The sequence below is a fragment of the Blautia sp. RTP21359st1_E11_RTP21359_211015 genome (assembly GCF_040910705.1).
In the GTDB taxonomy this organism is placed as follows: Bacteria; Bacillota; Clostridia; order Lachnospirales; family Lachnospiraceae; genus Blautia_A; species Blautia_A fusiformis.
Genome location: NZ_JBDGAB010000028.1, coordinates 1 through 48,956, shown reverse-complemented (window position 1 = coordinate 48,956; position 48,956 = coordinate 1). Strand labels below are relative to the sequence as shown.

Sequence of the window (48,956 nt, the reverse complement as noted above, 5' to 3'; positions counted from 1 at the left end):
TCTCTACACTTTTGTGTAGAGAATTAAAAGGTTGCAGGCAATATTTTTATTTATTAAAGAAGCCGCTTAACTCACGATTGAAGTCACAAGTGTGCAGCGGCTATATCATCAAAAAAAACACCAGCAGATTACTCTGCTGATGCTTATTTGAATTATTTGAATTTAGAGCTGGTATGATTCCATTGCCAACAGGTTATGCTCCCTATCATAGAGATATACATTGTTAGATAATACCTCATCAGGAGCCAGATTCTTTAATGCTTTAATGACATTTTTTAAAACTGTCCCGTTAATTGACGTTGTATCTGATGCCGGGAAAACAGCTACAAATTCCTCGGAAACTGGCATTACCATAAGAGCAGACTCACCCATTTTATCTGCTACATTCTTGAGCACGTCAGCGCCAAGAAAATTTTCCCTAGCACACGGACACCATCATTCATAACGCTATTATTGTTATCATAAAAACAATACACGATATTCATATCCAGAACTTTTCTAGATAAAGCCTCCGGGTGTGCTGCAATGGTTTCATCGTCCGCCAGCATTGGGTATGCTGTCTGCAACACAAAGTCTCTATCGGTCAAATCAAAACGCTTGCTCTGCGTGTTCTGCGGCTGCAGACCGATTCTCTTCAGAATCTCTCCAAGCTGTGAGCGCAGGTTTTCCGGAAGGTCATCTGTCGGGTCATAGTCATCATTGCCCTGTTTTGCAGGCTCTGGGCGATATGTCCGATTTGGTTTACATCCGTTTCCGCAAGAGCAATCACTACTGCATGGGCTATTACTGTCGGAGACAAATCTTTTGTCTGAACATCCACTTGGTGCAGCCATAGTGTCTGGCAAAGTCCCCATAATATCCTGCAGCATTTTCATTGCCTTCTGTCTTCCTTCTTCAGTATTCGGGAAGAATTCTTTCCTTGCTGCCTTTGACTGTCCCTGGCTTGGTTCTGCTGAATACTCCGCATGGCTTCTACCCATATTTGCAAAACGGTCAGAAGTCTCTTTTACTTCATGCTTCTTAAATGATGGGGCTGGCTGCTGTGCACATCTGTCCGCGTTCATCTTAACCATTTCAGAGCCTTTATCCAAGCCCTCTTTCATAGCCATAGATACTGCTGCTGCCATCTGATTAAGGTCAGCCCCCTTTTCGTAAGAGTCCCAAAGAGGAGCAACCGGAGCGTAAGCACATGCGTCACCTTTTGACATTGCAACAGCCAGCTGCTTTGCCGGATTGTCGTTATTCAGAAAGCACACTGTGCCCTGCTGATTCATCATTGCCACCAGTACCTCTGCAAATTCTCTTAAATTCATTTTATTCATGTTTTTCTCCTTTTCTTTGTTGGTCAGGAGTATTTGCCTCCTGCCTTATTTTTTGATACAAAATCAATATGCAGAATTTTTGCATGAACAAAAAAACAGCCGAAAAAAAATTCAGCTGTTTTTTTAATCTTTTCTTCCTTACTTTTTGTCAGAGAAATAACGTTTTGCAATGAAGATTCCAATTGGAATAGCTGCGCATACCAGGGCCGCTTTCATAATGCATTTGCACACAAACGCTGTTTCTTCGGCGTCAGTCTCAGCATCATCTTCAGAGTAGGAATCTGAATCCATATCATCCGAACAGATGCTTTCCTCTCGCTCGTTATTCTCCTCTTTAGCTGGTTCTGGATTTTCCTCCATCTCTTTTGAAATACTTTTTAGCATTTTATCCGTAATATCTCTTAGGATATCAGATTCAGGTTCTTCCCCTTTGTCCATGCGCTCTTCGTAATCGTGATAGTTCTCATCCATATCGAAAAAATACGCATTACTGTTACAGTCACAAGAATATGTTTCACACATTTTCCTACTCTTTGTACATTCTTTTATGCTTTCTTTTTCTACCTTGAGAGTCACCTTGACTCCATCATCAGATATTTCGTCAGGCTCTTCCATGATTTCCAGCCTGATTCCATACTCTTTCGTTAAACTCGCCTCCATCAGGGCTTTAACAACATCTATAAACTGTCTTAATGTTAATTTGTTCATACTTTTTCCTCCATTTTTTAAGGCTGACAAAAACTCAGCCGTTCTTTTTACTTCTTACTTCATGTACAGTATGCTGAATTTTTATTTCTTTTTGTGTTTTTTCTTTTTTTTCTTAATCCTGCATATTTAATCTGAAACGACATAATAGACAAAGAAAGGAAGAGATATTATGAGTATTATGGATAACTTAAAAGAACTTATGGACATGTCAGCTGTCCAGGAAGAAGACAACCCTGTATTTATTTCAAGAACAGGTGAATTCAATCTTTTTTCACCAAAACATAAAATTCGTAAAAATAGGAAATATGGAGACACCGGTGTTGCTTATTCCGAGGATGGAAAGACTCTTGAGGAATGTCCAGCTATCAGGCCCGGGCGTATTCGGATTCATGAGGGCGTTGAGCGCATTGGTGTCAATGCTTTCCGAAACGGAAGATTAAGTGCCATTATAATGCCTGATAGTATAATTGAGCTTGAATATGGCGCATTTATGTGTAGTGATGTTCACGATGTTAAATTCGGAAAAAATATACGAAAAATCGGAGATGAATGTTTTAGTTCGTGTAATAATATTTCCGAAATCACTTTTCCGGATTCCCTGGAAGAAATTGGGGAGCTTGCATTTTCACCATGCATGAATCTCCGCAATATTACGTTCTCTAAAAACTTAAAAGTCATCGGCGCAGGAGCATTCGGCAGCACTTCGCTGAAAGAAGTTACAATTCCATCTGGTTCAATTTCTATAGGGAATCAGGCTTTTTGCTCTGCTGAGCATGTTATTATCAGCGATAGCATCCCAAAGAACTTCATTTTTTCAATTGTTTTGGAAGATGATGGGTATTACAATGAAGAACGTGTGCTTTCTGATGACTATGTAAAAGTTACATATAAAGGGAATACAGCGGTGCTTCCACGTGTGATAAAACGGGGAGAATTAAAAAAGTTAAATCGTGATTTTGAAAGCATAATTATGGGTCCCAATCGCAAAAGACTATTCTTAAAAGCTGCACATGCCTGCGAGAAACAGGCTGCTGCACTTGCGGAATATCGACTTTCCAGAAACCCTGATGCTTTTTCTTACATGAAAAAGAAATGCAGGGATATGGCAATTCGATATATCGAAGAAAAAACGCAGGAGGAATTCGTAGAATTCCTTAAACTTGGAACAGTATCAAACAAAATCATTCCTGAACTGCTTTCCATCGCCAGCAAAAAAGAAAAGACTATTGTTGTAGCATACCTTATGGAACGTCTTGGTAAATCCAATAATACGCAGGAAGTATTTGACAAAGCAATCGATGATACTTTTGACCTATGACAAAAAAGCCGCTGATTTCTCAGCGGCTTTTTCCGTTTTACGCATTCAACGCTTCTTTTATCTTCCCTTTTGCTTCTTCTTCATTTTCAAACCAATCGACATATATATCCTTCGTTTTTGTCTCTAGGAAACTATCTTCTGGCTTTCTGACCGTTTCTACAACATCTGTAATATCTGAAACGACATGACCGTCATCACAAAACGTCGTCGTTACGGCCCAGAATTTCTTAATTCCTGCCGGAAGAAGTTCGTAATCTTCCACTTCCTCATTTGTCAGTTCTCTGTTATAATCGACATATCCCCAAGCCTCACGGCCGATTTCCTCGCAAAACTTTTTCTCGTCATAGTTGTGGACCTTTTGGACTCCCGCTCTAGGGCAGCCACCAGGAACTAGTGGCCTTTGTGTACTGTAATATCGCATACCTATACCTCCTTTGGTTGTATTTTACCATACTTTGAATCAGCCTCCAAATTTTTGCGCCAAAAAAAACGAGGCCGCACTGTGCGACCTCAACCGAAGTGTTATTTTTTGGCTACTCCAAAAATCAACTTAAATTTTTCATAGTTTTCACTTTTTCCTCTGTTCAATACGGAGAAGTATACATTTTTAAAATGATAATCATATGTACTAAGACATTTTTTGAAATATTTTGCGACCACTGCTGCATCCTGACCAAAAACTCCACAGCCAAAGGCTCCGAGAATCAATGTATCTACATGGTTCTCTTCCGCGATGTCAAGTACAAACTTAATTCTCCGGAATAACTCCGCATTGTTTTTATCCAGTTCAACTCCTGCGTACCTTCCTGCGGCAGAATAATTCGGGGCAGCACACGTAATGACATCAGCCTTCACATGGATTGGGTCCGCTCCATAAACACAGACGCTTTCATCCAGGAAGGTTACGTCTTCAGAATACATGGCGCGGTTTGTATACAAAGCCTTATTATTATGTTTTTTATTCCACTCGTAGTATTTTGGGAATCTTTTTAAAACATTATACAGGTTAGAGGTATGGCATAAACATTCTTCCTGTGCGGAGGAACCTTCCATAAACTTACCGCCTGGGTTTTTATAACTTGCAAAGTTAAGGACAGCAGTCTTTCCATCTCGATGAGCAAGCATAGACCTGACAGTATCAAGGTTGTCCACGACAACGTTCATTTGCATATCATACTTGTCAAATGCAACAACGTCATCTGTCTCTTTTTTTGCAGTAGACGTTACCGCAATCCCATCACCGCCATAAACCCTTGTGTTTTTTACACACTTGGCAATCTCTTCACCCATACTTGCCTCCATCATTTTATAATGACTTACAGCCTTTTCTTTTAACTCATCTTTTTTATTGAAATAAACACTCATCTTTTTTCTCCTTAGGTTTTAATTTAACTTTTTGTAGTGTTTTCGTCTCTTCACTTACAAATTTAATATGCTTAAAAAAATAATGAGTGGAAAAATTTTGAGGATTTTTTTATGGAAATTTTGTGTTTTTTTGATAACTCAGGCTTACACCTTTGTTACCAAGCCTCACAGAGGCTGACAAGCGAAGCCGTGATACCGCGAGCTATGCTCGCGTGTACCAGACGAGGGCGGGTTTCCCGCCCGTCGATAAGGCTGAGTGCAGTGCTTCGTGTGGGGATTCGAACCCTCGCACGAAGTTAAAAAATAAAGTTATCTTACCAAAAAAGGACAGTAATAGCTACTGTCCTTTTAATATGTATATCATTTTGTGTTAACGACTGAAAGCTTGCCAGAATCATACAAATATGCTGAATCTGTCAGGTAATCTTCGTGCGACTTTGGCATACGATACACTGCTGTATCCTGGCAAAAACTTGTAATGTCTAAGCAGCCATCAAAACTAAGATATCCTGCATCATTGACAAGTTTTTCTGGAAGGATTAATACTCCTCGTGATGACATTGGTAGTATATAAAACTTCTCTCTTATTACATTTTCTATGCCCGCCAACACTCCATCATAGAAACAAGCAGCTGCACCAAATGAACCAAAACCAGAAGAAATACTGATAATTGAATTAGTTACGTCTATTTCGTTTGTCTGTTCATGTCTTGCTGCTGCGATATCGATTTTTGCAGGCTGAAGTTTTACCGTTGATGCTGCAATATGCTTCCACAGTTCCTCTTCAGAAACTCCATAAGATTTCAGGTTCTTGTGACTTAATGGTAACGTTGCAAATGATTCTCCATCATTAAAAGCAAATATCCTCGGTACTAACGCGAGGTCTGTTCCGGGAATATCTTTGTGAATTACAGAGTTTAGGTATTCTACTGCATTTTTATTGCACAATGATAAAAACAGCCGGTTTTTAACAACACTCCAATCCGATAACCATTTTAAAGAATCAGGCGACGACTGAGATGGATACATAGACAATATATCCATAGCTTCCATTGCGATATCCACCATTTCTGGCACACCTGCTTTTCCATGAATGAATTTATCATATAAATCATCGACATTTACAATTGCTGCGATAGTTTCGCCATCATTATCGGAGACCCTATGGATACCGGTATAACTTCCATGCTCTTTCTTCATTATGAATACGCTTGTCTTAATCCCCTGATTTTCCAACAAACCCATCAGCACTTTCAGAAAATCCTCTTTGCTCATCATCTTCATATTAGTCATATCTTTCATTCCTTTCTTTAAGTGAAATTTTTATTTTTCACATTTAATATGCTGAATATGCTAAAGTACAGAATATGATACCGCGAGCTGCGCTCGCGTGTACCCAAGCCTCGTAGAGGCTGATAAGTGAAGTCGTTAGTCTGAGCTAAGCGTGTTTCTGGCGGAGATTTCTGCCCTTCGTTAACCCAACTTTTCTTCTTTTTCCCGTTCAGACCTCTTCTTCATCTTTTTTACCACCCATTTCGCAACTTTCTCTGGCTCATCAAACCCATGCTCATCTCTGCACATCCAGGTTCTATCAATGACCGGATACTTCCACTTCTTGACCAATTTTTTTAAAGGTGTTTTTACAAATTCTTTTTTCTCTTCTGGTGTTAATAGCTGCCAGAAGTCTTCAAGGCACTGCTCTTTTGTATATTTTAATTTTTCTGAATCACACATGTCGTTAAAAACATGAGTGATGATTTCAAGCGGAATTTTGATTGACTTATCTTCAAGATGCCGGATTTTTAATCCATTCTCTCCATTTTTGTAACCTCCTGTCACTGTAATATATCCCGCCGAACCGGCGTTACTCTTTTCAACTGACTTGATGATACAGTTATGATAATCAATGTAAATATCTTTATCGTCGTACTTTTCAATCGTTGTGAAGTCAATGACATCCCCGGGGATATATACTGAATCAAGATTGTCAGGGTCATCGAAATATACGGTTCTGTATTCATACACCTTGCCGTTTTCAATCTTTAAGGATTTTCTTTCCAATTCAATTCTTTTACGCTCTTTTTTGTTAAAGTCATCAATCGTTTTCTGAATAAAATCATTCATCACATCACGCAGAGCTTCAATCTCAGCACGGTTAAGATATGTAGCAGTTATACACTTCAGTACTTTCGTAAAATTGCAATTATCAAGGCCACTTCCGACTGAGAAAACGAAATGTTCTGACGTATCCTCGCCTTCAATTACCCGTACGACACGTTCAAATTTATAATAATCCTCGTTAGCAAAACTCGACGTATCGTAAGTCTTTGTATACCAGGTGATATTCATATTTCCATTCACGCCTTCCCGCATATCGACCTGCCAGCTCTCGTCAGTAAAATCATCCTCCAAAATGCATTCAATAATCTTTACTGCTGCCAGAAGTGCCGGAAAGTCATATGTGCTTACATCAAACTCCTTTTTCCAGTTACTTTTCACCTTTTTGAATACCTCAACAGTATAATAATAATATAAAATATCTCTTGCACTTTCAGCAAAAACAACGCCTCCGTGTGCCTGTATAGACGGCTCTGCGAATACAATTTTCAACTCGCCATTCTTCCAAACTGATTTAACCTTATTTTTTTTCTTTTCTTTTAGCATTAAATAATCTCTCCTTTTTTCTATGTTCTTATTAGCTCAGAGTATTTTTTCTGCTCTGATTTAATATGCTGAAAAAGTTTTTCTTGGCGTCTGTATCGTATATCTTTTAAACAGGTGGCTCCGATAATGAGCGCTTATCTTGACCAAATTAAAGAAGAACTTCCGGGCTAAAAAAGAATATAGCACCAAAAAAAACAAGACCTGCGAAAAGTTCGCAGGTCTTTGTGTATTCTAGAACATAATACTATCCAAAACTTCGTCAGCAAATCTTTCTGACAACTCCGGCGGCATCGCAAAGCCGTAATACAAAACCCTCGGTCTTGTCGTCTCTACGATTCTATTTGACCTTGGCTTGCGGTGTATCAACCAGCTATGCTGTCTCCACATGCCATCAGCAGATAATGCATATCCGGTGCAGATTACTGTTTTATCCTTATTCTTCTGCCATACTCTTGCCGAATTTTTGTGGCATTGGCATGCCTCACCTTTCACCATCTCAGCATTATATCCAAGCCAGAACTGGCCATATTCCAAAATATTTTCCAGGTCTTCTTCATACGGAGGCAGGCAGACTGCCTCACCGGCAAAATCAAGAAGTCGAGCTTTTAACTCAAACAGACGTTCATCCATTCCTGGGAACATTTTTTTCGCCTCAGCGACAGTATCCTGAAACCAGAACGAATTGCTTCGGCATTGTTCTTTCCAATCGTCAGACATCGGCCGCCAGGCAACAGTATTTTTTGCATGCAGATTCTTGCTATCGCTGTACATCAGGCATTTATCGAAAAATGCTTTATCGTCTATCGGAGCGATACATGATTTTCCGTCCAATACAATCCTGCTGCCGCAGGCATTGCGGGTTACGATAAGGTCTTGGATTGTTTTTTCTGTTGTGTTCATATGTATAGATTCCTTTCTTTTTTTATATATTTTATATACTTTTAAGATTCATTTTTAATATGATTGAAAAGTAAAAAAATAAGATTATATGTACAAGTGGTAATATTGAATGATTTTTCACTGCTATTTTTGTATAATTCGCCGAATCTTACAACTTTTGTAAGAACATTGACTTTCGATGCTGAATCATATATACTCCAAACATACAAAAAACAAATGGCAAAAGAACTAAATTAAGGAGGATATATATGGAATTAAGAGCGACAATTTTACGAAATGGAAATGGCAAAAATATCAGATATTTTGACAAAAATGGAGAAGAACTTTTTGAAGGCGACTATATTTTAGATGGCAGCAGGAATGTTAAAAAACTATACAGAACAGAAAACCGAGAACTTGGAACTGATGCAACAAATCCAATTCGTATTGAACGCGGATTATCCGTACCATGCGAAGCTGGAATCTACCCATTGGAATTCGAAGAAATGTCTGTTATCGAAAAATTCAAAGGAAACAAATAGTCGTATGCAAAACCGGCCCTGCAGAAATTCTGCAGGGCTTAAGTTGTCGAGTTAATTTTTACCCTTTTTTCTTCCCCATCCTTTCCTGCATATTATTTTTGAAATAAAAAATTTTGCAACAAAGAAAGGAAAAAGAAAAATGAAAAATAATCAAAACTTAGTTTCGTTTTCTCCTGAGAAAGGCGTATATTTATACTTTGCAGACAGTAAGATGACTGATATTATTGATATCGATGTTGAGCCTGGAATTCGAAGTATCGTTTTGTCCGGACCTAACGCAAATAGAAATAGATTAAGCCGCAACGTCAAATTAAGAAACATCTTTAAGCAGTTTCCTGATGTAGAAGAATTGGTTATTCAGGAAGATATCATGGATATTGATATTTCCAACTTCATGTTTCCGAATGTAAGAAACGTGGACTCCAATAATCCATATTTCCTTAGCTGTCAATATCTCGTTCGGTTGATAGTCGTGAATAAGATATTGAAGAATGTCTTTTGCATTAAGCCGGATGAACAAATTCAGCCATTGTATGACATTAATATAATTGATGATTATGCGCTTGAAGGATGTCAGCTAGTCTCCTTCTTCAATAACGATACTTCTTTTAATACTATTCATACCATCAACCATCATGCTTTTGATGGTTCATCATTTTTTGATATTCCGTCAAAAAATGGTCTCAAAAGGGTCGGAAATATTGTCTTTGGTGTAGATGATGATGCTGAAGAAATTGAATTTCCGGAAGACACCAAATGTGTTCTGCCGACAGATATAGATTACAAAAATGTCAAACGGGCAGTCATCAGGAATATCAAAAATGTTAATGGAATCAATAAATTGCCAGAAACAATTGTGGTTGCAGACACTGAATTCTCAAAAAATAATATGTTTGGAATATACAGATATCTTAACACAACAAATGTATCATGTATTGAAGCATCCCCAAGCAGCGGGTTTGTATCAAAAGATGGGATTCTGTACTCCGGAGATATGAGTTGCCTGATTCTATGCCCAATCAAGAAAACCGGAGATATTATCGTTCCTGAAGGTGTAACTTGTATTAATGATTTTGCATTTTATGGAACAAGAATAGATTCAGTCACATTTCCATCTTCATTGAGAAATATTAGAAAGGAAGCATTTCGGCAGTCTAAAATCCGCAAAATAGATTTCGGGCCCGGAATTAAAAAAATCGGAGGCTATGCGAGCAATATTTTTGCCGATTGTCATAATTTAACTCATGTTGAGTTTCCTCCTCGGGTTACAGACATCGGACATAGTGCATTTTTAAACTGCCGTAGCCTTAAATCTGTTATAATGCACGAAGGGATTTCAACCATTGGACGGCGTGCATTTGACTGGTGTGAAAAACTGAAAAACGTAACTCTTCCAAAAAGTATCAAATACGCCGGAGAATTAAGTTTTAGTTGCGTACAAGAACTACGTACTCCGCATCTTTTTTCAGGTCTGCCGTATGCATTTCTGTCGGATATAAGCGTATCCCCCGTAAAAAAACTTATTGTTGGAGATAATGAGTTTATTGTACCGGCATCTTTAAGTTACAAGACTTTGTATAGGTTAAATCAGCAATGCAGTAGTGGCTATTTTTGCAAATCCGATTTGCATGATTTGTATTACGGTGCGATAAGCACCGAATTAAAACAGGACACTGCATATTATATTTACAAACAGAGTCCGGGAGCAGATGCTAAACTTGAAAAGTACTTAAGACGCTGTGCAAAACAGATTGCGCTGCGATATATTAAAGAAAACAAGGATGATGAGTTCGCCGAATTTATCGGCTTTAAGTTGTTGTCAAAAGCAGCAATCAAACAGCTTTTGCAGGTCGCAAATGAGGCAGATAAACCCTCAATTGTAGCATATTTGCTGACACAGACGCAGGACAAACCGAGTTCCAAATTCACGCTTTAACGAAACACTTTTTCAACATTAAACCAGCTGTCGCATAGACAGCTGGTTCTTTTTTTCTCTTTTTTTGTTCTTTTTTAAGATTTTTTTGAGTATTCGTTTTCTCTTTTTTTTGCATGCTTTTTTTCTTTCTCTGATTTTTCTGCCGCAAAAAAAACAGCCCTGCCCAAAGCAGGGCTGCCAATTAAGCAGCAGGATTATTCTTCTTTTGCAGATTCAAGCCATGAGTAATAAGCCCAGTCGATACACTCTCCTTCTGTCTCGCCGTTTCCTTCGCAATATCTATCATATGCTTTTTCAGCAAGCTCTTCGGCAAGTTCTTCATCAGAAATTTCGCAACGCCCCATCATCTCACTTTTCATGAAATTTGTCACAAACTCTGCACTTGCTGCAGCCAGCTCTTCAGATGTTAACTCATATTCTTTTCCGTCTCGAACAATTTTCATATTATTTTTCCTTTCTGATTTTGTGATTTTTGCGGCAGCCTATGGTTTTCACTGCCGCATTATGCAAAGCACGTGTTAAATTGCCACCGGGATATTTTTAATCTGTGGATGCGCCTGGTAGTCTTCAACAATCAAATCATCAACCGTGAAGTCATAGAAATTCTTCACATCCGGATTCAGTTTCACTACCGGAGCCGGCAGTGGTTCTCGCGTCAGCAACTCCTTAATAATATCAACATGCCTGTCATAGATATGTGCATCAGCAATCATATGTACCAGCTCGCCTGGAATCATGTCACACACCTGGGCAATCATCATTACCAGCAATGCATACTGGCATACATTCCAATTGCCGGCAGCCAGGATATCGTTAGAACGTTGATTCAGAATAGCATTTAAAACCAATCGGTCAGAGTCCTTATCCTGAGTGACATTAAACGTCATACTGTAGGCACATGGATACAAGTTCATTGCGTGAAGGTCTGCAAAATTATAAATATTCGTCATAATTCTGCGACTGAACGGTGTATTTTTCAGGTCGTAGATGGCCTTATCCACCTGGTCCATGCTCCACGGCTCGCCTGGTGTTTTAACTGCATACCATCTGGCAGCATTGCCGTCATCATCAAGCGCAGCAAACATTTCAGTACCAAAACCAACCAGCTCGTATTCGCCATCCGGAAATGCGGTCCGCAGTCCTTCAAGTGTTACATCTTTACATTGGAATTTCCTCTCAAGCTGATAGCCATATGCCTCACCAATGCTGCCATCCTCATCAGCCCAGCTGTCCCAAATGTGGCTGTTTAAATCGGCAATGTTATTTGACTTTTTCTGCCAAATCCACAAAATCTCATCCATCGCGCTTTTTAATGCCGTCTTTCTCAGCGTTAGCGCCGGAAATTCCTTTCGCAGGTCATACCGGTTACATACTCCAAATTTTTTGATTGTGTATGCCGATGCGCCATCCGGCCAATGCGGTCTAACCTTTTCTCCGCGAGTATCGGTTCCATTCTCCAGAATATCCTGACACATATTTTTGAATACTAAATCTGCATAACTCATTTTTACCTCTCCTTTTCTTTGTTATTTTTTTTAGTTTTGCAAGAATAATATGATGAATTTGCAAGCAAAAAAAAATGTGCATGCAAGTTGACGATATTATTAGATTTTGTTATCATTATTCATATAGAAAGAGAACAAAGTTTTTATATATTTCCTTGGAAAGGAGAAATATTTTATGACTATAATCTCGAAAAACTGGACTTACACCATTGAAGGACATGATTTTACTTTACTAATGGCTCCATCTGAAGATATGTTAACCGTAAAGACCACAATTTCAATGGATGGGCATGGACCTATGCTCGTTTTAGGATTTACCGATGATTGTATTATTACTGAGCAACAAATTCGCATAACAGTTCACGGTAAAGATGTCGTAGAAGATGGGTTATCCTTACACAATATTGCGGTTGTAAAAAAAGCATACACAGATATGTTATTCCATCTAAAATACGACAACAAACAAGAATACAAAAAAAGATACAAAGAAGAATATGATGCTATTTTTTCTGGCAGAAAGCCGATGCAGATAATCAAAAGAGCCGTAGGACATTCATCCCAAAAATGTGCTATTGCCATTGGTATTAGTGGCGATGTTATTCTTGATTTAATGGCCGAGTCTATTAATTCACCAATAGAATACGGCGGAGTGCTATTAGCCCCAGCCTTTACAAATTACAGCCTTGAAGAAATGAAGGCCTCATTTCAGAGAAAACAAGAATATTGGCAGAGAATCCAGGAACAAATTTCTGAATATCAGAAACAAAAAGACATTGATTCACAAGATGTAACAAGCTGGGATACATCTGAACGTTATGAGCAAGGCGAAAAAGGAAATTCCAAGTATTTCAAGCATACCATGGAAATTCACGGAAGAACCTATACCTTTAACGAACGAAATGTTTTCGACGTTGGAAAAGTCATTAATCCAGACTACCCTATTAAAGAAGGCATGAAAAATGGTGGCATTCTATTAGCCAAAGATGGCACTGACTACTGGCTCTTCTTCAATGAAAAAACTGGCGAGTGGTTCACTGTACGCGAAGCCACTTCCGAAGAATCACTTGCATACAAGCTAATTGTCAAATATGGAGGCTTTGCAAAAAAACCGAATTTTTCGCATGAAATGGACGAAATAAACAAATGGAAATCCAGAATGGACCGATTTGACTAATATATATACAAAAGACAGGACGAACTTATTTTCGTCCTGTCTTTTGTATATGCGAGAGTTTTTCTGTATTATCATTTTTACATGGCTCTAATAGCCACATACCATCCATCATCCAATTTTGAATATTCTTCACCATTTTTTGTCCATTTCTTAATACTTAGCGCATCTAACGCGGCAAACAACTCATCACCTTCTAATGATTGCAAATGTTCATACTGCGATTTGAAATTTTCGAAATTTGTTAGTCCCAGCAAATAATCAATCTGACGCTATACAGCTTTGCAAATTTCATCAACGTATCTACGGCTGGATTACTCTTGCCAGCTTCCATATTGTAAACAGCCTGCTTAGTCACGCCAATTTTTTCGCTTACTTCTTTAGCTGTCATATTCTTATTTTCTCTGCCAATTTTAAGATTATTTTTCATATTTTCATATTTACTCCAATCACATCACGTTTTCATATCTTTTTTATCTACTGATTATCAGAAATTCACCACTTGGACGATTCTGAATATCAGTTACAAGAAAGCGTTGTGCTTCGGCATACCGGAACGCCTGTCCTGTCATATACGGAGAATATCTGTCTTCCAGACAGAATCCGAATATTTGTTTTCCTTTTTCTGCTTCTTCCAGCAGCCATATAACCGTTGAACCAGTAGTTCCAACTTTTGCCGGATATTCGTACAAAGTTGTCATTTTAATTTTTTTTGTATATGGATTTGTTATTAATCTTCTTATTTTTTTCATTTTTTTCTTAACAGAATCTCCTGCCCTCTTGTTATACCATTCTTCACATCCTGAAAACATGGATGCTGTGGATATATTTTTCTTAATTCTTTATTTCTTTTTATTCCATCTTCTCTTGTACCTGGTGCTCCGATGTAATGATACATTTTGTCAACTATGCCAAAAATACAGCGCTGATGATTCGGCAACTGCTCTTTTTGCAGTATATATTCTGCAATATACTCTCTTGCTTCATCTTTTGTTTTATATATCTTCGTCATAGAATCCAGTTTTGCAAAATCCTCAGATTTCAGAGAAATTGACAAATCTAGTATATGGTCATTAAGTACAACAAAACTGTGATGAATCGGTAACTCATCTTCCATGAATAGCCATCCGACATATTGCTCTGCCGGGTATCCTGCTTTATTTAAAGCTACGCAAAGGGTTTCAGCATTTGTAAAGCATCTTCCGGTTTCCGATTTGATTGAATCAAAGATATCCTTAATTTTTTCATCCACAATTTCGCTTGTGTTATCGGCATTAAAACACTGAAACGAATCAGACTCAAGTGGATACATTCTGGAAGGAATACTGATTGCTTCTCCGCTTACCTTATATATTACTCTATTTGCTCTCTTGATGATTTCCATATATTTTTCCTCTTATTTCGTATATATTTTTATTATATCTTAAGATATATCTGAAATCAATATTGCTTCATATGTAATATCACCATTTAACAATCCATTGTATGCATACAGGCTGCTTAGAACACATGATTTGCCATTCCATTTAACTCCTTCGCGAACGTCTGACCTGTCATATGGAAGAAACCAAGAACCTTCAGTCCCATATTTGTCACAATCTTCTTCAGCAAGTTTTAATAGAAAGTCTTTTGTCTCATCAACAGTTCCATTATACCGAAAACACCTTTTATCTCCAGTCCATTCGTTGACAATGTTGATTTTCCAATTGTGTTTTTGCATATTTTTTTCTCCTTGTGTTTTATCCCCTCTAACGAGGGGCAGACTTTTTAATATTCTTATCTGTCAGCTCATTCTGCGATTCATCCCCTCCTGCGAGGGGCAGACGCTTAATGACTGCTGCATACGCATTCACGCATCGATTCATCCCCTCCTACGAGGGGCAGACGGATGCAATCTTGGCGGAGGTTGTACCCTCTGTTGATTCATCCCCTCCTGCGAGAGGCAGACTTTATCTCAATCACCATCGGTTTTGTCTCTCTCGATTCATCCCCTCCTGCGAGGGGCAGACACATGTCCATCTATCATGGATGTCGCATAAGTCGATTCATCCCCTCTTGCGAGGGGCAGACTATGACACGCAGCCTAGTTCCCTTGTCTTCTTCTGATTCATCCCCTCCTGCGAGGGGCAGACTTAATGAAATTCAGCGAAAATACGGTGATAAACGATTCATCCCCTCCTGCGAGGGGCAGACACTCAGTGTTTATGCGGCTTTCAGCCGCCTTAAACACCTCATTGTGCAATTTGCACAAATGCCATTTTCAACTCGTTACACATCATTTCCTCTACTTATAATATGCCTAAAAAATATTTTATTTGTTTTTTTACAAATATTTTTTAAACTTTCTTAATCCTCATTCCGTATTCATCATCTACGACGATTTCTTTGCCTTCACTCACACAGTTATCTTTTGTGTATATTTGTACATCTTTAAAGATTCCTGTTTCAGGCTTGCAGAAATTCTTAAAATTTTTAATTTTTGACTCCCTGACAGCTACCACAAGACATTTAAACAACTCTATGTCTGCCTCACTGTTCTGTCCTAACTTTTCAATCTCTGCGTCATCCAATATCGCAATTTGAACCATCGTTTCATCGGTATTTGATAGACGGACATTCAGGTTTTTATCTGTCAGGTCGTTTTTCCTTGTGTATATTTCAAACCCGTTTTTAATTTTAATATTTCCGGCATCTGAATTTGCCTCGTCTATAATTTGACGAACACGCACGTCAATTGAAGTATGGCTGTATACATAATTAATCATGTCAGGCATACCTGACGGTATCAACAGATGACCATTATGTTCATTAATTGCGTCAATTGTCGCATCAAGATAACATTTTTCATAAACATACTCAGTCCCGCCATAGCTGGATAAAGTTGCCGGAATCAACACCTGGACAGTATTCGCAATAACTACACGCTCCCTGATAGTCCCAGCATCGCCATGCCTGTGATATCGGCCTATCCTCTGGAATAACAAATCAATCGGGCAGATTGCAGTCATCATATAATCAACATCAATATCAAGAGATTGCTCTAAAACCTGCGTTCCAACAATAATGACACGTTCAGGCCTTTTGGTTCTATCTTTACCGCACATTTCCAAAATTTCCCGACTCTTCTCATCTCGTGCATTTATAGTCATTCTGGAATGATATAGAATTATTTTACAGTCATTTTTTTTGCTTTTTTTGATTTTGTCATATACGCAGATTGCATCTGTGACTGTATTCATAATCACGCATTCACATCCTCCGTCTTTAACTGCATCAACTGCATATCGTGCAATTTTGTCATTGTCATTTAATATTGGCAACACCTCGCACGAGATTTTTTTATCAGGCATATATTGGTGTGATACGTGTTCATGCACCCTTCCATCTTTTGTAACATACGATATCACCGGGTATCCGTTATGCAATTCTATATCTCCATCGTCAAGCACACCCAGCAAATCTTTTTTCGTAGATATCGGTAATGTAGCCGACAACATAATGACTGGAACGCCGAGTCCTTCACATATCTTCAGCAAATCCTTTATCACGGCAAGCATATATGCGTCATACGCGTGAATTTCGTCAATAATCAGCACCTTTGACGCCAAACCATCCATCCGGACACTCTCAAACCTCACCAGCCTGGCAGCAGTCATTACCTGGTCAACCGTACCAACAGCAGATGACGCCAATAATCTCTGACGAGACATATCCGTCCATACAGGCTTTTTATCTGGCTCCCTTAATAGCATTGATTTTGACGTATACAGCTTCGTGTTTCGCATACCGTGTGAAGTTAAAAATTCATCCACACGGTCTTGAATCGCTTCTGCAGAAACGCCGGTCGGTAGCCCCATATATATTCCAGACAATCCAGAACGATTACCCAGAACGGAGGCTGCATACAACGCCGCTTCGGTTTTTCCAGAACCGCAATCAGATTCAATCAACATGCATTTGATGTTATTTTTATGTACAATTTTTTCAACATCATTTTGCACCGGTCTTCCATTGAATCCAAACGCGCTCTTGAAATCCTGCATCACTGGAATTTGTTGCCGTATCATCCCCTCATTGTTCAGGAATTTCAGCGCCTGAATCTTTCTTGATTTCAAAAATTCGTCTATATTTTCATACGATTGATTGTCGAACACGTAGTTGTTTGATGCTATCCAATCCGAGGTAATCATTATACCTAAGATTGCATTTTGTACTACAAACAGCTCTGACTTGCTGATATTTTTGTTTATCAAATTTAGATTGTCAAATTGAAAAACATTCTTTATATAATCATAAATCTCATTCTGGATATGCATCCATTTTTTTGCCTTTTCTTTATCATCAATTTTTATAATATCAATATCAGAATTTTTTTTCTGTTCTTTTTGGTGATGCATCCTGATAATTTGAGATATAATATCTGAATTTTTTATATCAACATCTTCAGCGCTCAATTTGTCAAAGATATTCGCACCATACTGCTCATGTCTAAACCGTGTGTCAAATGACACCTGATTTAAGCCCTCTTGTTTTAACATCTCTAACGTTTCCTCATCACGGCCTTGAAATGTCGGATGTATTTTTCCTATGTCGTGAATAGCGCAAATAAACACGATTTTTGCTAACAACGTATCACTATCACAACTAGTTATTTCAGACAGCCTGTTCAGCACCGGATAGTAAATACCATTCGTATCAGTCAGGCACTCTGCGACTATTCCGGTCTCCAGCATGTGATTGATTAAAGATTTTTTTGGGACTGTTTTTGCCCATATTTTTGTTATGTCCATTATACTCCTCCGAAAAAAAGATATTATATCCCCTCTTGCGAGGGGCAGACTTCTCCCGGTATGAGATGCTGACGCTGCGGTTCGATTCATCCCCTCTTGCGAGGGGCAGACCTGCTCCAGGTTATGTCCTGCCGCCGGGTTGCCGATTCATCCCCTCATACGAGGGGCAGACGCTACTTGCCTCCGTTTTTTATTTTTAATTTTATGATTCATTCCCTCCTACGAGGGGCAAACGGCTTGTGGTATAATTGTTTTAGATGACCGGGCGATTCATCCCCTCATACGAGGGGCAGGCACTTTCTTTTCTAGTTCATCCTCACCAAATCCCGATTCATCCCCTCCTACGAGGGACAGACGTCAGAAAAAGACATCTGCCCGGAAAAGAGTTCGATTCATCCCCTCCTGCGAGGGGCAGATTTCTTCTTTTTGGGCCTTTACCTTTGCTGTTGCGATTCATCCCCTCCTGCGAGGGGTAGACGCGATTTACCACCAGGCAAAACCGTTGTCCGCCGATTCATCCCCTCATGAGAGGGGCAGACATCAATTTGATGACTCGCTCATTTCGTCCAGTCGATTCATCCCCTCCTGCGAGGGGCAGACACTCAGTGTTTATGCGGCTTTCAGCCGTCTCAAACACTTCGTTGTGCAATTTGCACAAATGTTGTTCTTGCCTCATCCACATCTTCAATATGCCGAGAAATCCGCCGCATTTTCATTTTTTTAAATGATTTTTTTGCTTTTCAACTCCCATCACAAGAGACATTCCGGCTCCGTATGATTTAGACCGGCCCACTCCATTTTTAATCAGGTTCCGTAATGCGTTCGCATCGCTGACACGCAGCAGGAATTCGTATCCGAATACGCTTACCGGATGAGAATCACCGCAACTTTTGGTGACCTGGCGTTTATTTTTTGACAATTCATTAATAGCAATCACATTGCCGGCATTTATAAATTTTCTTTTTACCCATTCTTTTCTGTCGTTTTCATCTGCAATCAGGATATTTGATGACCGCTTTCCAATTCTGGCCTGTTTTTTTGTTGGTTCATACATAGCGAAAATTTTAACAACGTCACCGGCATTAATGTTAGCGGCCATACCATCACAGTTCCTTGAATTCATTAATCGTAATGAGTCTGGGATTTCATACGGTTCAATGTCAGACTGTATTATCAGATTTTTTCCAATTACCATATACAGGACATTATGGTATGCACGGTTACAGTGAAACATTGATTGAATAATTTTATGTGTGATATCTGAATTCTGTACAAAGCTTTTACACTCGAATGTGCTGATAATCACTAATTTCGCCCTCCTTAATCTCTGAAATTCCCTGACTGACAGGTTCTGCCGGAATGCAGCATTTGCTTCCGAGATAATACTGCCATACAGGAGCCTTTAATGCCGCCTGGATTTTATTTAGTGTTTCCTCATCGGAAATCAGATATAGAACAAACCTGCGGCAGACAAGATATTCTTTATCAATCAGCGTTGCTGAATATAAACGACCGCCATTTGCAGTTGGCATTCCCTTTTCTTTATCCATTACTGTCTGGTAATCAATCAGCGTATCAATTGAATTAATGGTTGCCGATTCCAGCATTGACCCGGAATTTTTAACATCAAGATACAGCTCTGTGGAATTCGCCAAAACCTCAATCCTTTTATCGTCCCTCTCATACCCTAATGCACAGGCAATCATTCCTATGATACCGCTTTTCGTGGGGGCCAGCTCAGTATATCTCTGAGATGGCCCAATGCTTCTGATTCGCCATGACTGGAGCATGGCGGAACAGACTAGCTTTAATTTTTTAGAATTTTTCATCAATAATATCCCCTACTTTTTTAACAGCTTCTTTCCATGACATATGCTCAGCACCATCTAACATTTCCGGAGATTCTCCGGTATAAATTCTTGCCAGGTAATCTGAGTCACCTGCAAAATCTCCGCTTGTAAATTCGTTCATAGCATTCAGGAACTTATCAGCTTCAGTCTTAGCGGCTGCACTTCCATTTTTAACCATTTCTTTAATACAGTATGTATCAGCCGTACGTCCTTCTCCGTCTTCCTTGATTGTAATATATACACCAACCGGGTCAGGACGTGACGCAAACGAATTTTGGCCGCCGCTCGGAGCAGATGTAGCAATATCATTAACCACACACTTGACAGCCTCAATAATCACAGTCTTAATACGCTGTACATTCTTTTCATCTGACATGTCTACCCCTTTAGTCAGGTTGTCATAAAACTTCCCCACATCAATACTTGCATATTCATAGTACACATGACTGGAAAATTCTTTTTCATCCAAGTATCCGGCACCGCTCTGTCCACTTTCAGTTTCGCTTGCCATTGCTGACAGATAGTTATCAACAACGATATAATAATCGCTGTCCAGTGTGGCTTTCCCTAATGAATAACTATGATTAACACACATAGCACTTTCAACAGTTTCCATTACACCAGACGTCGCCATTCTGCCAAACAATGAACACTCAACACCATATTTTCTTAATGGCAGTTTTGCTTTCAATGCTGAAATGATTCTCTGGGAGGCCGAATTCTTCGCACTGTTTTTTGCCTTACTGCCTTTTTTCTTATCATTTTCTTTTTCCTTTTCTGCTGCCTCTTTCTTGGCTTGTTCCCAGTCATCGGGTGTCTTGATGACATCACAGAACACTTCGACGATATCTTCAACGTCATACTTTGTGACAATCAAAACCTGATTTGTAACATCAAATCCATTTTTTTCCTCCAGAGAGCAGGACAAAATACTTTTGACAATATATTCAGCCATAGCGTCAGCATTTTCAGCATACAAGCCTGCTTCTTTTTTTAAGAATTCTTTTTTAAAGATATCTTTCATTGCTCTGGTTCTGTATACATGTTCCATGCTGTCACCGTTTAATCGCTCCAGGCGTCTCTCTAAATTTTCACGCCATACTTTTTTCTTTGACTGTGACGAAATTCTGTTGTATCTTTCATTATCAATAATTACATCTTTCACCTGTCCTGCTCCATCACAGTTTAAACGTGAAATGCCATATCTTTTTCCTACGTGTACTTCAACCAACATCCTTTTGCTCATTATTTTTTCTCCTTTTTCTTATCAATTTTTTTAACGCCGGCAATTACATCAATCCACTCATTTCTTGTGTTGTAATATGGCCAGCACAGAATATCCGTTATCAGTTTTGCTGTGTCAATTTTAGTGCCCTTTTTACACATTTTTATATATCTTTTTATGTATCTTATTAAGATTGCTTTCTCATCCTCATCAACGAGATAACCGATTTTTTGCTGTACTGCCGCAGAACCCTCATCATATATTTCATGTAGGCAATATTCAAACAGGTCCCCTTCTTTGCATTCCTGCTGCACATATATGCCGCACATATCAACGATAAAATCCCTCATATATCCGGCATAACACCATGGGGTATCTTTCAGGATATTTTTAATCGTTATCTGCTGGAATCCTCGCAATTCGTCAAAACTGATATTATATGCTCGGCGCAGCTGTATCTTTTTTGCATTATCCAATGACTTTACACGTTCCAGAATCATATCAACCTGTTCGCGGGTTTCTTCATAATTCATTTTTTTCCTCCGTTCTTTGCTAATGCTTTTCTCACAGCAATGCTCTTGCCTTTCGGAATCGGAATGCTGTATATTAACCTGTTTGCATATCCTGATGCATTATCAACATACTTACCTACTATGATTCTTAATGCTTCCATGTATTCCTCTTGGCTACAGTATGCTGACTTTTTTATACCATCGATATCCGGAATGAAGAAATTTTTAAATAGATTTTCGCAATATCTCCAATACCTGTTCATCGTAGTATTCCGGACGGTCACCAGGTCAAATTTATTCTTCGTAAAGAGCTGTTCTCCAATTGAAGACAAAGCAGTTTCAATATCACCAATTCTCTGCTGCATGCGTTTTGCAATACCTGCTTTATTCTTATTACTTCCATATGGTACATACTCCATACCTATCATATCTATAAACATATCCGTAGCCTGTTTTTTTAACTGGTCATCCAAAATACACTCCGGAAGCATGCACGGATATTTCCCCTGTGATAGAAACGAGCCCCTGTCCTTAGAAACATAGTATGCCGTCATTTCAGTCTTTACAGTCTCATCTCCATCGGCTTCTCCCCCTCTGACTTTCAGCCTTAAGTCTGCTGCAAATAATGCATCATACAATGAACTCCTTAGCACTCGCGGAGCAGAATGGTTACCAAAGATATTTGCATATGCCTTAATCCCCATCCATACTTCATTTGAATTTGTAAACTCCATACCGGTCATCACGTCTTTGTTTTTTGACTTAGGAATAACCGTAACCGATGGCTCTTTATTTATCAGCCATGACTGTCTTGCTGTTTTCATCATATCGGAACCATCTGGTGCTTTGAACAGCATTATTGATTTGTAAATTCTCTTGATAGTTTTCTTTTCCATATCAATAGAGCTGTAATCAGGACGCAGATAAGTTACCGGGAAAAACATACCTTCAAGCAGGGGAACCTGATACTTCTTTTGCAGCATTGAATTTACCGCATAGTTGTATGAATCCCACTTCCAAACTGGCATACCGTCATCACATCCTGAATCATCGTCAGCGATGTTTAACAAAATACTTGAAAATAAGCTTTTGTCTTCCGCCGCATCAAAATGGTACATGGCAGGAGGACTTGGCATACAGATAAGGCCTGGAGCATATGACTGACTTCTCATGCCAGCAATGCAGCTCTCCATTAAAATTAAATTCATGTATTCGTCAAATTTTACACTATTTGCAAATTCAATATGTCGCCCGTCAATTTGCGCTTCATCATAATATGAATCCCTGTTATCTACTCCTCCAAAATTTTCGATGTAATCATTAACATCCACATGCTGAAAAAATACTTTATTATTTCCCCCACATTGCTTTGCATTAATTGAAGAAACTGATGCAATACTATTCTCCTTAAATACACTTTCTGCAGTTTTTGCATCAACTTGCATGAATGGTTTTTCTTCATCAAACAGGTCAAATGACGTTCCATTTTTTATACACTCATCAAAATATGCGTCAATTTTGTCAGCATCAAACCGTCCATTATCAAAGACAGACATTAGCTCATCGTTTACGGCTCTTCCATAAATATCAATAACAACTGCTTCAGCTAATCTCTGTTGTAATCTTCTGATAATAGCAAAGCCTTTGTTTTCAGCACTGCATTTATACATATGAGCGTTGACGATATAATCTCTCAATCCAACTTTAAGCACTTCTCCTGTTTCTTTATCAACCACTCCCATCCATGGTTCTGTTAGTACATCAAATATCATCGTTTTTTCTCCTTCCTGATGTTTTGTACTTAATATGCTGGAATTTTTGATAAGTAGAGATTTTTTGCGATTTTTTTACAAGTTTCTATAGATGTGGATAATCACGCATAATATACTATATATGTTATATGAGGTCGGAAATGGTTCCCGACACACTCCATTTGGAGTACCTGAGATGCTGGATACACCGCCCAGCCATATAACTTCACAAAAAACAGCCTCCCTTCCGAGAGACTGCAATTTTTAAATCCCAAATTTTTTTCTCAGATACTTCCGCTTTTTAGCATACACGCCATTGTAATCCACCTCAAATACGATATATGACTTTAAATATTTTTGTGCCTCTTCTTTCGTCTTTATCTTTGTTACATTCCCTCCGAATTCTTCTGATTTAATGTCATGCTATTCCGAAATCATCTGCTCAATTTGCCATTTTGGTGTGTCATATTCTCTTCCGCTAATATGTTTGAAATCATTGATTGTGTTGCCCATCATATATTCCGGAATGTAATCATCTGTTTCGGATTCATTAACACCTGAAATATCGTATGGAATACCGTTCTCGTCCACCCAAACGATATGACCGAACGGAGCCGCCCAGCATATCTCTCCACGGTTGAATGCCGCTTTCAGCATGCATGCGAAATAATAGCAATATCCGCTGGCGAACTGCTGATACAATACTTCTTCTGCTTCACCGTATCCCTGTTTTACTGAAAAATCATAAATAAATCGCAACACCTCTTCATTTGCTTTTGGATGTACTTTTTGAATTTTCTTTAGCCATTCTGAAAATTTGTCTTTCATTTTTTCTCCTTTCTGATGTTCTACAGTGTATTACTGCATTTATTAATCAGAAAATTTAACCACCATCAGCAACCTTACAAAAACTTACCAACATACATAGCTGTAATATCATTTAGATATTTAGCAGGATTTGCTGCAATTAGCTGTACCGCTTCATATGGCAGGTAGTTCTTGGAATTCAGAAAATACAGACTACCATTGCTCTTACATTCACAGACAGCGCCTTTTCCAACCTGCACTCTTCCAACTCCGCACAGGTAAGCATCAAAATCACGCTTAAATTCATATGCATTTACTTGCTTCTGTATTGATTTAATATGCCGAAATTTTTTAAGTGCAAATATTTTTTGCAGTTTTTTGACCCATAATAATTCGACAAGAAGACTTGTTTTGGGTTTTACATATTTTTTCCCTGCCTTTCTGATTGTTATATGTTTAATATGCCGAAGAACAGAAAAACAAAAAAAATCACAAAAAAAATAAGTTCCAAAACTATATTTTTCCAACATCTTATATGTAATGTAATTAACAAACATTACATATACGAAAGGAGACGTTCTTATGGAAAAACTTGTTGAAGGACTTTGGGACTGCCCATTCTGCGACAACAAACGAATCAGAGCAGGGCAAAAAGCATGCCCGAATTGTGGACATCCACAGGACGAAAGCACAAAATTTTATATGCCCGATGCTGTAGAATATGTACCTAAAGAAAAAGCAGAAAAAATCAGCCGTAATCCTGACTGGCAGTGTTCTTTCTGTGGCAGCTTTAACAGCGATAACTTGGATTCATGCGCAAATTGCGGCGCTACAAAAGAGGAATCTGAACGAAACTACTTTGAAATGCGGCAGCAGGAAGAGAAAAAGAAACACAAAAAAGAAGAACAAAAAGCATTTTCTCAGAGAAGCGAGTCAGAAGAACCAAGAAAATCTTTTTTGAAAAACATGCTGCTTCTTATCGGAACCTTTGTAACAATCGTATTTATTATTTTTGGATTATTGGCATCCTGTTTTTCGCCAAAGGTCAGAAACGTTACGATTGATGATTTTGAATGGCAAAGCGCGATTGACGTTGAAGAAGTCGCCACCTATGATGAAAACGGATGGACGCTTCCAGATGACGCACGGCTGCAGTATACAAAAAGGGAAATCAGGTCACACAAAGACGTTGTCGACCACTATAAGACAGTCTCGGAAACAAGGACAAGAATGGTGATGGTAGACCATTATGAAGGCGAACTCTCGGATGACCCCTATTGGAGTAAAATCCTCGAAATCATCATCAAAATCTTTCCTATATGCAAGGATGAGACTTATACAGAAACCTTTCACGAGCCGGTTTACCGGCAGGTGGAAAAAACTGAAAAAGGGTGAAGAAATTGAACTGAAAATTGACTTTAATGGTTTCGCCGAAATCAATAGCAAAGATTAACGGAGAGCGGGAAATCACCGGCCGACAAGAAGTCGTCCGCGGGCCAAATGTTCCGGTCTTAACTTCGCATGTGGGTCTGAATCCCCGTTCGTGCACTACACTCAGCCTTATCGACGGGCGGGAAACCCGCCCTCGTCTGGTACACGCGAGCATAGCTCGCGGTATCACGGCTTCGTTTGTCAGCCTCTGCGAGGCTTGGTAGCGAATGCGTAAGCCTGAGCTATCAAAAACCCTAAGAAATAAGCACACCCGGAAGGTCTAACCTTCCGGGTAATTTTTTGTCGGCAGCCTGTTGTCTGCTTCACTCCCGTTTCTTGTTTTCGCAGCCTGCGCCAGCAGTTCTGTCTGTTCGGTTGTAAGCACTAGCACGCAGTGTCTTATATCCTCGCGGGTTAAGACAATATTTGTTTTATCGTCAGCCGTATACCTGAGAACAATATCTTCTTCTTTTTCTGTCTTCTTTCTGCTTGCACCCTGTAGGTTTATCAGCGCCACACCTCTCTTGCCCAGAAAATGCACTACCTTATACATCCCAAAACATGGTGCTCCAGTAATTACGCATATATTTTTCATTATTTTTCTCTTCATTTTTGAGTTTTTGCATTTTTCTTATCCGCAATATGCCAAATTTTTCAGCAGCCGATGTATTTTTGCGGATTTTTGTATGACGGTTTGCAGGCAGCAGCCGGCAAAAACGGCATCCGGTTTATTTTGCAGCTATATTTTTTCAGCATTCTATATATATACAACCAACACGAAAGGAGATATTTCTATATGGGAAAACTTGTTGAAGGACTTTGGGATTGCCCATTCTGTAACAACAAACGAATCAGGGCGGGGCAAAAGACATGCCCGAGCTGTGGACACCCGCAGGACGAAAACACAAAATTCTACATGCCGGATGAAATCAAATATGTTTCAGATGAAGAAGCGGCAAAAATCAGCCGCAACCCCGATTGGCAGTGTTCTTTCTGCGGCAGCCTTAACAGCGATAACTTAGATTCATGCAAAAACTGCGGCGCTACAAAAGAGGAATCTGAACGAAACTATTTTGAAATGCGACAGCAGGAAGAGGAAAAGAAGCGTAAAAAAGAAGAGCAAAAAGCATCTTCTCAAAGAAGCGATTCAGAAGAACCAAGAAAATCTTTTCTGAAAAGCATATTGCTTCTTATCGGAACCTTTGCAGCAATCGCATTTGTTATTTTTGGATTGGTATCCTGTTTTTCGCCAAAGGTCAGGAACGTTACGATTGATGATTTTGAATGGCAAAGAACGATTGATGTTGAAGAAATCGTCACTTATGACGAAAGCGGATGGACGCTTCCAGATGGTGCGCGGCTGCAATATACCCGAAATGAAGTCAAAACATACAAAGACGTTTTGGACCATTACAAAACCGTAACAGAGACCCGAACTAGAAGAGTAATAGACCACTACGAAAAACGCAGCTCTTACAAAAACCTCGGCAACGGATATTTTGAAGAGCATACCAAAAATGTTCCTGTATACACGACGGAAACGTACACCGAGAATGTACAAAAACCCGTCTACCGACAGGAACCCGTGTATGCTACGAAATACTATTACGAGATTGACCGGTGGACTGTCACAGACACCGCAAAAAGTTCCGGACATGGTCAGAATCCATCCTGGCCGAAGCCAAAGCTTAAAGACGGCCAGCGGACCGGTGATAAAAACGAGCATTATTTTGTAACAGCCACATATCAGAAAAAGAAAGACGAAACAGAAACGGAAAAATACGAGATGGCTTTTTCTGAATGGAATGAATTGAAAAAAGGCGAAGAAATAAAGCTTAAGATTGATGTGGGCGGATTTGCGGAGATAAACAAGGATTAAAGAACACGATACATAAGTACACCCGGAAGATTAATTCTTCCGGGTGGTTTTTTTATGTTTTTTTTGCATATGCTAACTGCCTGCTTTTTAGAATTTTTCCAAAACCTGCATATTATAGCCGACAAAACAAAAAGGACGGTGAAAAAATTGATTAAAGAAAAATTCTTAAATCTCGTTAATGCATGCAAAAATGACCGCGATATGCTGGATATCATAGAAAGCGACATGAGAGCTCTTGGCGAATATGTGTATGCAGTGCACATGATGGAAACAGCTCTCCCAATCATTCGCATTAACTACGAAGGTCAGGAACTGCGTGACCGAATTGAAAAGCTTGACCACAACCGCAGGGCGCACCACGAACGCGCAATAATTGGCGTTAAGCGCCTGAACCGTTTTGCAGAAATGGAAGGCGTTGAAAAAATCTTTGCTGGTGATGTTGAAGACAGATATGCAATTGCTGATTTTTGTAGAGATGTTACTGTTGAAATGTTTGATGACCGTACAGGCCGCAACCTTTCGATGGTACATCACAAGCAAACTGTTGATGATGAACCGGAAATAGATTAAAATGCAGACAGAAAGAGAGGACAAAAACATGTCAAACAACATCAAATTTGTTACAGAAAAGAAAAACAAGTTTCTGACGACAAAAGAATATTACGGATATGGCCAACTCCTTAAAATTTCAGACGATGGAATTGAAAAACACATCGTAGTGAAACCAAAAGACCCTGTCTTTGGAATTACCATTAAATTTTTGGAAACCGGCAATCCGCAGTTTTTAATTCCTGCCGTTTCTATTGAGGATATAGCAATCATGCTGAAGAATCTTGAAGAGACTAAAGCGTTTTATAAAGAATTCTATAAACGACGAGATGAATTTATTTAGGATACCAAGTTTGGGTATCCTTTTTTATTTTTTCAGCATATTAAAAACAGAAAGTCAAAACACTTTCCGGAAAAGCGACCTGAGCGTTTTTTCAATCTACATACTGTCTTGGTCAGACAAACGTATGTTAGTATCCGGGGTTCTGCATTCGTCCACACTTTGACAAACAAAATGCAAAAATTTAGAGCCTGCGTAAGCGGACCCTATGTTTCTTGCTTTATTTTTCTTTTTAGTATTGTCAGCGTTATCACTAACGCAGACGCAATTATGGCCGGGATAATTAGCGTCATGAAGCAAACTTTTTTCTCTTGCTTTGTAAAGTTAATAATCACATCTGGATTATCAGCATCAATTACAATATCTATTATGTCGCCCTTTTTGCAACCACCATCTATTGATGCTTCTTTTTTATACTCTTTCCCTTCGTATAAATACTGACACAACACTACAGCATTTGTTGTCCTCGTAGTCTTAATTTGCGTAAAATCTGTCTCCAAAATTTCAATGATTTCAGCCGTAGTCGTTACCTCATTTGTATCCCAACTTTGTTTTAATGAATACCCAATAAGAGCAGTAAGTATTAAATACGACAAAGCAACCATAAATATTGCAAAAAACGAAACAAATCTTTTCATCGCTCAACATCTCCTTTCACTTTAGAACCACTCATCCCCCCAATATCCATACCCACGATTTCTCATAGAATAGCAACTCTCACAAATGCCATACTGATAGTTATACTGCAACGCTCTTCCACAGTCAGGGCACTGTCTTCTCTTCAGCTGCTTTGTTTTCAGCATCTTTGTCAGCGCATCTGAAACTTCTTTTTTCTTGTCAATTCTTTTTGTTCTTCTCTTGTATTTGGCATACCAAAAAATCTTATAAAGTTGTGGATGAGGTCGTACTTCTGATACAGTCCTTCCAATCCCTGGATTCTTTTGTTGACATCTGAAATACTTATCGCTCGGCGTTTTTCTATGTCAAGAATCTCAATTTCACCTGTCAGGTCAACCGTGCGCTCTTCCGCCACTCGTTTAGCAAGAGCCTGCCATAAGAACACCATATCATCGTTCTTTTCGTTGAATGGTATATTAATATCCTCTCATGTACAAATTATTTTTGGTTTCTTTTTGTTATTTCTATATCTAATATGCCGGAATTTCTATATAAGAGAGAATTTTTGCGAGTATTCTTCAGATATTTTTGCAAGAAAAAGCAGCCAGCTTTTGCTGGCTGCTTTGTAAAATATAATTTATATATTTTCCCATTCTTCGTCTGAAATTCTCTTAATTTCACTTACTTTATACGGCAAGCCATACACTTTGCACCACTTTCTTACAGCATTGTCTGTAACACCGTATTGTTTCCCAATGCTTAAAAAACTATCATTTCTGATAAGATTTTTTAATATTTCCCGGTTCGGACGATTCGGTCGTTTCTGAAATGCTTTATATATTTGAGCACATCGTTTACATCTTGCTGCATCTTGAGATATTGGCTTACCACAGTCTATACAATGATTTTTCATTTTAGTGCTTGCTTCCTTTTTATCATTATTAATTACATTGAAGTTTATATTAGTACTTGACTTTGTGTGAATATCAACACCTTCGTTCGTGTAATATTTATGCAACATTTCATTTGCATATTTTAACTTTCTATTTAAATGAATGCCTGAACTGTACGTATATTGTAATAATATTTCTTTGACAATTTCCTTTTTGCTATAAGAAAGTTCATATGTATATTTTCCAGTCTGTCTTATAATTCTATCATTTGTACCTATTTTTCTGGTAATAAATAAATCTATGTCTTTTATAGTATTTAAATTACCGACTATTACTATTCTGTAATATTGAGTAGCTATGCTTCCATCTCCGTCGATATATCCTGCAATCCATGCCCACTTATATTTATCTGGAATATTACTTATTAGACTTTCTTTTTTATGTGATTTATTTGAAACGATATTATATTTTGATAAATCTTGTTTCATTTTTTTTTGAAAACAGTGAAATTCTAACAGATGGAAATATTTTCTTTACTCTGTTTTCATCATAGTAAAAGGCATTATACTCTATAATATGTGATTTATTATATGACAGTGCATCACATAATTTTTCAATTACATCTACATCCCTTTTTGCTAAGCAAATTGTCAAACGGTTGGCCTTATTGTGAACAGACCCATCGGCTGCCAAAAAACCTAAAAAATATGCCTTTTCTTGTGAGTCTAAACATTCAAAGTAATCTTCCGTAAATTCATATCCCTCTTTATGCTTATAAACTCTACTGTTTTTACTATATCCGGGATTAGTATTAAAGCATCCGAGTCTTTTTGCGTGCATTCTGTACGTTTTATAATCAATTCCCAACATTTTTGCTGCAGCTTTAGCTGTCTTATTATTTTTTGATGCTTTAATGATTTCCTCATCTGTACATTTTATTCTTTTTCTTGCCAATATTTTTCTCCATATTACAATAAAATTTTTGTTTAAAGTAGTATGCTGGATTTTGCAAGAAAAAGTCTTTCTAAAACAAAAAAAACAGCCAGATTTTACTAGCTGTTTAACATAGTGTCCATAGAGAGACTTGAACTCTCACGCCTTTCAACACATGAGCCTAAATCATGCGCGTCTGCCAATTCCGCCATATGGACATAAATCGCAGTGACAAGATTTGAACTTGCACGCTTTTCAGCAATTGATTTTGAGTCAACCTCGTCTTCCGAATTCCGACACACTGCGAAAATGCACCAGGAGAGACTTGAACTCTCACGAAGATAATTAAACTTCTTTGGATTTTAAGTCCAATGCGTCTGCCTGTTCCGCCACTGGTGCAAACTTAACTTTTTCCCCTATCCCATGCTCCTAGCAGGCTATCTAATCACTTCATTATTTTTACCTCCTTTTTTTTATACTTTTAACAGCCAATACAGGAATCGGACCTATATCTCCAGAGTCAGAGTCTGGCGTGCTACCACTACACCAATCGGCTAGAAGCTAAAAGCCGACAGCTGGACTTGAACCTGCGACCTACTGATTACGAATCAGTTGCGCTACCAACTGCGCCATGCCGGCATTAAGATGACGGTGAGATTCGGACTCACGGTGGCAGAGTTGCAGTCTGCTGCCTTAAACCACTTGGCGACGTCATCATCGGGCGGGAGATTCCCGCACGTGTCTGGCGAAGGTGAACGTAAATTCACCGAGTCATCAATATTGCGAAACGGAGTGTAAAGGATTTGAACCTTTGTGCCGCGATACGCGACGCTGGATTAGCAATCCAGTGCAATTAACCTGCTCTGCCAACACTCCAAAGAGCAGATGCAAAAATTTTCGCAGGAGCTACCCGCTGACGGAATTGAACCGACTGCCAAAGCTATACTGACTAGAACACTGTTTTACATCTGCAACACCGCATCCAGGACTTGAACCCGGGACCTAAAGATTAGAAATCTCTTGTTCTATCCAACTGAACTAATGCGGTAAAAACATTCGCAGAGAGATTCGAACTCCCATAAACCACGGTCCGTAGCCGTGTGCTCTATCCCTTGATAACTCGCTTACGCTCGTTACCAGACTACGGGCGAAAACTTCGCCCTTCGATAAGCTATGCGAATTTAAACGCCGTCTGAGGGATTCGAACCCCCATGCCCTTTCGGACGCCAGTATTCAAAGCTGGTGCATTCCCATTTCTGCGACAAGACGGCAAAAATAAAATTTATCAAAAAAACATTAAAGAAACTGGGCTGGTCAGATTCGAACTGACGTGATACAGCAGTCAAAGTGCTGTGCCTTACCGCTTGGCGACAGCCCAATGTTTTTCTCGGCAATGCCCTTTTTCGCCCTGTGAAATCACAGATTTGCAGGTTTAAACGCTATCCCATGCTCTCGCGTACATTGCCAAACAGACACGGAGTGAGTTGAACACCCATCTTCGGTTTTGGAGACCGACATGCTACCATTAACACCACGCGCCTACATATTTTTAACTATTTTTTTCAGTTCTTTAATCAGCTCACTTATCTGTGATTTAGTATATACCACAGGGCTACCTTCTTCTGACGATAGAATCTCAATGTTGTCTGAATCTTTATGCTGGCTGACCATGAGCCAGGCTTCTCTGCCATATTCGTCGCTGCCAATCACTTTTTTGCATTCTGCTTTTGCCATTTTCTTTTTTCCTTTCATTTTTTTTGTTAAGCACCATGCCGGAATTGAACCGGCATCACAAGTTTGGAAGACTTATGTCATAGCCATTAGACCAATGGTGCATTACTCCATCCGCGACGATTACGCGTCTGGTACATTTATTGGAGTCAGGAGGATTCGAACCTCCGACCTTCTGTTCTTGCGAAACAGATACTCTCCCAACTGAGCTACAACCCCTGTTGCAGGTGACCTTCGCAGAAACCTGCTGCCTCGCCGGTAACTATACTGGTCTCGTATATCCTTACGCTGAACCAATTTCTCCCCGCTCGGACTACCGTAGAATCCCACAGGATTCATAGTGGATATTTTTAACGAAGGTTTTGTGTATTTTTTTTTGCTTTTCAGCAAGAGCTGACAATCGGAGTCGAACCGATAACCTCATCATTACAAGTGATGCGCACTGCCAATTGTGCTATGCCAGCGAAGTGACGGCTGCGGGACTTGAACCCTGATGCATTACTGCCGTGAAAGGGCAGTGTCATAACCTTTAGACCAAGCCGCCAAAATGTCAGATGCAGGACTTGAACCTGCGACTTCCGATTTGTAAGAACGGCACTCTCCCAGCTGAGTTAATCTGACAAAGAATTGCGGGAGACGGACTTGAACCGACGACACCGGGGGTATGAACCCCGTGAGCTATCCAACTGCTCTATCCCGCAGTACCGGATGCGAGAATCGAACTCACGGCCTCCTGGTCCCAAACCAGGCGCTCTACCAAACTGAGCCAATCCGGTATATGCAGCAGACACGCTGCCGCAATATTGCAGGTGACGAACCTGCAAGAAAAGCGAATGTTGTCATCATACGCTGTGACCTTATCGGTCAAGCGACCCCACCGGGGCTTGAACCCGGAATCTCAGCCGTGACAGGGCTGCGGAATAACCAGTTATCCCATGAGGCCATTATATATGCCAGCTTGCGCTTTAAGTATATATCCTCAAATATATACCCGCATTCTTTTTGCAATAAAGCGTAAGCCAAATGGGCAGGGTGAGATTCGAACTCACAATGTTTCTAGTGTGACGGTTTTACAGACCGCTTGCTTCAGCCATTTTGCATACCTACCCTAAATATGTTTCCATTTTATATTGCAATAGCAATAATCACCTTCCATCATTTCTCCTCCTTATTCTTTTTTTTTCTTTCACATATTTAATATGCTAGATTTTTTCTCAATCGGACGAAAAATCCAAAATATTTTTTAAAATATTTTTCCAGTCCTTTTTCAGCTAATCGTCTCCCAGACCAGCCTCATCAAATTTTTGTTGTACCCTCTCGAGCAAGAATCTTCGGTTACTTTTGCATGCCTGACTTTTCTGTTGTATTCCTTCCGTCTTGACCGCATATTCACTTTGCATTCTCTTCTATACCAAGACCGGTTATACACTTTTTCTCTGTTTTTTGTCATCATATGTTTCACCTCATTTTTGTCCTAATGTACACTGCCTGCACAGAGATTTGAACTCTGGACCTTGAAATTAAGAGTTTCCTGCTCTACCAAACTAAGCTATACAGGCGATTTTCAGGATTTATCCTGCAATGCGCCTGACGTGATTCGAACACGCGATATACGGGTTAAAAGCCCGCTGCCATACCGCTTGGCTACAGACGCAAATTGATATTCTGTTTTCGGCATTTCGCCTTCTGTTTTCGTTTGGTTTTTCTCATTATTTTCAATCCTCCTGTTTATCTTTCTTTTTTTGTATGTCCCCGACATTTATGTCGGGAACATCAGCTGGCACGGTGGGACTCGAACCCACGACACCTTGGTTAACGGCCAAGCGCTCTACCTTGCTGAGCTACGCGCCAATATTTCTTTACGGGCAAAAACCTTTACCCGTCAATCACATACAGCCAAGGCCATATGCAAAATGGAGCATACGGGAATCGAACCCGTCGCTTCCTGCTTGCAAAACAGACGTCGCCCCATTGCGACTAATGCCCCATATTCGCCGGCAGCCTTCCTGCCGGCATATTTAACTTACATGCTATACACCTTTTCAACCCCGTTTTCAAACTTAACGGTAATCTTATCCGGATATCCGGACGGGTAAGATGTATACGGAAGATGCCTCATCTTAACAATCTTTCCTTTTTTCTTGTGTCCAGCCTCACACTGCTCGCATTTCTTTTTGTCTTTGTATTCTGTCCCGCAAATATCGCATTTCCAACATGTAGTTTCTTTCATTTTTTTTCTCCTTTTCGTTCTTCTTTTTTTGTTTTTGTTTCAGGAAAAATATTCTAAAATATCTTCACACCGAATGACCTTTTCTTTTCTGTCAAACGCCTCATTCCAAGGTGCCTGATTCTGAGTCAGAATCGTTAAATCGGCTGCAGAAAAATCAGCAAATCTGTCAACTACTTCTTCAATTCTTTTTCTGTCTTCTTTTTCAAATCCTTTTCGTATCTCTTCCAGGCTCCGGAATCTGATTTGGATATCAGTACTGCCGAACTGTCTATATTTTCTGTACACTTCCGGAATCACCGGCCCAAAATCCCACGCCTCAATATCTTCTGAAAAGCATGGCTTTTTGGTATGTATCAGAGAATATTCCTGAATCAGATATGAAGTTTCAGATTAGAAATGCCGTAATCTTTGACTTCGCTGTATGTAATTACATATTCTGCCACATCTTGAACATCGTACATTTTTTCTGCTCCTTTTCTCGTGTATTTTTTCTTTACACTTACAGTATGCCAGAGTTTTCAAAAATGCGAAATTTTTTGCGGATTATATTTTGGTCTCTGCGTTCAGCCAAGAACCAGACAAAACCAAGTGGACGGTAGAGGAATCGAACCTCTGACGCGCAGGGCTTCAACCTGCCGCTCTTCCGTCTGAGCTAACCGTCCAAATTAGACGGTGTAAAATCGCGTTTTCATATTTTTCTCCTTTTTTTCTTTTTTCAGTATCCGGGTGCCTGTTCCGTCAACATTAGTAAGAAAAATTCTTACCAGGCTGCGGCTTAAATATCACCCCGGGTGCCTGTTCCGGAATAAAAGAAAAACCGCCTGCCTGGATATATTTCCAGCAAACGGTTAAGTATTGTAAAATCCATCATATATAACGCAATCCCTGCGTATAATCAAAATTTCAACACTTCAACCGTCGCTTACTCCACGCGTATTTTTGTTCTCCACAATCATTAAAACTATAGACTGACCCTGTAAAATCGCATACTGACCAAGGCATGCCTGTTGTGGCACACTGCTTAGATTCATTATTTGATTTCGCATTATAAAGTCTCTGTTTTAACATAGCGGTTATTCTCTCCTTATTTTTTAGATTTTTTGTTATATTCAATATGCAGAATTTTTCAAAAAAATATAACATTTTTTAAAAAGCAAAGTGCCCATCGCTTATTTGACGAAAGCGCATGCTTGCGATATTCAACATATCGTCTGATAGCACGCGTACACAGCTTGGTTTTCGCTGTTACTTCATCAAATAAGAGACAGGCACTTCTCTTATCTATGTTATGTATTATAGCACAGTTATAACAATGTGTCAAGTATTTTTTTAAATTTATTTTTTTGACCTGACAAAAATGCCATAGCCAATTAGCGCGACAACGAACGCAAATGTAAGCTGTGCTGCAACATCAATAATTGACACGTGATACCATTTTTTTTCTTTCGTTTCTTTCTCTTCCTCAGTTGGCACAGCCGCGCTTTCCTTTACAGATGACACGTCATCAGCAGAATCAGTGGAATCAGCGGGGGAATCGTCAGAACTAGGCTGGATGTCTTCACTTTCATCAACTGAACCTGAAGTAATATCTTCAGCCGTAGTACTGTCTTTAAATTCTTCGCCTGCATTTTCGTCTGCGTTAGCAGGGGAATCCGCTTTTTTAGTCCTTTTTTCATTTTCTTTATCTGTAGAATTCACTTCTTTAACCGTTTCTGTGACAGTTTCCGCTGTGACCATATGAACCGGCATAAGCCCTGGTGCCAAGGCAAGCGCCAAGGCCCCAGTTGTTAAAACTTTTGTAATTTGAATCACACTTTTCTTTTTTTTCATATTTTTCCCCTTATACTCTGTTTTCCGGAATGTCATCTTTATCCTTATCTGTGGTTTTTACATCTTTCAGTTTAGACTTTTCCGCATTTCCGATTCTAGCATTCTTTCTCGCTTCAATCTTTGCGGATTCCCTTTCGCTTCCATAAGAAGCCCTGACGCCATCCATGGCATCCTGTTTCTTCTCATCTTCTGTTCTTAATCCAAAGTCCGGAGTGAACATCTCTTTCATCATTTCATTATTAGAATCATCAATTTCCTCATCCGCTGCTTCCATTGATTCTGCGGTAACCTGTGCAGCGACAAGCTCATTCATCTCTCTTTCGATGTCGGCTTCAACTTTTGCAAAGTCAACCTCAAACGGACTGAATCCGACATTCTCTGTAGCATAAATCATCTGAAGCAATGTAGAGCCTTTACCGCTTTCAGAGTATCCTCTCACGCATACTAAAGGGTTCATAAGCGACAAAATATGAGACGCGTTTCTGTCTAACGATGTGATACTGGAAAGCATCAGCAAATTTTCGCCATTAATGTCAGAGTGGAATTGTTCTACAATCTTCATTACCTGATTAATTAATAATACGTCTGCATTCCTGAAATCCAGCTCCATCATCGTAAATGGCCCCATGAATGATACATATGTAACGATAGCCTCAACTGCCACCAGATACTTATATGGGGCGCCAATAGTCTTATCTTCATTGATTGGATATAAGCCAAAATCTATTACCGATTTTGCCATGTCATCATCATCTGTTCCGACTAAAAAATCAAGTATATCATTAAGTTTAACTTCTTTTCCGTTTTTGTCTGTAATCATTTTTCCTCCTTTTTTTTAACGAGTTCAGTTATCGATAGTCGGGGATTTCCCGCTCCATATTAATATGCAAAAAAAACGCGTAAAAGCTACGCGTTTTTTCAAATTGATAACTCGCGCTTCGTGCTCGTAACCAGACTTCGAACGTGGATTTAAACCCGCGTGCGAAGTTAAAGCCGGAGCATTTGACCCGCGGACGACTTTTTGTCGGCCGTGGATTTCTCGTTCTTCGTTAATTAAACATCCTCATGCTGATTTCTCTGCTTTTAAACAGCATAAACAGAGCAGCAAGCATAATTCCTACTCCCGTAAACAGATTCGAAGGTGTAGTCAGTGAATTTACGAATTTTTCGATATCACTTTTTGGGTATGCTTCTTTCATATTTACAAGTGTTCCGGTTTGTTCCTCCTGGGACTTGACCTCTTCATCCTTTCTTCCGGTCTCTGTCACTTTATTAATTTTTGTCACTTTTCCATTTTCATCTGTCTCCATATCGACGTTAAGGCTTCTTATCTCAATCTCTCGTTTTCCCGTAGTCGTATGTTCTAGGTAAGTTGCTGGGTTTTCAACTTTTCCGCTCGTGCTATTTGAAATCCTTCCGTCAACGATAATTGAGTTATGGATAAAAGTTACGCTTGCACTAATCACCAGAATCACGACTATCTGAAACATGATTCCCATTGAACGCTTTATGTATCTGACAATATCTGTATTTGCTCCTTTCCCGAAAAATGAGACGCCTGCAACCAATGGTGCCGCTGAAATACGAATGACCAATTCCATAATTCTCGATGTCGCAAAGAAATAAAGAATACTGTAAAAAACGACAGAGACGAAATATGGTACCACTATTGACATCAACATCCCAACCCTTGACGTCAATCCAAACGCCGCCAAGCCATTTTGCAGCTTATCCTTATCCACACCTTTTATTTCGTTAGCAATGATGGAACCAGTAAGTTCTTTATTCATATCATTAAATACTGCCGATGTAAAATCTAACATCAATTGGAAGATAGTCGAAATGTTCATTAATATAACGTAAAGCATAAAAAACTTCAAAAAGTGTACAAAGAAATTATGCAGTGTAAAATCTCCGGCTGATGCCTTGTCTCCAAGGGAGACTAAGAATCCGACTGTTAATAGTCCAACGCCAAGGATAGACATCGCGGAACACATTGTTGAAAACCAGTCTTGTTGATATAAAACGTTGACATACGAATTATAATCGTTAAATATCTTCGCGATGTCACTTGGTTTATAAAGAAATCTGTATACTTGTACTAAAAATGTGGCCAACAAACTATTCACATTATCACCCCCCCTACATTATACACCGACTATCGTATTACATAACGACATTGACTGCTTTATCAGGCCTATCTTTATCATACAAAGCAATAAGAAATAAATAAGCTTAGGCCCTCCTATTAGCGTGTCCATAAAGGCTATGGTTTTATCTTTTTCAAATGTTTTATATTCATTTGCGATTTTTGCATATCCTTTTTTGCTGTATTTATAAGAGGCGTTCGCTTTATTACTTGTCCTGGCGAACACTTGTATTCCTAAGGTCTTTTCATAATTTTTGTACTCTTCTTCCATATCTTTTGTCACTCTATGTGGATTTGACAATTTTCTTTTGGCTGTAGAAATATCTGACTTTAGTGTCAAGCCATTCGCCGACTGCACATTGTCAAATGCGCTATATCCAAGCTTATCAACCGCTGCAGCTACATCCTTTTTAAGCTTTGATTTGTTCCTTTTTTGGGAATTAATCATATCCTTCTTCGCATCTTCTATGGTCTGACTGGTCTGCCCGGCATCACTATAAACATCTCCTGATGTCATATACCCTGCGATGTTAGTTACAGCCAATACTATCAACATGATAACGGAGCATTGAAGAGACATTGCAAATGTCTTCTTCAAAAACCTTGCAGCGTCAGACCTGCGAGAGCCTTCAAAGCAGTTTGCAATAGCGATTGGAGACGCTGCAGCGCATACGCATATCCTAAGCACACGGGTTACAACCACATATATAATTGCGACATCAGTGGCCAAACAGGCAACATATGGAATTAAACCGTTAAACATATACTGTATTTCTTTAATAAGCCCTATATCGTCAATACTTTCCTCAAATGCTGTTGTATAGCTTGATAGTGACGCAACAGTCGCTGTATTCTTTATCAGCAGCGAAGTCATAGAATCACCAAGCCAAAACAAAAGCCTGACTATTTCAAACGAATACATAGCGAGCACAAAGCCTACAAAATATTGAATGAGTGTTTTAAAAATAACCTTTGGAGAGGTCTCCATTCCTGCCATACGTGTTCCAAAAGAAATGATGAAATAGACAGCCAGCATCCCAAGCGCGATTACCCTCAGCTGCACATATACGGAATGCATTGGGCCTCCGTCTGCTAACGTATCTGAAATCGCATCGCTGTATGTTGTTAAAATCTTCTGTATTCCATCAAGTGAATACATGCTATTGTAAATAAGCAGATACATACTTGCTATAAAATGGTCCACTACTCAACACCCCCTTTATATATTTGTATTTGTAATGTAGCTGCAGAGTTTGGCCGATGAATGTATCATTAAAACCTTCGTTATGAGCAAAATGACAAATAAAACCATCTTTCCACCGTCTGCGCCTATACACCACTTGAAGAATCGCTCTGTAGACTCAATGGTCATTCTGTATTTTTTATTTTTTAAAATCTCTTTTGCCTTATCTTTTGCCTCATTTTTTACAGCGCCAATATCTCGACCTGTATTTTTTATTATTCCATCTGCACCAACCAATTTATATTTTTCGCTGTCTTTTAGCTTTTCTTTTTTATTTTCGGAGTCAATCTTCACGTCATCGCCTTTTACGACTGCTCCAACGGCTTTTAACGCGCTTTTGATATCATTAGCGCCCTCCCATACAACTTCAACGATACTGGCCTTATGGTCTGTATATTCAAAGTTGTTTATTGGATATAAGACAGCCTTGTTATTTTTAATCATTGCTGCTGCATAATTATCTTCTATACTGACGCTGCTTCCATCAACCTTTAAAGTTGAGTCTCCCTGGTCGACAAAATATCCCGTATTTATTGTAGTCAAAATCATTGGGTATACTTGGCAGATAATTGTTACCACTACCAGTTGCAGCATGATTGCAAGCATAGTTTTTATGTACCTAAAGCCGCTACTTTGGAAGTTAATCGTTCCTCCAATGTCATTTTCAAAAATATCTGCTACTCCAATTGGAGCAAAAACATAGTACACAAATAATTGGATAATCCTTGTTACCGCAAAATATGTGACATACAACCTTGTTGCAAGACTTGCCAAAACAAGCAACAATGCTGACAACGTATACCCTATAATAGCGCCAATGGAAAAATGGTCGTATACACATCGGCTTAACAGAACCTGCACCACTTCGTTTCCAAGGATTTTGCTTACCGCCGTTGAGCCGTTTTGCAAATTGATAAATTCACCATTTAGTGTTTCAACAAATGTCAGCATAAATATAAAAATCTGTTTGCTGTAAAAAATCACAAATACCGTACCTAATGCTGTGCAGAATGACTTTCCAACCTGTAATGTTGATAGCTGATTGGCCATAGCCTTTGCGGACAAGTCAGAAAAAAAATAATACAGCATCATAACAAGGCCTATCGCAATAATAATATTTGTAAAAGCGCTTGCCACCGGGTTATCATTAATCATATGCTTCAAGTATCCGTTAAACTTCTCTATGATGTCTGCATATGTTGTGTCCGCTCCGTAAACATTTGTGTAAATGTCAATGTACCAGTTGACGAGAAATGACGACGAGATATACATAAGAGGATATTTCATTCCTGCAGCTGCCGCTATTAATGGAAAAGCCCACATCTTTTATCACCTCCATATTTAGCAAAAGGGCATGTAGAACATGCCCTTTTGCTCCAAATCACGCTCGTGTTTCGCCTTCACCGACTTTTGTCGTCATAGCATTGTACAACTTAGTATCCTTCGGGAAGCTATCAATAAACGGTATAATATCGGTTCCATTGTAGATAAGGCCATGCCCGGAACCTGCGCTTGTGATATATTCCATCTCAGCATCTGTTAAATTATACATCTGCTGCATCTGAGCACGTCCATATGCATTCATAGACAACATCATTACGAACTCAGAGTTACCCACAATTGCTCGGCCTTCTTCGGTCTTCATCATATCTTCAACCTGCTGTGTGATTCCAGTCGGAATTCCATTCCATTTTCTTGCACGTCTCCAAATCTGCTGCGTATATTTTGCAGATACTTCCGTCTGTGCGAGCAAGTGAAACTCATCACAGTACAACCATGTCCTTTTGCCCTTCTTATAGTTGCTAATCATCTTATTCCAGATATTATCAAGACATACCTGAAGACCAATGGCCTTCATTCCATCTCCAATATCTTTAATGTTATATACGGTAAATCGGTTGTTGATTTCTACGTTTGTACGGAAAGCAAATGAATCCTGTGTACCTTTTACAAAACGTTCCAACGCAAGCGCAAGGTTATGAGCTTCCGGTTCTGGCTGCATTTCAATCTCATTGTAAAAGTCTACCAATGTAGGCGCTATTGTTAAGTCCTCTCTTTTTCCTTCAGCCATAAGAGTATCGATGTACTGTTTGCACACATTTTTTACACATCTGTCAATTACTGAACGCTGAATCGGAGTCAGCGGATATCTTGAACCAGCTGCAGCTTCACAAAATGAAGCGATGAAATCAGCTTTTAATGTTACCGGGTCGCCTCCATCTTCTGATGCATAATCAAGGCCCATATCCATTGGATTGATATGTACATCGGAGCCAGGCGCAATCCTTATTGAGCTGCCAAAAAACAACTTAGCCAGAGGAGCGTACTCATTCTCAGGGTCGATAACAAATACATCGTCATCAGTATGTAGCAGGATATTTACGATTTCTCTTTTTGCAGAAAATGACTTACCAGAACCAGGCACACCAAAGATGCATCCGTTTCCATTCACTGCGCTTGTTCTGTTGTAAAGAATCATCTGTCTTGAAACCCCATTTAATCCATAATACATGCCATCGTCCTGCCATAATTCTTTAACTGCAAACGGAAGGAATATCGCTGCCGCTCTGGTATTTAAAAGTCGTTCAACTTTCAACTTATTTACACCTAATGGCAGGCATGAGTTGAACCCTGCTTCCTGCTGTGTTGCAAGTGTTTTTGCCTGGCAGATAAAACGTTCTGCCGTAGCCTGAAATAGTTTTGTGCTTTCATCGAGTTCATCCTTGTCTTTTCCAAAAAGAACAGCAGATACTGTTGTGTAAAATAATTTCTGGTTATCCTGTGTCAGGTCCCCCATCAGGCTTTCAACTTCCTGCGATGCCTGCTTGATTTCAGGGGAAATAACATCAACAGAGTATCCGTTTCTTGATGCTTTTTTCTGAAGAGTTACCACGTTTGCATTTACATCTACTAATTTATTTTTCAGCAGCGTAATAGATTTGCTCTGTGGAAGTGCACGGTAATGTACACTCATCAGCATGTTACACGGCATATTGGAAAGCTCCGTCAGGACGTCTCCCCTTAGGAATGTAGGAAGGTCTGTAATCATCATTGCTCTCGCATAAGTCTCACCAATAATCATATAATCTCGCTCAAAAGTCAGAGCAGTCGGGCCGATAACGTCTTTTGATGTTAATCCCATTTTTTGAATATGCCTCATATTAAAAGACTCCATCACCTTATCACTTTTCATTTTTGTTCTGCGATAAAATGGAACATTGGAATCCATATTGTAAATATCATACAAAGTAGAAAGCCTTTCAACTAATGTTAAAGGGGCCGCATTTGCCTTCTCACCAGCGACTCTCTGAAAACCTCTTTCGATTTCATCATCCAGCCGGCTGAAGGTATTTTTTGCAGAAGTAATGTCATCTGCTTCTACTGTTGCAATAAAATATTTTTCATGAATGATGTTATTTCTTGCTTTTGACATCTTATCAATCAGCATTTCATTCATTTCTTCACGATATTCATTAAGCCTATCGTTTTTCATTGGAATCAGCACTTTTCTCTCTAGTTCTGCATGCTTGATAGTCTTATTAAAAATCACCTGCTGAATATGTACTTCTGGTCCAAATGAACCTAGAAGTTCCATAAAGTTGCCAAACGTTTCCTTCTGCTTTTCTGTATCTTCAATAAGAAAATTCATATCTGGAATTACATACGCTTTTGAATATGAATTTTCATCTACCTGAATGATTCCATTTTCGTATACGCCCATATATGGAATGCTATCTTGAGCTGTCTTTGGTACTTCCAGTGGGCTTTTCTTTTTGGTATTCTTTTTATTCTTTCCAGCGGTTTTGCTGGTTGAACTAAATAATCCCATTAGCTATAAATCCTCCTCATATAATTTGTATTTGACATGTATTACGCATACATAATGTCCTGTTTATTTCTTGCTTTTTTGTTTTTATTTGTTTTTTTCTTTGGTTTCTGTCCATTTTTATTTTTAGTATTGCTTCCATTTTTCTGTTCGTTTTCCTGCTCAATATGTTCAATGATATCCAGCATTGTTTCATATGTAGGCTTTGTTACATAAGGTCTATCTTTAGGCGCCAATAATGAAGGGATGAAGTAATAATATATGTATGTTTCTGGCCTCATCCCATAAGGCTTGCCGATTGCCATATATAAAATAGGCACCGCAAATACCATTCCAAGACATACGATTGTATTCATCGTTAGGTTCAACTTTAATGTGCTTATAACCAAATAATAAATATATTCAACTGCAGCAGCGGCTGCTACGCATACAGCCTGCCTTGCTGTCAATGGTCCAATCAAAGGTGATTCATATGTTGAAACGTCCTTTGGAACCTGTACTTCAATCATCGTGTATTCCTCCTCTTTTTTTTACTTCGCTCCCGTTATCTCTTCACATAACGGCATTGAATTCCAAATAAGACCAAGACGTGCAAGGAGAACTCCAATTACTTTTACAAGAGAATCCTGCCCCGTCAATGTCTTCATAAAAGTTCTTACGCTATCTACTGTAAACTTTGCCGAACCATTAGCCAACGCAACACTCTTTGACTCTGAATATTCTGCTTCTACGAGAATATCCGTTATTGTCTGTCCAATGGTAACATTTGAACCTTTGTTGATAATTGCAAAAATAATAGCCTGAGTCGCTGCATTTATTAAAATGATAACAATAACCTGAAGACTAAGTGCTAAGACCCTCTTCATGTATTGGACTCCTGGACTTGCGGTTCCCTCTCGGTATATGTCTGAAATAGAAAGCGGAGCGAAAGTTACCATAACAACTAATTCCAGAATCCTGCTTATCAGAACAATCTGTAATATGACTTCTCCTATCATAGAGAATAGCCATGGAATAATTGATGAAATGACGAAGCCTAATGTTTCAATCGCTTTCATATCTTTTATTCCATTAATTAGCAGTGTTTTATTGTCCGGGTCATCTGTAAAAAAAGCGAATCCACTATCCTTTACGGTATCAATTGTAATTCCTGTACCTGCTTCAATCAGATAATTAGTGATTACATCTGAATATAAAATAAAGAAATAAGACACCACAAACCGAAGTGTTGCTTTAAAAAACTGCTCGATACTGAAATTCTTTTCGGTCACCTTACCTGCCAAGTCAATGAGATACAGTAAAACGGTAATACCTACCGCCAGGCCTTTCACAGTTGAGACCATAGCTGCGAACCCTCCAACCTGCATCACATCGGTCGCTATCTTGTTATACCGAGTTATAAGTTCCAGCACTGCACTTGCCCCGTACATCTGGTTGTAGATAGTTATGGCCATGATAGCTAATAGATTACTAAGCATTTGCCATTAACTCCTCCTGTTCCTATTTGTCATTTTGAACAATGATTCGGTGATAATTCAGGCTTAACGCCTTTGTTCTCAGTATAAATCGATAACTCCCCGACCAAAAGCCGGAGTCGTTACCAGATTAACGGAAAACGGGAAGTCTCCCGTTTGAAGTCTGGTTACGAGCGCGAAGTGCGAGCTATCAAAAATGAACTTACGTTCACCTTTGCCAGACGTGGACGGGATTTCTGACTCCCCGTACACGTCCAGCAACCTCCGAACCAACGGACAGCCTAACTGTTCAGGGTCGGGCTGCTTACGGCAGTCCTCCCCTGATTGCAAACCTGGCTGCGGTCCCTCGTCCATCGATGACATAAAATAAAGTTTTAGTTACGGAAATCATCATCTACAGATGCGTGATTGCTTCTTCTTTTGACGATGTTTTCGTCTCATATCAATATGACAAATAAATATATTTTTTTGTCGTTTTTCTTTCACGAAACATTTTTAATCCTTAAATATGCCTCCACTCCTTTCATAGTCACTTCTTCGTCCTGCGTATACATTAGAACCCTTTTTTCAAAAGCCTTCATTATTGTTTCTGGGGTAGCCGGAAAGATTTTCATTCCTTCCACTTCGTTTGCCGCCATGATTACACATGCAATATCTTCTTCATCCAAGTCTGGTTCTATCGCTTTTATATTGAGGATTTCTTCCTGTAATTTTGACATTGTCTTTTTTTTAAATTTTGCAGACTCTTCAACTTTCTTTAAAAACTCCCTATTTTCGAGTTTCATGATTTCGTCTTCGTTTTTGCAGGTCTTTACTATTTTCCATTTTGTTTTATTTATTCTGATTGCCTTTTCTATGGATTCGCAATATTTCGGACTTTTGCCAATAATATAACAATGACATGGGCCAGCATCCTTCCCTTTTAACTCTCGTACGCTACTCAAACCGGCCGCATTGTTAAGTATATACATTTTGATGCCAATTCCCTGCATCTTTCCAGGTTCGTATTTGTTTGCTCCTTTCTCAGCAATGATTATGATTTTTGTTTTTGCCATTTGTATTCACCTTAATTATCATCAATATCATCCATATAATCATCAGCATCAATATTGTCACCAGGTGGAACCGTCTGGAATCCATTTGATACATTTACATGTCCGCGTATCTGGTCATTTGATAAACGAATACCGTTTGATGTGCTGCCATAAATATAGTTTTTATAATCAGTAGAAACCCCGTTATCTTTAATGGCAAAAGACATAAAAGAAACCACACCAAGTGTTTTACAAAGGTCGTTTAACTCTTCTGCCTTTTTTTGAATATGCTTTTTAAATACATCCTGTCTGTTGTACATATAATCATCTCCTTAATATTGTTCTGTCATTTCGTCAAGGAACTCGTCGAAATCATCCTCATCGCTATAGGATTGAACGCTATTCGCTATATTTGGATGTGCGTCAGTGTGTGCGGTTGTCATGGTTTTATTGTTTGACAATTCGAATGAATCTTCTTTTATCTTGTTGTTATTATCTTTGGAGCCAAGCTCAATACTCTTTGCCTTATCATTTATCAGGGCCTTGTGCTCAGTATTTTTTACGATATCTGCTGGTTCTGCTTCATGCTTTTCTGTAGGCAGCTCAACATACCTGGATTCATTCTCATCTTTTACATTGTCCCATAAACTCCGTTCATCAGTGTCAACCGTGTCATCTGTTATTCCTTTTTTTTGTTTTTCTTTTAGTTTAGCTCCTCTGCTTGCTGTTTTTGTCAACTCGCCGGCTCTGCCGGATTCGTTACCAGATTCTATTGATAACTCGCCGACAAAGTCGGACTCGCTACCAGATTCTATTAAAGTTCTCGTCGTCACATCAGGGCTTTTGAGTTCTGTTTGGGTGCATTTATCTCTTTCTTTTTTTGTCTGTCTTATTTCTTTCTCATCTCTTCCACCCTGAAATTTTCGTGACATTTCATTGAAAAACGATGTATCCCCATTGACACAGTACTCTTCAAGAAAAACACCGCAAAGATATTGACGTAGTACGACTTTAATGAAATTGTTTCTGTATCCTGGTGTTATTTTATGCAGCAAGGAAATCGCATCAGAGTCTTCCTTTCCATCCAGTACCACATGATAGTGATAATACTTCCGGAAGCTCGTCTTTGGATACTTGGCGAGCCTTTTATCATTCGTGTGTAATAATTTGACTTTATACACTTCGCCACGGGCATAAGAATTTAGTACTTGCCTGGTTGTTTCAGGAAAGGAAACTTTCCCTGTTTTATACAGGCCAACCAGGTCCATGTCATGATAGGAATACAGTTTTACTTCTACCTTCATCATTCACTTTTACCTGTCCTCTCTTTTCTCAATCGTCTATAAGCGGACATATAATATCCCCTTGCGTTTGCGTAATAAATTGGAAGCTCGTTTCCATCGTTTCCAGGAATAATCTTCAAATCTTCCAATCCTGATAACGTCTCCCTGAAATATTGAATCCATGCTGCACCGGTTCCACCAGTCACAACAAGTACATCGTAATCGGTGAAATATTCTGCCATTTCATACAGTTTCTTCGCCGCCTGCGTTGCCACTTCCTTGCACGCCTTTTCAATGTATCCGTCCAACGGGATTTTTTTACTGGTCATCTGCCGGATATCAACCACCTTGAAATATCCGTCTTTCATGTATTTCCTCATTTGTGGAATACGGATATCCATCTGATAATCTTTAAAAATATACTCAGCCGCCGTCTCCAATACTCGTTTCATTCCGAGATTGTTGATAGATTCCTCCAAAACCTTCTTCCTATTGATGATTCCGTATGGGTCAAACGTGCCAAATCCAATATCAGCGATGATGATATTTTCTGCCATCAATTCTTTAGCTTCATCTCGTCGTTCTCCTTCATCATTGAACAGAATGGAATTTAAGGTTCCGGCTGGCTGAGACATGACGCTCACATCACTATTTCTTAAATTGTTTTCAAAACGAATCCATCTACCAGTACCGATTTTTACCTCATAAACACCCTGTGCTGTGAATGCGCTTTTGATTTTCGGCGCATCTGCTTTCAGGTATGCGGCTGGAAGTCCAGTTTGGATAAATGGCTTAATCTGTGGCCCTCCCTCTCTTACTTCATTGCTCATCAATCCGATAGCTACAGCCGTCCTGGCAAGAATGATGAATTCCTTTGTAAAATATCGGTTTCTGTCAAACGTAGAACCTGTATCGTTAGTATCATCGGCTCGGACAAGGTCCTGTGCTTTTGTTCCAATCATATACAGGCCTTCTTCATCCCTATAATAGATATCCTCTTCATCTACCGACATCAGATTGCTTTCAATCTGTTTAACATAAGACGGAAAGCAAAACCTTTTATTCGGAGACATTCCCTTTACTCCTGAAAAACCAATATCAACAGCAATGACCCAGTGTGACACCATTGGGTTTTTACATGCAATAATTTCCTGTGCTGTATTAAAT

51 protein-coding genes, 25 tRNA genes and 1 CRISPR repeat array are annotated in these 48,956 nt (G+C 39.2%); of the genes, 8 read left to right on the top strand and 68 right to left on the bottom strand.

Annotation, left to right across the window (positions count from 1 at the left end):
• Positions 1 to 162 precede the first annotated feature (162 nt).
• The 3 genes from AB5026_RS11110 to AB5026_RS11100 form a co-directional block, all read right to left on the bottom strand.
• Positions 163 to 372: a hypothetical protein gene (locus tag AB5026_RS11110; RefSeq protein WP_368213340.1), complete on the bottom strand. Its 210-nt coding sequence runs from the start codon at positions 370 to 372 to the stop codon at positions 163 to 165.
• An 8-nt stretch (positions 373 to 380) separates the two neighbouring features.
• Positions 381 to 1,322: a hypothetical protein gene (locus AB5026_RS11105; RefSeq protein ID WP_368213339.1), complete on the bottom strand. Its 942-nt coding sequence runs from the start codon at positions 1,320 to 1,322 to the stop codon at positions 381 to 383.
• A 138-nt stretch (positions 1,323 to 1,460) separates the two neighbouring features.
• Complete coding sequence (locus tag AB5026_RS11100; protein ID WP_173734603.1) at positions 1,461 to 2,030, bottom strand: hypothetical protein; 570 nt, start codon at positions 2,028 to 2,030, stop codon at positions 1,461 to 1,463.
• Positions 2,031 to 2,199: 169 nt separating this feature from the next.
• Between AB5026_RS11100 and AB5026_RS11095 the strand changes: the two genes are divergently transcribed.
• Positions 2,200 to 3,348, top strand: coding sequence for a leucine-rich repeat domain-containing protein (locus tag AB5026_RS11095; protein ID WP_173734604.1), 1,149 nt, complete (start codon positions 2,200 to 2,202; stop codon positions 3,346 to 3,348).
• A gap of 37 nt (positions 3,349 to 3,385) precedes the next feature.
• Here the strand turns inward: AB5026_RS11095 and AB5026_RS11090 are convergent, their stop codons facing one another.
• The 5 genes from AB5026_RS11090 to AB5026_RS11070 form a co-directional block, all read right to left on the bottom strand.
• Entirely contained in the window at positions 3,386 to 3,769 is a 384-nt protein-coding gene (locus tag AB5026_RS11090) for a hypothetical protein (RefSeq protein ID WP_173734605.1), read from the bottom strand.
• Between the two features lie 101 nt (positions 3,770 to 3,870).
• Positions 3,871 to 4,713: a TIGR02452 family protein gene (locus AB5026_RS11085; RefSeq protein WP_173734606.1), complete on the bottom strand. Its 843-nt coding sequence runs from the start codon at positions 4,711 to 4,713 to the stop codon at positions 3,871 to 3,873.
• Positions 4,714 to 5,073: 360 nt separating this feature from the next.
• Complete coding sequence (locus tag AB5026_RS11080) at positions 5,074 to 6,006, bottom strand: DUF5688 family protein (protein WP_173734607.1); 933 nt, start codon at positions 6,004 to 6,006, stop codon at positions 5,074 to 5,076.
• 180 nt (positions 6,007 to 6,186) lie between these two features.
• On the bottom strand, positions 6,187 to 7,377 hold the full coding sequence (locus AB5026_RS11075; protein ID WP_110102614.1) for a hypothetical protein: 1,191 nt from the start codon (positions 7,375 to 7,377) through the stop codon (positions 6,187 to 6,189).
• Positions 7,378 to 7,608: 231 nt separating this feature from the next.
• Positions 7,609 to 8,277, bottom strand: a complete 669-nt coding sequence (locus AB5026_RS11070) for a hypothetical protein (protein ID WP_173734608.1) — start codon at positions 8,275 to 8,277, stop codon at positions 7,609 to 7,611.
• Positions 8,278 to 8,525: 248 nt separating this feature from the next.
• Between AB5026_RS11070 and AB5026_RS11065 the strand changes: the two genes are divergently transcribed.
• Both AB5026_RS11065 and AB5026_RS11060 read left to right on the top strand, forming a co-directional pair.
• The gene (locus tag AB5026_RS11065; RefSeq protein ID WP_368213338.1) at positions 8,526 to 8,798 is read left to right on the top strand and encodes a hypothetical protein; all 273 of its coding nucleotides are present in this window, start codon (positions 8,526 to 8,528) and stop codon (positions 8,796 to 8,798) included.
• A gap of 139 nt (positions 8,799 to 8,937) precedes the next feature.
• Positions 8,938 to 10,734 carry a leucine-rich repeat domain-containing protein gene (locus tag AB5026_RS11060; RefSeq protein ID WP_368213337.1) on the top strand — a complete coding sequence of 599 codons (1,797 nt, stop codon included), beginning with the start codon at positions 8,938 to 8,940 and terminating at the stop codon, positions 10,732 to 10,734.
• On the opposite strand, the gene AB5026_RS11055 is transcribed toward AB5026_RS11060, so the two are convergent.
• The 3 genes from AB5026_RS11055 to thyA form a co-directional block, all read right to left on the bottom strand.
• The gene (locus AB5026_RS11055) at positions 10,724 to 10,849 is read right to left on the bottom strand and encodes a hypothetical protein (protein WP_265191439.1); all 126 of its coding nucleotides are present in this window, start codon (positions 10,847 to 10,849) and stop codon (positions 10,724 to 10,726) included. The two genes, AB5026_RS11060 and AB5026_RS11055, sit on opposite strands and share 11 nt — an antisense overlap.
• Positions 10,850 to 10,928: 79 nt before the next feature.
• On the bottom strand, positions 10,929 to 11,177 hold the full coding sequence (locus AB5026_RS11050) for a hypothetical protein (RefSeq protein ID WP_110102610.1): 249 nt from the start codon (positions 11,175 to 11,177) through the stop codon (positions 10,929 to 10,931).
• Positions 11,178 to 11,252: 75 nt separating this feature from the next.
• Entirely contained in the window at positions 11,253 to 12,239 is a 987-nt protein-coding gene (gene thyA / locus AB5026_RS11045) for a thymidylate synthase (protein WP_368213336.1), read from the bottom strand.
• Between the two features lie 175 nt (positions 12,240 to 12,414).
• Between thyA and AB5026_RS11040 the strand changes: the two genes are divergently transcribed.
• The gene (locus tag AB5026_RS11040; RefSeq protein WP_173734687.1) at positions 12,415 to 13,413 is read left to right on the top strand and encodes a hypothetical protein; all 999 of its coding nucleotides are present in this window, start codon (positions 12,415 to 12,417) and stop codon (positions 13,411 to 13,413) included.
• 241 nt (positions 13,414 to 13,654) lie between these two features.
• Here the strand turns inward: AB5026_RS11040 and AB5026_RS11035 are convergent, their stop codons facing one another.
• The 12 genes from AB5026_RS11035 to AB5026_RS10980 all read right to left on the bottom strand — a co-directional run bounded on the left by AB5026_RS11035 (position 13,655) and on the right by AB5026_RS10980 (position 24,875).
• Complete coding sequence (locus tag AB5026_RS11035) at positions 13,655 to 13,840, bottom strand: helix-turn-helix transcriptional regulator (RefSeq protein WP_173734686.1); 186 nt, start codon at positions 13,838 to 13,840, stop codon at positions 13,655 to 13,657.
• A gap of 43 nt (positions 13,841 to 13,883) precedes the next feature.
• A complete protein-coding gene (locus AB5026_RS11030; RefSeq protein WP_368213335.1) occupies positions 13,884 to 14,111 on the bottom strand; it encodes a hypothetical protein in 228 nt (75 codons plus the stop codon).
• 47 nt (positions 14,112 to 14,158) lie between these two features.
• Positions 14,159 to 14,794: a hypothetical protein gene (locus tag AB5026_RS11025; protein ID WP_173734684.1), complete on the bottom strand. Its 636-nt coding sequence runs from the start codon at positions 14,792 to 14,794 to the stop codon at positions 14,159 to 14,161.
• A gap of 39 nt (positions 14,795 to 14,833) precedes the next feature.
• Entirely contained in the window at positions 14,834 to 15,130 is a 297-nt protein-coding gene (locus AB5026_RS11020; RefSeq protein WP_173734683.1) for a hypothetical protein, read from the bottom strand.
• Positions 15,131 to 15,146: 16 nt separating this feature from the next.
• Positions 15,147 to 15,603: a CRISPR direct-repeat array (repeat unit 28 nt; unit sequence GATTCATCCCCTCCTGCGAGGGGCAGAC).
• A gap of 143 nt (positions 15,604 to 15,746) precedes the next feature.
• Positions 15,747 to 18,200 (bottom strand): CRISPR-associated helicase Cas3', encoded by a 2,454-nt coding sequence (gene cas3 / locus AB5026_RS11015; protein WP_368213333.1) that lies wholly within the window; start codon positions 18,198 to 18,200, stop codon positions 15,747 to 15,749.
• A 712-nt stretch (positions 18,201 to 18,912) separates the two neighbouring features.
• Positions 18,913 to 19,506, bottom strand: a complete 594-nt coding sequence (locus AB5026_RS11010; RefSeq protein WP_368213331.1) for a type I-E CRISPR-associated protein Cas6/Cse3/CasE — start codon at positions 19,504 to 19,506, stop codon at positions 18,913 to 18,915.
• Entirely contained in the window at positions 19,481 to 20,029 is a 549-nt protein-coding gene (gene cas5e / locus AB5026_RS11005; protein ID WP_368213330.1) for a type I-E CRISPR-associated protein Cas5/CasD, read from the bottom strand. Before cas5e ends, AB5026_RS11010 begins: the two co-directional genes overlap by 26 nt.
• On the bottom strand, positions 20,016 to 21,296 hold the full coding sequence (locus AB5026_RS11000) for a type I-E CRISPR-associated protein Cas7/Cse4/CasC (RefSeq protein WP_368213329.1): 1,281 nt from the start codon (positions 21,294 to 21,296) through the stop codon (positions 20,016 to 20,018). The genes cas5e and AB5026_RS11000 overlap by 14 nt, the downstream gene beginning before the upstream one ends.
• Entirely contained in the window at positions 21,296 to 21,808 is a 513-nt protein-coding gene (locus tag AB5026_RS10995; RefSeq protein ID WP_368213327.1) for a hypothetical protein, read from the bottom strand. The genes AB5026_RS11000 and AB5026_RS10995 overlap by 1 nt, the downstream gene beginning before the upstream one ends.
• Positions 21,805 to 23,559, bottom strand: coding sequence for a type I-E CRISPR-associated protein Cse1/CasA (locus AB5026_RS10990; protein WP_368213326.1), 1,755 nt, complete (start codon positions 23,557 to 23,559; stop codon positions 21,805 to 21,807). The genes AB5026_RS10995 and AB5026_RS10990 overlap by 4 nt, the downstream gene beginning before the upstream one ends.
• 402 nt (positions 23,560 to 23,961) lie before the next feature.
• Positions 23,962 to 24,366, bottom strand: coding sequence for a hypothetical protein (locus tag AB5026_RS10985; protein ID WP_368213325.1), 405 nt, complete (start codon positions 24,364 to 24,366; stop codon positions 23,962 to 23,964).
• 74 nt (positions 24,367 to 24,440) lie between these two features.
• Entirely contained in the window at positions 24,441 to 24,875 is a 435-nt protein-coding gene (locus AB5026_RS10980; protein ID WP_368213324.1) for a hypothetical protein, read from the bottom strand.
• A gap of 52 nt (positions 24,876 to 24,927) precedes the next feature.
• Here AB5026_RS10980 and AB5026_RS10975 point away from each other — a divergent pair, with 52 nt between their 5' ends.
• Positions 24,928 to 25,740 carry a hypothetical protein gene (locus AB5026_RS10975; RefSeq protein ID WP_368213323.1) on the top strand — a complete coding sequence of 271 codons (813 nt, stop codon included), beginning with the start codon at positions 24,928 to 24,930 and terminating at the stop codon, positions 25,738 to 25,740.
• A gap of 316 nt (positions 25,741 to 26,056) precedes the next feature.
• On the opposite strand, the gene AB5026_RS10970 is transcribed toward AB5026_RS10975, so the two are convergent.
• Positions 26,057 to 26,386 (bottom strand): hypothetical protein, encoded by a 330-nt coding sequence (locus tag AB5026_RS10970; protein ID WP_368213322.1) that lies wholly within the window; start codon positions 26,384 to 26,386, stop codon positions 26,057 to 26,059.
• A 186-nt stretch (positions 26,387 to 26,572) separates the two neighbouring features.
• Between AB5026_RS10970 and AB5026_RS10965 the strand changes: the two genes are divergently transcribed.
• Genes AB5026_RS10965 through AB5026_RS10955 form a run of 3 tightly spaced genes read left to right on the top strand, consistent with a single transcriptional unit; the run spans position 26,573 to position 28,547 of the window.
• Positions 26,573 to 27,655 (top strand): hypothetical protein, encoded by a 1,083-nt coding sequence (locus tag AB5026_RS10965; RefSeq protein ID WP_368213321.1) that lies wholly within the window; start codon positions 26,573 to 26,575, stop codon positions 27,653 to 27,655.
• A 54-nt stretch (positions 27,656 to 27,709) separates the two neighbouring features.
• The gene (locus AB5026_RS10960) at positions 27,710 to 28,225 is read left to right on the top strand and encodes a DUF3232 domain-containing protein (protein WP_368213319.1); all 516 of its coding nucleotides are present in this window, start codon (positions 27,710 to 27,712) and stop codon (positions 28,223 to 28,225) included.
• 1 nt (position 28,226) lies between these two features.
• Positions 28,227 to 28,547, top strand: a complete 321-nt coding sequence (locus tag AB5026_RS10955; RefSeq protein WP_368213318.1) for a hypothetical protein — start codon at positions 28,227 to 28,229, stop codon at positions 28,545 to 28,547.
• Between the two features lie 203 nt (positions 28,548 to 28,750).
• Here the strand turns inward: AB5026_RS10955 and AB5026_RS10950 are convergent, their stop codons facing one another.
• The 44 genes from AB5026_RS10950 to AB5026_RS10735 form a co-directional block, all read right to left on the bottom strand.
• The gene (locus tag AB5026_RS10950; protein ID WP_368213316.1) at positions 28,751 to 29,182 is read right to left on the bottom strand and encodes a hypothetical protein; all 432 of its coding nucleotides are present in this window, start codon (positions 29,180 to 29,182) and stop codon (positions 28,751 to 28,753) included.
• A 170-nt stretch (positions 29,183 to 29,352) separates the two neighbouring features.
• Positions 29,353 to 29,610 (bottom strand): hypothetical protein, encoded by a 258-nt coding sequence (locus tag AB5026_RS10945; protein ID WP_368213314.1) that lies wholly within the window; start codon positions 29,608 to 29,610, stop codon positions 29,353 to 29,355.
• A 189-nt stretch (positions 29,611 to 29,799) separates the two neighbouring features.
• Positions 29,800 to 30,543, bottom strand: coding sequence for a hypothetical protein (locus tag AB5026_RS10940; RefSeq protein WP_368213313.1), 744 nt, complete (start codon positions 30,541 to 30,543; stop codon positions 29,800 to 29,802).
• Positions 30,518 to 31,009 (bottom strand): hypothetical protein, encoded by a 492-nt coding sequence (locus tag AB5026_RS10935; RefSeq protein ID WP_368213312.1) that lies wholly within the window; start codon positions 31,007 to 31,009, stop codon positions 30,518 to 30,520. Before AB5026_RS10935 ends, AB5026_RS10940 begins: the two co-directional genes overlap by 26 nt.
• A gap of 115 nt (positions 31,010 to 31,124) precedes the next feature.
• Positions 31,125 to 31,206: transfer RNA gene (locus AB5026_RS10930), tRNA-Leu, on the bottom strand.
• Between the two features lie 5 nt (positions 31,207 to 31,211).
• Positions 31,212 to 31,294, bottom strand: a tRNA-Leu gene (locus tag AB5026_RS10925).
• Positions 31,295 to 31,298: 4 nt separating this feature from the next.
• Positions 31,299 to 31,387: transfer RNA gene (locus tag AB5026_RS10920), tRNA-Leu, on the bottom strand.
• Between the two features lie 86 nt (positions 31,388 to 31,473).
• Positions 31,474 to 31,544, bottom strand: a tRNA-Gln gene (locus AB5026_RS10915).
• Between the two features lie 10 nt (positions 31,545 to 31,554).
• Positions 31,555 to 31,627: transfer RNA gene (locus tag AB5026_RS10910), tRNA-Thr, on the bottom strand.
• Positions 31,628 to 31,631: 4 nt separating this feature from the next.
• Positions 31,632 to 31,704: transfer RNA gene (locus tag AB5026_RS10905), tRNA-Cys, on the bottom strand.
• 72 nt (positions 31,705 to 31,776) lie between these two features.
• Positions 31,777 to 31,864, bottom strand: a tRNA-Ser gene (locus AB5026_RS10900).
• Positions 31,865 to 31,962: 98 nt separating this feature from the next.
• Positions 31,963 to 32,036, bottom strand: a tRNA-Arg gene (locus tag AB5026_RS10895).
• A 138-nt stretch (positions 32,037 to 32,174) separates the two neighbouring features.
• A tRNA-Ser gene (locus AB5026_RS10890) sits at positions 32,175 to 32,259 on the bottom strand.
• 34 nt (positions 32,260 to 32,293) lie between these two features.
• A tRNA-Gln gene (locus tag AB5026_RS10885) sits at positions 32,294 to 32,366 on the bottom strand.
• A 91-nt stretch (positions 32,367 to 32,457) separates the two neighbouring features.
• Positions 32,458 to 32,529: transfer RNA gene (locus AB5026_RS10880), tRNA-Trp, on the bottom strand.
• On the bottom strand, positions 32,528 to 32,722 hold the full coding sequence (locus tag AB5026_RS10875) for a hypothetical protein (protein WP_368213311.1): 195 nt from the start codon (positions 32,720 to 32,722) through the stop codon (positions 32,528 to 32,530). The genes AB5026_RS10880 and AB5026_RS10875 overlap by 2 nt, the downstream gene beginning before the upstream one ends.
• 29 nt (positions 32,723 to 32,751) lie before the next feature.
• Positions 32,752 to 32,823: transfer RNA gene (locus AB5026_RS10870), tRNA-Gly, on the bottom strand.
• Positions 32,824 to 32,863: 40 nt separating this feature from the next.
• A tRNA-Ala gene (locus AB5026_RS10865) sits at positions 32,864 to 32,938 on the bottom strand.
• A 172-nt stretch (positions 32,939 to 33,110) separates the two neighbouring features.
• Positions 33,111 to 33,183 (bottom strand) — tRNA-Thr (locus AB5026_RS10860).
• Between the two features lie 4 nt (positions 33,184 to 33,187).
• Positions 33,188 to 33,263 (bottom strand) — tRNA-Glu (locus AB5026_RS10855).
• A gap of 4 nt (positions 33,264 to 33,267) precedes the next feature.
• Positions 33,268 to 33,340 (bottom strand) — tRNA-Val (locus tag AB5026_RS10850).
• A gap of 6 nt (positions 33,341 to 33,346) precedes the next feature.
• Positions 33,347 to 33,420: transfer RNA gene (locus AB5026_RS10845), tRNA-Met, on the bottom strand.
• 1 nt (position 33,421) lies between these two features.
• A tRNA-Pro gene (locus AB5026_RS10840) sits at positions 33,422 to 33,495 on the bottom strand.
• Between the two features lie 93 nt (positions 33,496 to 33,588).
• Positions 33,589 to 33,662: transfer RNA gene (locus AB5026_RS10835), tRNA-Asp, on the bottom strand.
• Positions 33,663 to 33,743: 81 nt separating this feature from the next.
• A tRNA-Tyr gene (locus AB5026_RS10830) sits at positions 33,744 to 33,828 on the bottom strand.
• 376 nt (positions 33,829 to 34,204) lie between these two features.
• Positions 34,205 to 34,278: transfer RNA gene (locus AB5026_RS10825), tRNA-Lys, on the bottom strand.
• 23 nt (positions 34,279 to 34,301) lie between these two features.
• Positions 34,302 to 34,373: transfer RNA gene (locus AB5026_RS10820), tRNA-Lys, on the bottom strand.
• Between the two features lie 123 nt (positions 34,374 to 34,496).
• Positions 34,497 to 34,570: transfer RNA gene (locus tag AB5026_RS10815), tRNA-Asn, on the bottom strand.
• Between the two features lie 63 nt (positions 34,571 to 34,633).
• Positions 34,634 to 34,706, bottom strand: a tRNA-Ala gene (locus AB5026_RS10810).
• A 36-nt stretch (positions 34,707 to 34,742) separates the two neighbouring features.
• The gene (locus tag AB5026_RS10805) at positions 34,743 to 34,949 is read right to left on the bottom strand and encodes a hypothetical protein (protein ID WP_110102594.1); all 207 of its coding nucleotides are present in this window, start codon (positions 34,947 to 34,949) and stop codon (positions 34,743 to 34,745) included.
• Between the two features lie 39 nt (positions 34,950 to 34,988).
• On the bottom strand, positions 34,989 to 35,270 hold the full coding sequence (locus AB5026_RS10800; protein ID WP_368213341.1) for a Panacea domain-containing protein: 282 nt from the start codon (positions 35,268 to 35,270) through the stop codon (positions 34,989 to 34,991).
• Positions 35,271 to 35,538: 268 nt separating this feature from the next.
• Positions 35,539 to 35,611: transfer RNA gene (locus tag AB5026_RS10795), tRNA-Phe, on the bottom strand.
• Positions 35,612 to 36,284: 673 nt separating this feature from the next.
• A complete protein-coding gene (locus AB5026_RS10790) occupies positions 36,285 to 36,779 on the bottom strand; it encodes a hypothetical protein (RefSeq protein WP_368213310.1) in 495 nt (164 codons plus the stop codon).
• Between the two features lie 10 nt (positions 36,780 to 36,789).
• On the bottom strand, positions 36,790 to 37,599 hold the full coding sequence (locus AB5026_RS10785) for a hypothetical protein (RefSeq protein WP_110102592.1): 810 nt from the start codon (positions 37,597 to 37,599) through the stop codon (positions 36,790 to 36,792).
• 229 nt (positions 37,600 to 37,828) lie between these two features.
• Positions 37,829 to 38,908 carry a hypothetical protein gene (locus AB5026_RS10780; RefSeq protein WP_110102591.1) on the bottom strand — a complete coding sequence of 360 codons (1,080 nt, stop codon included), beginning with the start codon at positions 38,906 to 38,908 and terminating at the stop codon, positions 37,829 to 37,831.
• Positions 38,909 to 38,926: 18 nt separating this feature from the next.
• Positions 38,927 to 40,132: a hypothetical protein gene (locus AB5026_RS10775; protein WP_368213309.1), complete on the bottom strand. Its 1,206-nt coding sequence runs from the start codon at positions 40,130 to 40,132 to the stop codon at positions 38,927 to 38,929.
• Positions 40,133 to 40,147: 15 nt separating this feature from the next.
• Positions 40,148 to 41,494, bottom strand: coding sequence for a hypothetical protein (locus tag AB5026_RS10770; RefSeq protein ID WP_173734085.1), 1,347 nt, complete (start codon positions 41,492 to 41,494; stop codon positions 40,148 to 40,150).
• A 58-nt stretch (positions 41,495 to 41,552) separates the two neighbouring features.
• A complete protein-coding gene (locus tag AB5026_RS10765) occupies positions 41,553 to 44,000 on the bottom strand; it encodes a VirB4-like conjugal transfer ATPase, CD1110 family (RefSeq protein ID WP_173734084.1) in 2,448 nt (815 codons plus the stop codon).
• Positions 44,001 to 44,041: 41 nt separating this feature from the next.
• Positions 44,042 to 44,506, bottom strand: a complete 465-nt coding sequence (locus tag AB5026_RS10760; protein WP_110102587.1) for a PrgI family protein — start codon at positions 44,504 to 44,506, stop codon at positions 44,042 to 44,044.
• A 21-nt stretch (positions 44,507 to 44,527) separates the two neighbouring features.
• Positions 44,528 to 45,475 (bottom strand): hypothetical protein, encoded by a 948-nt coding sequence (locus tag AB5026_RS10755; protein ID WP_173734083.1) that lies wholly within the window; start codon positions 45,473 to 45,475, stop codon positions 44,528 to 44,530.
• Between the two features lie 479 nt (positions 45,476 to 45,954).
• A complete protein-coding gene (locus tag AB5026_RS10750; protein ID WP_265191241.1) occupies positions 45,955 to 46,527 on the bottom strand; it encodes a hypothetical protein in 573 nt (190 codons plus the stop codon).
• A gap of 11 nt (positions 46,528 to 46,538) precedes the next feature.
• Positions 46,539 to 46,826, bottom strand: a complete 288-nt coding sequence (locus tag AB5026_RS10745; RefSeq protein WP_110102584.1) for a hypothetical protein — start codon at positions 46,824 to 46,826, stop codon at positions 46,539 to 46,541.
• Positions 46,827 to 46,838: 12 nt separating this feature from the next.
• A complete protein-coding gene (locus tag AB5026_RS10740) occupies positions 46,839 to 47,813 on the bottom strand; it encodes a hypothetical protein (protein ID WP_368213308.1) in 975 nt (324 codons plus the stop codon).
• Positions 47,810 to 48,956, bottom strand: a 1,147-nt coding sequence (locus AB5026_RS10735) for a hypothetical protein (RefSeq protein ID WP_368213306.1), incomplete at its 5' end; no start/stop codon positions are given. The genes AB5026_RS10735 and AB5026_RS10740, both read right to left, overlap by 4 nt.

Bases quoted from the DNA above. Each gene is read 5' to 3' on its own strand.
- AB5026_RS11110 (WP_368213340.1), bottom strand. From the start codon at position 372: ATGGGTGAGTCTGCTCTTATGGTAATGCCAGTTTCCGAGGAATTTGTA.
- AB5026_RS11105 (WP_368213339.1), bottom strand. From the start codon at position 1,322: ATGAATAAAATGAATTTAAGAGAATTTGCAGAGGTACTGGTGGCAATG.
- AB5026_RS11100 (WP_173734603.1), bottom strand. From the start codon at position 2,030: ATGAACAAATTAACATTAAGACAGTTTATAGATGTTGTTAAAGCCCTG.
- AB5026_RS11095 (WP_173734604.1), top strand. From the start codon at position 2,200: ATGAGTATTATGGATAACTTAAAAGAACTTATGGACATGTCAGCTGTC.
- AB5026_RS11090 (WP_173734605.1), bottom strand. From the start codon at position 3,769: ATGCGATATTACAGTACACAAAGGCCACTAGTTCCTGGTGGCTGCCCT.
- AB5026_RS11085 (WP_173734606.1), bottom strand. From the start codon at position 4,713: ATGAGTGTTTATTTCAATAAAAAAGATGAGTTAAAAGAAAAGGCTGTA.
- AB5026_RS11080 (WP_173734607.1), bottom strand. From the start codon at position 6,006: ATGACTAATATGAAGATGATGAGCAAAGAGGATTTTCTGAAAGTGCTG.
- AB5026_RS11075 (WP_110102614.1), bottom strand. From the start codon at position 7,377: ATGCTAAAAGAAAAGAAAAAAAATAAGGTTAAATCAGTTTGGAAGAAT.
- AB5026_RS11070 (WP_173734608.1), bottom strand. From the start codon at position 8,277: ATGAACACAACAGAAAAAACAATCCAAGACCTTATCGTAACCCGCAAT.
- AB5026_RS11065 (WP_368213338.1), top strand. From the start codon at position 8,526: ATGGAATTAAGAGCGACAATTTTACGAAATGGAAATGGCAAAAATATC.
- AB5026_RS11060 (WP_368213337.1), top strand. From the start codon at position 8,938: ATGAAAAATAATCAAAACTTAGTTTCGTTTTCTCCTGAGAAAGGCGTA.
- AB5026_RS11055 (WP_265191439.1), bottom strand. From the start codon at position 10,849: ATGCAAAAAAAAGAGAAAACGAATACTCAAAAAAATCTTAAAAAAGAA.
- AB5026_RS11050 (WP_110102610.1), bottom strand. From the start codon at position 11,177: ATGAAAATTGTTCGAGACGGAAAAGAATATGAGTTAACATCTGAAGAG.
- thyA (WP_368213336.1), bottom strand. From the start codon at position 12,239: ATGAGTTATGCAGATTTAGTATTCAAAAATATGTGTCAGGATATTCTG.
- AB5026_RS11040 (WP_173734687.1), top strand. From the start codon at position 12,415: ATGACTATAATCTCGAAAAACTGGACTTACACCATTGAAGGACATGAT.
- AB5026_RS11035 (WP_173734686.1), bottom strand. From the start codon at position 13,840: ATGAAAAATAATCTTAAAATTGGCAGAGAAAATAAGAATATGACAGCT.
- AB5026_RS11030 (WP_368213335.1), bottom strand. From the start codon at position 14,111: ATGACAACTTTGTACGAATATCCGGCAAAAGTTGGAACTACTGGTTCA.
- AB5026_RS11025 (WP_173734684.1), bottom strand. From the start codon at position 14,794: ATGGAAATCATCAAGAGAGCAAATAGAGTAATATATAAGGTAAGCGGA.
- AB5026_RS11020 (WP_173734683.1), bottom strand. From the start codon at position 15,130: ATGCAAAAACACAATTGGAAAATCAACATTGTCAACGAATGGACTGGA.
- cas3 (WP_368213333.1), bottom strand. From the start codon at position 18,200: ATGGACATAACAAAAATATGGGCAAAAACAGTCCCAAAAAAATCTTTA.
- cas5e (WP_368213330.1), bottom strand. From the start codon at position 20,029: ATGAAAAATTCTAAAAAATTAAAGCTAGTCTGTTCCGCCATGCTCCAG.
- AB5026_RS11000 (WP_368213329.1), bottom strand. From the start codon at position 21,296: ATGAGCAAAAGGATGTTGGTTGAAGTACACGTAGGAAAAAGATATGGC.
- AB5026_RS10995 (WP_368213327.1), bottom strand. From the start codon at position 21,808: ATGAATTATGAAGAAACCCGCGAACAGGTTGATATGATTCTGGAACGT.
- AB5026_RS10990 (WP_368213326.1), bottom strand. From the start codon at position 23,559: ATGATATTTGATGTACTAACAGAACCATGGATGGGAGTGGTTGATAAA.
- AB5026_RS10985 (WP_368213325.1), bottom strand. From the start codon at position 24,366: ATGAAAGACAAATTTTCAGAATGGCTAAAGAAAATTCAAAAAGTACAT.
- AB5026_RS10980 (WP_368213324.1), bottom strand. From the start codon at position 24,875: ATGTTGGAAAAATATAGTTTTGGAACTTATTTTTTTTGTGATTTTTTT.
- AB5026_RS10975 (WP_368213323.1), top strand. From the start codon at position 24,928: ATGGAAAAACTTGTTGAAGGACTTTGGGACTGCCCATTCTGCGACAAC.
- AB5026_RS10970 (WP_368213322.1), bottom strand. From the start codon at position 26,386: ATGAAGAGAAAAATAATGAAAAATATATGCGTAATTACTGGAGCACCA.
- AB5026_RS10965 (WP_368213321.1), top strand. From the start codon at position 26,573: ATGGGAAAACTTGTTGAAGGACTTTGGGATTGCCCATTCTGTAACAAC.
- AB5026_RS10960 (WP_368213319.1), top strand. From the start codon at position 27,710: ATGTTTTTTTTGCATATGCTAACTGCCTGCTTTTTAGAATTTTTCCAA.
- AB5026_RS10955 (WP_368213318.1), top strand. From the start codon at position 28,227: ATGCAGACAGAAAGAGAGGACAAAAACATGTCAAACAACATCAAATTT.
- AB5026_RS10950 (WP_368213316.1), bottom strand. From the start codon at position 29,182: ATGAAAAGATTTGTTTCGTTTTTTGCAATATTTATGGTTGCTTTGTCG.
- AB5026_RS10945 (WP_368213314.1), bottom strand. From the start codon at position 29,610: ATGGTGTTCTTATGGCAGGCTCTTGCTAAACGAGTGGCGGAAGAGCGC.
- AB5026_RS10940 (WP_368213313.1), bottom strand. From the start codon at position 30,543: ATGAAACAAGATTTATCAAAATATAATATCGTTTCAAATAAATCACAT.
- AB5026_RS10875 (WP_368213311.1), bottom strand. From the start codon at position 32,722: ATGGCAAAAGCAGAATGCAAAAAAGTGATTGGCAGCGACGAATATGGC.
- AB5026_RS10805 (WP_110102594.1), bottom strand. From the start codon at position 34,949: ATGAAAGAAACTACATGTTGGAAATGCGATATTTGCGGGACAGAATAC.
- AB5026_RS10790 (WP_368213310.1), bottom strand. From the start codon at position 36,779: ATGAAAAAAAAGAAAAGTGTGATTCAAATTACAAAAGTTTTAACAACT.
- AB5026_RS10785 (WP_110102592.1), bottom strand. From the start codon at position 37,599: ATGATTACAGACAAAAACGGAAAAGAAGTTAAACTTAATGATATACTT.
- AB5026_RS10770 (WP_173734085.1), bottom strand. From the start codon at position 41,494: ATGTGGGCTTTTCCATTAATAGCGGCAGCTGCAGGAATGAAATATCCT.
- AB5026_RS10765 (WP_173734084.1), bottom strand. From the start codon at position 44,000: ATGGGATTATTTAGTTCAACCAGCAAAACCGCTGGAAAGAATAAAAAG.
- AB5026_RS10760 (WP_110102587.1), bottom strand. From the start codon at position 44,506: ATGATTGAAGTACAGGTTCCAAAGGACGTTTCAACATATGAATCACCT.
- AB5026_RS10755 (WP_173734083.1), bottom strand. From the start codon at position 45,475: ATGCTTAGTAATCTATTAGCTATCATGGCCATAACTATCTACAACCAG.
- AB5026_RS10750 (WP_265191241.1), bottom strand. From the start codon at position 46,527: ATGGCAAAAACAAAAATCATAATCATTGCTGAGAAAGGAGCAAACAAA.
- AB5026_RS10745 (WP_110102584.1), bottom strand. From the start codon at position 46,826: ATGTACAACAGACAGGATGTATTTAAAAAGCATATTCAAAAAAAGGCA.
- AB5026_RS10740 (WP_368213308.1), bottom strand. From the start codon at position 47,813: ATGATGAAGGTAGAAGTAAAACTGTATTCCTATCATGACATGGACCTG.